The organism is Peribacillus sp. NPDC097295, assembly GCF_044761665.1.
Lineage (GTDB): Bacteria > Bacillota > Bacilli > Bacillales > DSM-1321 > Peribacillus.
The window spans coordinates 1-57671 of sequence record NZ_JBIWCW010000015.1; the positions used below are offsets into that span (position 1 = coordinate 1).

Annotated in this window: 43 protein-coding genes, 1 pseudogene and 3 riboswitches (1 of these 47 running past the window's edge); of the genes and pseudogenes, 9 read left to right on the forward strand and 35 right to left on the reverse strand. The window is 39.3% G+C overall.

The window, feature by feature from the left end; genetic code table 11:
- Positions 1-366 precede the first annotated feature (366 nt).
- The 9 genes from ptsG to ACIQXN_RS17605 form a co-directional block, all read right to left on the reverse strand.
- Entirely contained in the window at positions 367-2436 is a 2070-nt protein-coding gene (gene ptsG / locus ACIQXN_RS17565; protein WP_402969495.1) for a glucose-specific PTS transporter subunit IIBC, read from the reverse strand.
- A 197-nt stretch (positions 2437-2633) separates the two neighbouring features.
- Positions 2634-3476, reverse strand: coding sequence for a glucose PTS transporter transcription antiterminator GlcT (gene glcT / locus ACIQXN_RS17570; RefSeq protein ID WP_402969659.1), 843 nt, complete (start codon positions 3474-3476; stop codon positions 2634-2636).
- Between the two features lie 138 nt (positions 3477-3614).
- A complete protein-coding gene (locus ACIQXN_RS17575; protein ID WP_402969498.1) occupies positions 3615-4946 on the reverse strand; it encodes an NCS2 family permease in 1332 nt (443 codons plus the stop codon).
- Positions 4947-5051: 105 nt separating this feature from the next.
- Positions 5052-5153, reverse strand: a riboswitch (purine riboswitch).
- Between the two features lie 303 nt (positions 5154-5456).
- Positions 5457-6689 (reverse strand): tyrosine-type recombinase/integrase, encoded by a 1233-nt coding sequence (locus ACIQXN_RS17580; RefSeq protein WP_402969501.1) that lies wholly within the window; start codon positions 6687-6689, stop codon positions 5457-5459.
- A gap of 2 nt (positions 6690-6691) precedes the next feature.
- The gene (locus ACIQXN_RS17585; protein WP_021495189.1) at positions 6692-6898 is read right to left on the reverse strand and encodes a DUF3173 family protein; all 207 of its coding nucleotides are present in this window, start codon (positions 6896-6898) and stop codon (positions 6692-6694) included.
- Positions 6899-6907: 9 nt separating this feature from the next.
- Positions 6908-7504 (reverse strand): replication protein, encoded by a 597-nt coding sequence (locus ACIQXN_RS17590; RefSeq protein WP_402969505.1) that lies wholly within the window; start codon positions 7502-7504, stop codon positions 6908-6910.
- Positions 7505-7638: 134 nt separating this feature from the next.
- The gene (locus ACIQXN_RS17595) at positions 7639-8235 is read right to left on the reverse strand and encodes a hypothetical protein (protein ID WP_402969508.1); all 597 of its coding nucleotides are present in this window, start codon (positions 8233-8235) and stop codon (positions 7639-7641) included.
- Positions 8236-9306 carry a helicase HerA domain-containing protein gene (locus ACIQXN_RS17600; RefSeq protein WP_402969511.1) on the reverse strand — a complete coding sequence of 357 codons (1071 nt, stop codon included), beginning with the start codon at positions 9304-9306 and terminating at the stop codon, positions 8236-8238. It lies immediately after the preceding gene.
- The gene (locus tag ACIQXN_RS17605; protein ID WP_402969514.1) at positions 9306-9620 is read right to left on the reverse strand and encodes a hypothetical protein; all 315 of its coding nucleotides are present in this window, start codon (positions 9618-9620) and stop codon (positions 9306-9308) included. The genes ACIQXN_RS17600 and ACIQXN_RS17605 overlap by 1 nt, the downstream gene beginning before the upstream one ends.
- Positions 9621-9785: 165 nt before the next feature.
- Between ACIQXN_RS17605 and ACIQXN_RS17610 the strand changes: the two genes are divergently transcribed.
- Positions 9786-10754, forward strand: a complete 969-nt coding sequence (locus ACIQXN_RS17610) for a hypothetical protein (protein WP_402969516.1) — start codon at positions 9786-9788, stop codon at positions 10752-10754.
- Positions 10755-10862: 108 nt separating this feature from the next.
- Here ACIQXN_RS17610 and ACIQXN_RS17615 read toward each other — a convergent pair whose 3' ends face one another.
- The 8 genes from ACIQXN_RS17615 to ACIQXN_RS17650 form a co-directional block, all read right to left on the reverse strand.
- Positions 10863-13961 carry a type I restriction endonuclease subunit R gene (locus ACIQXN_RS17615; RefSeq protein WP_402969519.1) on the reverse strand — a complete coding sequence of 1033 codons (3099 nt, stop codon included), beginning with the start codon at positions 13959-13961 and terminating at the stop codon, positions 10863-10865.
- A 2-nt stretch (positions 13962-13963) separates the two neighbouring features.
- A complete protein-coding gene (locus tag ACIQXN_RS17620; protein WP_402969522.1) occupies positions 13964-15070 on the reverse strand; it encodes an AAA family ATPase in 1107 nt (368 codons plus the stop codon).
- 1 nt (position 15071) lies between these two features.
- Complete coding sequence (locus ACIQXN_RS17625) at positions 15072-16199, reverse strand: restriction endonuclease subunit S (RefSeq protein ID WP_402969525.1); 1128 nt, start codon at positions 16197-16199, stop codon at positions 15072-15074.
- Complete coding sequence (locus ACIQXN_RS17630) at positions 16196-17743, reverse strand: type I restriction-modification system subunit M (RefSeq protein ID WP_402969528.1); 1548 nt, start codon at positions 17741-17743, stop codon at positions 16196-16198. The genes ACIQXN_RS17625 and ACIQXN_RS17630 overlap by 4 nt, the downstream gene beginning before the upstream one ends.
- Positions 17744-18122: 379 nt before the next feature.
- Positions 18123-19643 (reverse strand): glutamine-hydrolyzing GMP synthase, encoded by a 1521-nt coding sequence (guaA, locus tag ACIQXN_RS17635; protein ID WP_402969662.1) that lies wholly within the window; start codon positions 19641-19643, stop codon positions 18123-18125.
- Positions 19644-19818: 175 nt separating this feature from the next.
- A riboswitch (purine riboswitch) is annotated at positions 19819-19920 on the reverse strand.
- Positions 19921-19947: 27 nt separating this feature from the next.
- Entirely contained in the window at positions 19948-22161 is a 2214-nt protein-coding gene (locus ACIQXN_RS17640) for a DUF4129 domain-containing transglutaminase family protein (protein WP_402969531.1), read from the reverse strand.
- A complete protein-coding gene (locus ACIQXN_RS17645; protein ID WP_402969534.1) occupies positions 22151-23335 on the reverse strand; it encodes a DUF58 domain-containing protein in 1185 nt (394 codons plus the stop codon). The genes ACIQXN_RS17640 and ACIQXN_RS17645 overlap by 11 nt, the downstream gene beginning before the upstream one ends.
- Positions 23335-24291: an AAA family ATPase gene (locus ACIQXN_RS17650; RefSeq protein ID WP_402969537.1), complete on the reverse strand. Its 957-nt coding sequence runs from the start codon at positions 24289-24291 to the stop codon at positions 23335-23337. Before ACIQXN_RS17650 ends, ACIQXN_RS17645 begins: the two co-directional genes overlap by 1 nt.
- 188 nt (positions 24292-24479) lie before the next feature.
- A riboswitch (cobalamin riboswitch) is annotated at positions 24480-24699 on the forward strand.
- A 204-nt stretch (positions 24700-24903) separates the two neighbouring features.
- On the opposite strand from ACIQXN_RS17650, the gene ACIQXN_RS17655 reads away from it, so the two are divergent.
- Positions 24904-25410 carry a hypothetical protein gene (locus tag ACIQXN_RS17655; RefSeq protein WP_402969665.1) on the forward strand — a complete coding sequence of 169 codons (507 nt, stop codon included), beginning with the start codon at positions 24904-24906 and terminating at the stop codon, positions 25408-25410.
- A 3-nt stretch (positions 25411-25413) separates the two neighbouring features.
- The gene (locus ACIQXN_RS17660; RefSeq protein ID WP_402969540.1) at positions 25414-26364 is read left to right on the forward strand and encodes an ABC transporter substrate-binding protein; all 951 of its coding nucleotides are present in this window, start codon (positions 25414-25416) and stop codon (positions 26362-26364) included.
- 47 nt (positions 26365-26411) lie between these two features.
- Here the strand turns inward: ACIQXN_RS17660 and ACIQXN_RS17665 are convergent, their stop codons facing one another.
- The 7 genes from ACIQXN_RS17665 to ACIQXN_RS17695 form a co-directional block, all read right to left on the reverse strand.
- A complete protein-coding gene (locus ACIQXN_RS17665) occupies positions 26412-27806 on the reverse strand; it encodes a VWA domain-containing protein (RefSeq protein WP_402969543.1) in 1395 nt (464 codons plus the stop codon).
- Positions 27807-28105: 299 nt separating this feature from the next.
- On the reverse strand, positions 28106-28588 hold the full coding sequence (gene essA / locus ACIQXN_RS17670; protein WP_402969546.1) for a type VII secretion protein EssA: 483 nt from the start codon (positions 28586-28588) through the stop codon (positions 28106-28108).
- The gene (esaA, locus tag ACIQXN_RS17675; protein WP_402969549.1) at positions 28575-31505 is read right to left on the reverse strand and encodes a type VII secretion protein EsaA; all 2931 of its coding nucleotides are present in this window, start codon (positions 31503-31505) and stop codon (positions 28575-28577) included. Before esaA ends, essA begins: the two co-directional genes overlap by 14 nt.
- An 18-nt stretch (positions 31506-31523) precedes the next feature.
- Positions 31524-35972: a type VII secretion protein EssC gene (gene essC, locus ACIQXN_RS17680; protein ID WP_402969552.1), complete on the reverse strand. Its 4449-nt coding sequence runs from the start codon at positions 35970-35972 to the stop codon at positions 31524-31526.
- Positions 35973-36004: 32 nt separating this feature from the next.
- Positions 36005-37375: a type VII secretion protein EssB gene (gene essB / locus ACIQXN_RS17685; RefSeq protein WP_402969555.1), complete on the reverse strand. Its 1371-nt coding sequence runs from the start codon at positions 37373-37375 to the stop codon at positions 36005-36007.
- 69 nt (positions 37376-37444) lie between these two features.
- Entirely contained in the window at positions 37445-37684 is a 240-nt protein-coding gene (gene yukD / locus ACIQXN_RS17690; RefSeq protein WP_402969668.1) for an ESX secretion system protein YukD, read from the reverse strand.
- Positions 37685-37776: 92 nt separating this feature from the next.
- Positions 37777-38067, reverse strand: a complete 291-nt coding sequence (locus ACIQXN_RS17695; protein ID WP_402969560.1) for a WXG100 family type VII secretion target — start codon at positions 38065-38067, stop codon at positions 37777-37779.
- Positions 38068-38715: 648 nt separating this feature from the next.
- On the opposite strand from ACIQXN_RS17695, the gene ACIQXN_RS17700 reads away from it, so the two are divergent.
- The 3 genes from ACIQXN_RS17700 to ACIQXN_RS17710 all read left to right on the forward strand — a co-directional run bounded on the left by ACIQXN_RS17700 (position 38716) and on the right by ACIQXN_RS17710 (position 42171).
- Positions 38716-39660, forward strand: a complete 945-nt coding sequence (locus ACIQXN_RS17700) for a DUF1672 family protein (RefSeq protein WP_402969565.1) — start codon at positions 38716-38718, stop codon at positions 39658-39660.
- 12 nt (positions 39661-39672) lie between these two features.
- Positions 39673-41757 carry an SA1320 family protein gene (locus ACIQXN_RS17705; RefSeq protein WP_402969568.1) on the forward strand — a complete coding sequence of 695 codons (2085 nt, stop codon included), beginning with the start codon at positions 39673-39675 and terminating at the stop codon, positions 41755-41757.
- Positions 41758-41976: 219 nt separating this feature from the next.
- Positions 41977-42171 (forward strand): hypothetical protein, encoded by a 195-nt coding sequence (locus ACIQXN_RS17710; protein ID WP_402969571.1) that lies wholly within the window; start codon positions 41977-41979, stop codon positions 42169-42171.
- Between the two features lie 53 nt (positions 42172-42224).
- Here the strand turns inward: ACIQXN_RS17710 and ACIQXN_RS17715 are convergent, their stop codons facing one another.
- Both ACIQXN_RS17715 and ACIQXN_RS17720 read right to left on the reverse strand, forming a co-directional pair.
- The gene (locus ACIQXN_RS17715; protein WP_402969574.1) at positions 42225-43952 is read right to left on the reverse strand and encodes a glycine betaine ABC transporter substrate-binding protein; all 1728 of its coding nucleotides are present in this window, start codon (positions 43950-43952) and stop codon (positions 42225-42227) included.
- Positions 43949-45169 carry a quaternary amine ABC transporter ATP-binding protein gene (locus ACIQXN_RS17720; RefSeq protein ID WP_402969578.1) on the reverse strand — a complete coding sequence of 407 codons (1221 nt, stop codon included), beginning with the start codon at positions 45167-45169 and terminating at the stop codon, positions 43949-43951. The genes ACIQXN_RS17715 and ACIQXN_RS17720 overlap by 4 nt, the downstream gene beginning before the upstream one ends.
- Before the next feature lie 1022 nt (positions 45170-46191).
- Between ACIQXN_RS17720 and ACIQXN_RS17725 the strand changes: the two genes are divergently transcribed.
- Complete coding sequence (locus ACIQXN_RS17725) at positions 46192-46953, forward strand: 2-keto-4-pentenoate hydratase (protein WP_402969581.1); 762 nt, start codon at positions 46192-46194, stop codon at positions 46951-46953.
- Between the two features lie 135 nt (positions 46954-47088).
- Here ACIQXN_RS17725 and ACIQXN_RS17730 read toward each other — a convergent pair whose 3' ends face one another.
- The gene (locus ACIQXN_RS17730; protein ID WP_402969584.1) at positions 47089-47721 is read right to left on the reverse strand and encodes a DUF305 domain-containing protein; all 633 of its coding nucleotides are present in this window, start codon (positions 47719-47721) and stop codon (positions 47089-47091) included.
- A gap of 358 nt (positions 47722-48079) precedes the next feature.
- Complete coding sequence (locus ACIQXN_RS17735) at positions 48080-48676, reverse strand: YybS family protein (protein ID WP_402969587.1); 597 nt, start codon at positions 48674-48676, stop codon at positions 48080-48082.
- 251 nt (positions 48677-48927) lie between these two features.
- On the opposite strand from ACIQXN_RS17735, the gene ACIQXN_RS17740 reads away from it, so the two are divergent.
- Positions 48928-50343, forward strand: a complete 1416-nt coding sequence (locus ACIQXN_RS17740) for a PQQ-dependent sugar dehydrogenase (RefSeq protein WP_402969671.1) — start codon at positions 48928-48930, stop codon at positions 50341-50343.
- Positions 50344-50434: 91 nt separating this feature from the next.
- On the opposite strand, the gene ACIQXN_RS17745 is transcribed toward ACIQXN_RS17740, so the two are convergent.
- A complete protein-coding gene (locus ACIQXN_RS17745) occupies positions 50435-50959 on the reverse strand; it encodes a hypothetical protein (RefSeq protein WP_402969589.1) in 525 nt (174 codons plus the stop codon).
- A gap of 327 nt (positions 50960-51286) precedes the next feature.
- Between ACIQXN_RS17745 and ACIQXN_RS17750 the strand changes: the two genes are divergently transcribed.
- Positions 51287-52498, forward strand: coding sequence for an oxalate decarboxylase family bicupin (locus tag ACIQXN_RS17750; RefSeq protein WP_402969594.1), 1212 nt, complete (start codon positions 51287-51289; stop codon positions 52496-52498).
- A gap of 89 nt (positions 52499-52587) precedes the next feature.
- Here the strand turns inward: ACIQXN_RS17750 and ACIQXN_RS17755 are convergent.
- The 6 genes and pseudogenes from ACIQXN_RS17755 to ACIQXN_RS17780 all read right to left on the reverse strand — a co-directional run.
- Positions 52588-52917 (reverse strand): annotated as a pseudogene (locus ACIQXN_RS17755) (M14 family zinc carboxypeptidase); the annotation flags it as partial.
- Between the two features lie 442 nt (positions 52918-53359).
- Positions 53360-54364: an HAAS signaling domain-containing protein gene (locus ACIQXN_RS17760; RefSeq protein WP_402969597.1), complete on the reverse strand. Its 1005-nt coding sequence runs from the start codon at positions 54362-54364 to the stop codon at positions 53360-53362.
- Positions 54351-54698, reverse strand: a complete 348-nt coding sequence (locus ACIQXN_RS17765; RefSeq protein WP_402969599.1) for a PadR family transcriptional regulator — start codon at positions 54696-54698, stop codon at positions 54351-54353. Before ACIQXN_RS17765 ends, ACIQXN_RS17760 begins: the two co-directional genes overlap by 14 nt.
- 450 nt (positions 54699-55148) lie before the next feature.
- On the reverse strand, positions 55149-55280 hold the full coding sequence (locus ACIQXN_RS17770; RefSeq protein ID WP_402969602.1) for an aminoglycoside 6-adenylyltransferase: 132 nt from the start codon (positions 55278-55280) through the stop codon (positions 55149-55151).
- An 89-nt stretch (positions 55281-55369) separates the two neighbouring features.
- Entirely contained in the window at positions 55370-55462 is a 93-nt protein-coding gene (locus ACIQXN_RS17775) for an aminoglycoside 6-adenylyltransferase (protein WP_402969605.1), read from the reverse strand.
- A 417-nt stretch (positions 55463-55879) separates the two neighbouring features.
- A protein-coding gene (locus ACIQXN_RS17780; protein ID WP_402969608.1) for an endo-1,4-beta-xylanase crosses the window boundary here: on the reverse strand, positions 55880-57671 show its 3' portion. The gene runs 1094 nt beyond the window's last position; only the last 1792 of its 2886 coding nucleotides appear in the window; its start codon lies beyond the right edge, outside the window — the gene reads right to left on this strand; it ends in the stop codon at positions 55880-55882.

Consider the following 57671-nt stretch of genomic DNA (forward strand, 5'->3'; position numbering starts at 1 on the left):
AAATGTTTGACTTGCTCATTTTGCTTTTTTAATAGTGTGTGCTCACTCAAAATTTACGTTGGCGCTTTGTTTTGTTCAGTTTTCAAAGAGCAATATAATTGTGTCTCTCTCTTAGCGACTTTATTATCATAACACTTTCTAACAAACACGTCAACAAGTTTTTAATATTTCTTTTCTCGTCGATATGTTGTGTTTCGGTGTAGTTAATATAATAGCATGAGTAAATAAGACAAGTCAATTGAAATAACAAATAATTTTTCCTATTTGTTTTCTCCCCTTCTTTCTTTCCCTACATTTTGATTAGTACTATAAATAAAAATAAAAATGAGGAGTAGCCACAATGGCTACCCCTCATCCCTTTGTTTCTTATTTATTAATTGAAATAATATTAGTTTCCTTACTATCTACCTGTCCGCTCTTTTCAATTTTTATACTTTCCCCTTCAGAAAGGTTTGTGAAGACGATCGGCGTAATAATTGAAGTGGCATTTTGTTTAATATAATCCAGATCCACTTGAAGTAGAGGTTGTCCACTTTTCACTTTGTCATCTTGTGCGACAAGTGCTTCAAAACCTTTACCTTGCAACTTAACCGTATCGATTCCAACATGGATCAAGATTTCACGTCCTGCATCGGAAACAATACCTATCGCGTGTTTAGTCGGGAACAAGTTTACAATCGTTCCGTCCACAGGAGAGACAATTAATCCATCCTCTGGAACTATCGCGAACCCATCACCCATCATTTTTTCAGCGAAGACCGCATCAGGCACTTCAGTGATTGGTTTCAATTCCCCCTTAATTGGAGAAACGAAAATTTCTGAATCAATGTCATCCGTCCTAAGCGGTTCCGGAATGATATCTTCAATTTGATTTTCGACGCCTTTTTCTGGTGGAACTTCAACATTAGTAGGTCTTCTTCCATCCATAATTTCTTTCATTTGTCCTTTAATCGTTTCAGAACGTGGACCGAAGATAGCTTGGATATTGTTGCCGACTTCTAACACACCTGCGGCTCCAAGTTTCTTCAATCTATTTTTATCAACATGCTGAATATCATTGACCGATACACGAAGACGAGTGATACAAGCATCCAAGTGTGCAATGTTTTCTTTACCACCCATCGCTTCCAAGATATCTCCAGGAAGGCTTCCTGACGTATTAGAAGAACCTTCACCCTCAGCTTCATCTTCCTCTACTTCTCGTCCAGGCGTTTTAAGATTGAACTTCCGTATAGCAAACCGGAATCCAAAATAGTATATAACCGCCAATACCAATCCGACCGGGATAACCATCCAGGCATTTGTCTGCGGATTAATCAGACCAAACAGTACATAATCAATTAGACCACCAGAGAATGTCATCCCGATTTTGACGTCCAATAAATGCATCGTCATGAAAGATAAACCTGCAAACAAACAATGAATACCAAAAAGAACTGGCGCAACAAACAAGAATGTAAATTCAAGTGGTTCAGTAATCCCTGTCAAAAACGATGTAAGTGCAGCGGATATCATTAGTCCACCTACAAGTTTCTTCTTTTCCGGTCGAGCTTCGTGATAAATCGCCAAAGCCGCTGCCGGTAAACCGAACATCATGAAAGGATATTTCCCAGTCATGAATGTACCTGCCGTTAGATCTTGTACACCATCTTTAATTTGAGCCATAAAGATAGCTTGGTCACCTCTGACTATTTTGCCTGCTTCATTAACATAACTACCGAATTCATACCAGAAAGGCGAATAGAAAATGTGGTGTAAACCGAATGGAATCAGCGCACGTTCCACAACACCAAAGACGAAGGCACCAATAGTCAAGTTAGCACCTAGCATATTTTCTGAAAATGAGTTTAAACCCGATTGAATCGTCGGCCAAACCAAAATCATGATCAACCCAAGCACTACTGCACTTGCAGCAGTGACAATTGGCACAAAACGTTTTCCTGCAAAGAATCCTAAATATGGCGGTAATTCTATCTCATAAAATTTATTATATAAAACCGCTGCCATTACACCGACTATGATACCTCCGAAAACACCTGTACCAAGTGTAGGAATACCAAGAACGCTAGTATATGTGGCACTTCCCTCTAAATCTCCAACTTCAATCCCAAGAATAGTTCCCATGGTCACATTCATGATCAAGAAACCAATGATTGCGGCAAGACCAGCAACTCCATCTCCGCCTGCTAAACCAATGGCTACCCCTACCGCGAATAACAGCGGCAGATTTCCAAAAATGATATTCCCGGCATTTTCCATGACGGAAGCAACCATCTCCACTCCACCATTCGCAAGAAACGGCGCGATGTCCAACAACGTCTCATTATGCAAAGCATTACCGAACGCAAGTAAAATACCGGCAGCAGGCAAAATAGCGACAGGAAGCATCAAGGATTTCCCGATTTTTTGCAAGACACCAAACAACTTCTTAAACATATACTTTCCTCCTCATTTGTTTTTCACTAATAAAAACGGTTACATTCGACTGCAATAATCCTTTTGTTGTATACAAAAAAGGCATAAATAAAGATAGGACCGAAGATGGACGATGGGTATAGATTACCCTGTCCAACTCTCAATCATTCTCCTTACTTATGCCTGATCGAATCAGTAACACGTAGGTTAATGTTTATTTATTTATTTTTTTGCAATCGTTGAATATGCATCGTTAAATAGACAGCTTCCGCATCACAAACCGGTTTGCCTAATTTCTGCTGCATGATTTTTATTAGCTTCCAAGATAAATTGTAGCATACTGGATATTCTTCTTTCAATAGCAAAGCGATTTTTTCAGGTTCATTTACCATTTCCCCTGATTGGACCCGGTCTATCATAAATCTTAAATGGCGAATGAGTCGTGAATAATCAATACTATCTTTGTTTAATTGGATGTTCAGTTGCTCTTCTATAACTTGAATCAATTGAAAAATCAGTTGCGAATACTGGTTGACGTCCGATAAATCCTTATTCGCTATGGCACTGTGGATATGTAGGGTGATAAAACCTATCTCACCATGAGGAAGCCCTATACCGGTTTTGTCTTGAATAAGGTCAACAACCTCGACAGCGATGTTATGCTCAAAAGGATAGAGGGTGATCGTTTCTTGTAAAAATGGATTTTTTATGGTCATTCCTTGTGCAACCCGTTGCAGCGCAAATAGCAAATGATCGGTTAAACCTACATGTATATGCTCGTTAAGGTTCCCGGGAACTCTATTGTTTATCAGAAGAATGGATTCGATAATGGCAGCTTGGAGATTTTGATCAATCTTCGGCAATAATTTTTTGTAATTTTCCTGTTCCTTCTCACTTTTCAAAACAAACGTCTTCTCTGCGAGTTCTGGACTTAATTCATCGCCTTTTTTTCGATTAAATCCTAAGCCCTTCCCAATCAAAACGACCTCATCATACATAGGGTGATTAGCTATCACTACATTATTGTTCAATACCTTTTCAACGAAAAAACCGCTCATTATTCTCCCTCTTTTTTCGATATATTATCCCATCCATCACAAAACTTTTTATATCTATACTATACACGTAAAGTCCTTCACCTTACAACACGAGAAAAGAGGCCTAAAATAGGCCCCCATTCATTTACTCTTATTTCTTTATCACTTTAGGAATATGAAATATAGAAGGAAGATGACGCCAAGCCCCCACATGATCGGATGGACTTCTTTCGCTCTCCCCTTCATTGTCATCGTAATGGGATAAAAGATAAATCCACAGGCAATACCTGTTGCGATAGAATATGTCATGGGCATCATGATAACCGTGAAGAAGGCAGGTACTGCCACTTCGAACTTATGCCAGTCAATGTTTTTAAGTGAGGACGCCATGAGCACGCCTACAATGACTAACGCTGGTGCAGTTACCGCTGATGTGACGACGGAAAGTAACGGGAAGAAGAAAAGAGATAGAACGAACAGCAACCCTGTAACCACTGCAGCAAAACCGCTTCGGGCCCCTGCAGCTACACCCGCAGTCGACTCCACATATGAAGTGGTCGTCGATGTACCCAGGATGGCACCCGAGACAATGGATAGGGAGTCAGCAAGCAATCCTTTCCCAGCTCTCGGTAGAACATTATCCTTCATTAAGCCTGCTTGTTGAGCGACAGCCACCAACGTACCGGCCGTATCAAAGAAAGCCACGAACAAGAAGGTTAAAATCACGATGAGCATCTGTCCTGTAAAAAGCTCACCAGGACTTCCGAACGCATCAAATGCCACTCCGAAAGTTGGGGTAATGCTTGGTATCGCTCCAATAATTTTCTCTGGCACTGGAACTTGCTTAAAAATCATTCCAACTATAGCTGTGATCACCATGCCGATGAATACGCCACTTTTGACGCCTCTAGTCATTAAAATGACGGTCACGATAATTCCAAATACCGCAAGCAACGTACTTCCCTTTGTTAAATCACCTAGGCCGACAAGTACGCTATCATCATTCGTGATGATCCCTGCATTTTGAAACCCCACAAAGGTAATGAATAATCCAATACCAGCTCCTACCGCATATTTCAGTTCAACTGGAATGGCGTTAATGATTTTCTCACGAATTCCGGATAAAGAAAGCAGTACAAATATAAGTCCTGAAATTAAAACGCCCGTTAAAGCTGTTTGCCATGGGATACCGAAACCAAGTACAACCGTAAATGCAAAAAATGCATTAAGCCCCATGCCAGGAGCAAGAGAAATCGGATATCTGGCTATGAGCCCCATTAATATGGAACCAATTGCGGCAGCCAATGCCGTGGCGACAAACACCGCTCCATAATCCATTCTCAATTCATCAGGGTAGTCCTCTATGCCTTGTAACGTTAACATCACCGGGTTTACAACCAGGATATATGCCATGGAGAGGAAGGTAGTTAATCCTCCTAGTATTTCCCGTCGATAGTTAGTACCCAGTTCATTAAAACGAAAGTAATTTTTCATATTGAGTCTCCCCTATCATCTGTTCGTATGAATAAGAAAATGCCCCGTTCGCTTCCAAACGGGGCTCAACTACTAATATGTAAAGAAGTGGCGCACTACCTGCCTCACCAAATTCATTCACATCGTAGTCAAGCTGTTAACGGCAGCTTGGTAGAAACTTTCGGGCCATATTCCCGATTTTATACGAAGATTATATTCATTTACTATTATAGGTATAGTGTACCAGTCCATAAAATAACCGTCAATAACCAATCCGAATAATTTATATGATTTTTTATTTAATGTTCGCTTTTAAGTAATATCATTTCACATTATATGATTAATCTAATGTTAATTACCTGTAATCATCATGTTTTTTTAAGAGTGTGATTACAACAAATAATAAATCCCCATAAAAAACCAGCGAAGGGGAAACCCTTCACTGGTTCATTGTTGTTTTCGATTATTCCCACTCAATAACGTGGGTAGGGCTTATAAGCCTGTTGTTATCACATTTATAAGATGTCCCCATTACTTTGGAGACGATTTTGGCGACAATTGTTTCACTGCTTGATTACCAACAAATGTAAAACGCTTACTCGTTGCAGTTTCAATTTTGATAATGCCTGCCATCGATTCGGCGACACCATCATCAATCCCACGCCACAAATGTGCATAGTGTTTAAGCGTAATTTCTGGCGAACTGTGCCCGAGACGTTTTGAAACAACTAACACCGAAGCATTTAATTCATTGATGAGAAAGCTTACATGAGAATGACGTAGCCCTTTCGCCTGTATTACTGGAGCACCCGCAAGTTTTGCATAACGAGCAATAATTCGGGCAATCGTTGATTTAATCATGGGTAAGCCATCATAGGAAAAAATGAAATCCATATTTCCGTGTTGTGCTTGTCGTTCTTTCCATACACGCAAAACTTCAAGTGTATCATTATCTAAAGCAAGCACCCGTTTTCCATCAGCTGTTTTCGTATGGTTCTTCCGATTGTAAATCTTGCGACTCTTAGTAACTAACATATGATGAACACGAAGCTGTTTTTTCTTAAAATCAACATCATTCCACCAGAGAGCTGTTCCTTCGTTCACACGAACACCTGTCATGTAGTAGACCCACAACATCACAAAGCACAAATGCTCATAAAAATCTTCGGTGTAAATCTGCGAGATTACTATCTCAAATTCGTCTTTCGTCCAGTAAGCAACATCCGTTTTCCCTTTAGGAATTGGTTTCACTTGTTGAGCAACATTCTTATCAAGGTAATTGAGAGTTACGGCAAATTCAAGAATTTTTTTCAACATTCCAAAGACCATTGAAGCGTATGACTGTGAATATCCTGCCGCATTTTTATCCATAAGCCACGTTCTGAAGAATTGAATATCGTGCAAAGTAATCTTCCTTAATGGTTTCTTTCCAAAACGTCCTAGTAGAATTTTCAAAGGAGGATTCCGTGACTCAAATGTATCTTCCGTCACTTCCGTCTTATAATGTGGAATGTAAACATTGTTCATGAATTGTTCAAAGGTCATGCCATAATCTGAATAACCTTGAGTTTGCAAAAAGTCATTTTTCACACGGATAGCTTCCACATAGGCTTCTTTTGCTGACTCAAATTTCTTTCCAGATTGCGACTTTCGACCTTTACGCTTGATACGTTTTCCTGTGATTTTGTCCGTACCTAAGCTTACCTCGTAATAGTATTGCCCATTGTTGTCTTGATAGATATCTTGGTATCTAGTTTTTGCCAAATTTATTCCTCCGTTTTTTCGGACAACTCAACATCGCCGATAACGGATTTTACTGCCTGTATGGGGACAACAGAGATACGCCGTCCCTCGTAAAACTCATACCCTTGTTGTACCATATAGTGTTTTGCTTGTCTAATGATATTGGAAGCCGTGTAAGGCGAGAAGCCAGCACGCTTCAAGTCTTCTGAGTTCACCATTGTTTTACTCATCGCCATCCCTCATTCATTATAAATTTTCTTAATGGAGCTCTCTGAACTGTAAGGCCTTGAGTCTAGTAACCTTGAAAAGAAATACGTTTTATCTACGATTAACTCAAGCAACAAATAATCATTTTTTCTTGCGTACATTACTAGTTCTTCAAATTCCTTAAAATCTTGTTCTGCAATTACATCAATAATACTGTTCAAAAATTCACCCGTATTATGCTCAACAAGGAATTTGCCAAGTTCAAATCCACATCCCCACTCAATATCTTCTGTTTGATAGGGTGTCTTGTCTGGATTTTCCGCATGAGTGAAATATTCATACATTCCCTTTGGAGACATCACAACCTCAACATGTTTTGGAGCGTTGAGCTTTTCGCTAATCAAGTTTGAAACCTGCGAATAGCTTTTCAAAGAATCAAAGTAGAGTGCACCGTGCTTGTGTGCCTTTTTAATTTCTCCTGTCTCTTTGTTCACGTCTTTATCGTGCCAAGGACTTAGCACAAATGGTATGTGTATTTCCTCCAAAATTTCTAAATAGTTCTCTGGGACACTCTCTTGATAGAAAATGAATGCCCATTTATTGCTTCTCTGCTCTTTTTTCTTTTTCATAGTTCATCTTCCTCGATTATTGATTATTGATTCCACGGGGGTCGTAGTAGCCCCGTGAAGTATTTTTCCGCCAATTTTTAAAATATCGGAGCTTATTTGCTTCTGCCTAAGGCAGGCAAAAGCTCCGATATTCGTCACCTCATATTTGTTCCCTCAATTCTCAGCCAGTGTTTGTACCGTTCAAAATTCGAGAAAGTGTAGTCTGGAAAGCGACTTGATATCTCTTCTCGAAGAATTTCTTTTGCTTCTAAGATTAGTTTTTGGGCTTGCATGTCATTTGGCAATTTAACGAGATAGGTGATTTTTTTATTCCTAATATCAATGACGGATTTTCGTATTGATCTATTATGCTGTTGAATCTTGAGAACACCTTCTCCTTCATGGTCGGTTTGTCTGACTAAAAACCTTCTTAAACGGTGGCTCACCCAGATTGACTTGAACCAATTTCCTAGAGAATCCTTAGATACCCTTGTTACAATCTCAGGAACCACTAACATAAGAAGAAGCAGGAAAGATACCGCAGTCATGCCTTCTAAGAGTTTGGAAACTACATCAGCAACTTTGTACAAGAATTTTGCATATTCAATCACTGATGAATTTGTGTCGGCTCGAAGAAAAGCGCCTATCATCTTGAATGTAACTAGAACTAAAAGTAGCAATAACGAGCTTATTAACAGAAAGCCGTTAATGTGAAACGTGTGCATGAAGTATGATTTACCTAGTTTCCACATCTACATTATTCCTTTCAAATCATTAAATGTTGGCGTTAATAATGGAACAATTTGAAACGGATGCTCGGAGTCAATAACCTGTATCAATCCCGTCCCGATTCCTTGCGGTATAACTATTCCTTCAAGTGACAAGTCTGGGAACAAAAACTGTGTCGTTTTGCTATTTATATTGCCCACTTGAATCAATACATTAAGTTGTTCTCTGCAAGAAATAGGAATGGCATTACTATCAAATCTTTGTGATACCAGTAGCAAATGGACTTTTGTAGCCCTGCCTAACAATGAAATTTGAGATAATAGACTAAAGAACGCCTCTTTAATCGGCTTGGCAGTCCCATCTGATAGAGCCAGAACCTCGTCAATGACCAACGTGTAGTGTTCAAAGTCGGCTTGAGGGTTATTGTAAAGCACCTGTTGCCGTTGATGAATTAGCTCCAAGCTCTGGCTAAGTTCGGCATTCACACTTGAAACGTAATCGCTTTTGTTTCGGTTATCGCTTGGGGCAATAACCTTAACGTTGTTCTCCCTGCCCCATCTACTTGGCATATCAAATTTTGGGTCTACTATTACTAGCTTCGAGTTCTTCTTCAATACGCATAGAAGGTAGGTGAGGAAATAGGATTTACCTGACCCAGAGTTTCCTGCGATAGCAATACTTGTAACCTTATTTAAATTGAACTCGAAATTTTCCATGACAGGTACATTGTTCACTGGTAATTTCGCAACATATTCGTCAATGTGCCCAATAACCAATCGCTTAGAAATACCATTTATCCACGGGAAGAAAAGAGCACGTTTCATATGAATATCATCCGTTTTCAATGGGACAAAATAAGCCCCCACCTGTTTTAATAACGTAAAATCGGGGTATAGAGCCGCGTTACTGATAAGATAGATTTTTTGATAAAGTTCGTTGTCAACGACATAGCTTGCAGGTAGGCGAGGGACGAAGTAAAAGCCTTCGTCCGCTACCTTTACATTAAATGCGTTGGTGTAAGAAGTCTCACCGTTTATCTGCAATGCCATGTTCAGAGCTTGGAGCAGGTACCCTTCAAGTTCTAAGTTCTTCATTATTTAACAACCCGTATCCCTTCTGAACGGAAGTACACATTTGAGCGAATTTCAATGGCTTCCAGATTATCCAATTTTACTTCTGAAAGAAACGGTGGCAACGATGGTTTTTTGACAAATTTCACAGCGAATGGGTTAACTCCCTCCTGAGTGAAGTAGAGCTTGTAGCCTGTCACCTCATCTGTACGTTTTCCCTCAATCCAGTTATATTGTGTTTCGATCTCAGAAGAAACATTGATGATTGGTTTGTCGTCAGAAATATACTGACGTGCCGTTTTTTCGTTGTAAGCATTTTGTGAACTTTTTGTTTTCATGAATTTCTCCTTTTTTGCAAACATGACTAGTACATATTGCACAGATTTATTTATCTAGGGACTCGATTCCTTTGACATTTTCATTGTATAATAACGAAAAGTAGTAGATGGCATGTTATTATTGAGATGAATTTCAATGAATTTTCTACCACCCTAGGAGGCACAATGATTTATACAGAAACCAAAGATTACATTTTTTCTCAGATTGGGAAAAGAGTACGTGCCAAGAAGAATGAGTTAAATTTGACGTATTACCAATTAGCAGGTTATGAAAATAAAGCTGACTATGATGGACATCAGAAGGATTCAACTCAAGATAGCAAAGAAAATAAGAAACGAAGATACGCAAAATACGATCTTTCTATTATCAAGAATATTGCAGGCGGGAAAGCCCATGCCAAGAAAAATCCCAATTTAATTTCTGACTCACTGCTGTTGCACTTAACAAAGAAACTTGAATTTTCAAGTGAACTTGAATTGCTTTGGGGAGATTTAGATAATAGTGTCCTATCTAAAGTTTTATTTGAGAAGCTCCTTATTGATGTTTTATATGGGGATGATGATAAGTTAAAAGAAACATATAATAACGTATTATTTGACTATGTTCCGTATGCAGAATATCATTCATATTGGCAAATGTTTGTAATCGGCGAAATAGAAACGCCAAATTTCCCCAAATTCCAATTAAGTATTCCTTCACATTTTTATAATCTTAAAGAGGATGATATTTTTGAGAAGTATGAATCCATACAAAAAAACGCAATTGAATTTCTATACTATAAGTGCGGAACGCAGATTCATAGTTTGTTTGTAGATTTCATAATGCAAGAAGGGGATTCTTTGAAAAAACTAGATAAAAGATTAAATAACGTTGTTTCACTTTTAACTAGGCTTCTTCTGAAATATGTTCCGAACGAAGATTCCTTGGGATTAAGGGCTCGCAATATAATTATTTCTGATTATAAGAAATTTGGGACTTTGATAGCTAAAGAAATGAAAGGCGAGCCATGGACGTTAGTTGAACATACGCTAAAATTGCTAGTGGAATCTTCCTTGTCATACATTAAAGATTTAAAAAGAGTGCAAACGATAGAACTTGAGGTGATTAACAAATATAATTTTAGCGGAAAATAAAAAGGTGATGATGTAGACTGAAATAATTCTACACCACCACCAATGCAATTTTGTTCCTTTAGCAATGATACTAAAATATTCTGGTGTTTAACCGTTATTTTAGATTTATTAAATCCTTCCGCCTACTCCCTTAAATTTATCGACAAAGGCAGATATTTTCTGAAAAACGCTCTGTTTTTTTGTTAAATACTGAGGATTGAGAGGACTCATTTTAGGAAGAACCTCATTAAGCTCCGTTCCATTTTCACTGGCATATTCTCTTTTTAATGAAGCCAAAATATATCTTTTTGCAGCATCTTCATTCAGATTTTCAGTACTAATCAATTCTTCTGCTTCACGCTTTTGTTCAGTTTGAGCAAATGAGAAAAAAGCGTCAATAATACTTGCTTTATCTTGAATACTATCTAAATCAGCTTGGTTGATAAAATCAACTACCAAGCTTTCTTTTGAACGGTTTCCTACACTAGAACGAATTAATCGGCGAACTTCTTCAACCAAGAATTCTTTATCTTTCACCTTTTTGTTATGCTCAAAAATAAGTTCAAGAATGTAATCTAAGTTGATTTCTTGGGATTTCAGAAGATCTACCTCAAAGACAATATCATCCCAATCAATAGAGCCATTTCCTTTTTCTTTTCCAGTTTTTTCTCGACGAAACCAATCACGAATATCATTATATGAAGAACGATAATCTTGAATAGCTCTTTCTTCTAACACTTGAGTCTCTTGCATAACAGCTATATCTTCATCGGTTACATAGTGAGTAGCCTTAAAGTCTTCTAAAGCTTTAGGGTCAGTCATATCTACTGTTTTTAAAGCTTTTAAAGCTGAATATTCATCATAGTTCTGTAGGATATTTTCAATACGCAAATATTCACCAAATAGTTTAGTAAATTCTTTCTTATCCTTTTCAGTAACAATCTCATCAACATTAGGAAAACGTTCCTTTAATTCTCTGACTACATCTGCATAACCACGACGGGCTTCACCCGTTGCCACATCAGCGAATCCTTCCATATACTCTTTGTAGCTTTTTTCCAGCACTACATTTTTAGTGTTTTTATCTCCAAAACGAGTAATAGCGTCTATGGTTGCTTGTTCTAAATCTCTAAAAGTAACAATATTCCCAAAAGTTTTGGTGGAATCATAAATACGATTTGTTCTCGAATAAGCTTGTATTAAACCATGATACTTAAGATTTTTATCAACAAATAAAGTATTTAATGTAGGTGCATCAAAACCAGTTAAAAACATTCCAACAACTATTAACAAATCAATCTCTTTGTCTTTTACTCGTTTAGCAAGGTCACGATAATAATTTTGAAACTCTTTACTTTCTACGCCATAATTGGTTTTAAACATCGCATTGTAGTCTTTGATGGCTGAACTTAAAAACTCTTTTGCACTACTATCCATTGCTGAAGGTTCAAAAGTTTCATCAAGAATTTCACCTATCGCAGTTTGCTCTTCATTAGCAGCAAAGGAGAAGATTGTAGCAATCTTCAGGGGGTTATTGCTTCCTTGTTGTAATTTATTTAATGATTCATAGTAGAGTTTGGCTGCGTCAACACTGCTCACAGCAAACATGGCATTAAATCCTTTTCCATTCGCGTTTAGACGATGGGTTTTTACTCTAAAATTATTAAGAATATATTGAGAAATTTCTTTGATGCGTTCAGGATGCAGTAGTGCTTCTTTATTTTCTGCTGCCGATAGCTTTTTCTCGTCCTGTTCTTTTTCGATCGTTTTGAACTTGGGACGTACATCGTTATAATCTACTTTGAACTTTAAAACCTTTTCATCTCTAATGGCATCCGTAATTACATAAGAGTGTACCTCTCGACCAAAGACAGAAGCAGTCGTTTCAGAACCTAACGCATTTTCCGGAAAAATAGGCGTGCCTGTAAATCCAAATTGATAGAACTTCTTAAACTTTTTCTTGATATTTTTTTGAGCTTCACCAAATTGTGAACGGTGAGCTTCATCAAAAATAAATACCACTTGCTTATTATATATAGGTAACTCTGTTCCGCTTTTCATTAGGTTATTCAGTTTTTGAATCGTCGTCACAATAATTTTATTATCATCTTTTTCTATGTTGCGTTTTAATCCTGCGGTACTTTCTGAACCATTAACACTATCAGGAGAAAAACGCTGATACTCTTTCATCGTCTGAAAATCCAGGTCTTTCCGATCTACAACAAAAAATACTTTATCGATAAAATCCAGTTCAGTAGCCAAGCGAGCTGCTTTAAAACTCGTAAGCGTTTTTCCCGAACCTGTTGTATGCCAAATATATCCGCCGCTTTCAATGGTACTCCATTTTTTTGCTTGGTATGCACTCTTAATTTTCCATAATATTCTTTCTACCGCGGCAATTTGATAAGGTCGCATAACCAGCAGGTTGTCACTCGAATCAAATACGGAATATTTCAGTAGTACATTCAATAAAGTATCTTTCTGAAAAAATGTAGCTGTGAAATCTTTTATATCTTTAATTAGGATATTATCCGATTTTGCCCAATTCATAGTGAAATCAAAACTATTCTTATCACGTTTAGTCGTATTTGCAAAATAACGGCTATCTGTACCATTAGATATTACAAAAATCTGCAAATATTTAAAGAGAGAGTTTTCTGAATTGAAACTCTCTTTACTGTATCGATGAACCTGATTAAAGGCTTCACGAATCGCAATCCCACGCTTTTTAAGCTCGACTTGCACTAACGGTAAGCCATTGACTAAGATGGTAACATCATATCGATTCGCATGCGTTCCTTTCTGTTCAAATTGGGAAATGACCTGTACTCTATTGTTGGCAATATTCTTTTTGTCTACTAGGTAGATGTTCTGAATATGCCCATCATCAAAAACAAAGTCATAAATGTAATCGCTATGGATTTTACGGGTCTTATCAATGTGGTTATCACTAGGTTTATCTAAAAACTGTTCACAAAATCTAAGCCATTCGGCATCTGAAAATTTCACCTTATTAAGATCTTGTAGCTGCACACGAGCATTCGCAAGTATCTGCTCAGGAGTAGTTAAATTAGGAAGATACTCATAGCCTTGATTTACTAAATCTTGAATCAATTCTCGTTCTAAGTTAACTTCCGTTTGATAGCCGCCCCCTTGTTCTGCTATCTTGCTATATTTATCTAGAACTATGTAGTTGTTTGATTCTGCGATAGGGTTGAAATCATACACCTTTATTCCTCCTTCCAATAGCTATAGTTACTTATTAAATGTTCAAGTAATAGTCTAACCGTTTGTTTTTCTTGAGGAGAGGGTTCTGCTACAGTTTCATCCGCCAGTGTAGAATGACTTGTAAATTGGATAATACGATTATAATAGCTTTGTTTATTATCAGGTAATAATTCCGACCAATTTGGGAATCCAAGAAAACTAGCTGTTTTTTCATATAGATTTCTTAAAAGAGTGAAATGATATTTTTGTACTTGGTTGTTCTCAATGGCTTCCTCTATCGTCTTCTTCAAATGCAAATGATATGAAAAACTCTTATTTGAGTCACCTGGTTTCTCTTCTATTTCGAAAGTACCATCTTCTTGACGGTCTAGCATGTAGCAGGTCTTTTTATTGACTTCATTATGGAGCACATTATAAAAAATAGGATTGTGAGTTGTAATAACAAACTTTAATCCGGAATCACTTTTTTTGATCAATTGAGCCAAGTCTACAGCTAGCTGAATTAAATGGTTATCGTCTAATGAAGTTACAGGATCATCAATAAACACATATTTCAACTGATTAAGTTGATCTGTTTCTCGTTCACTTGGCTCAGCTATATTTAATACATCAATCACTTGGTTAAGCAAGCTATAAAACACACTCCAAACAAAGCTGCTTTCCTCACCTTTTGACACCTTAATATTTGGAGAAGGTTCTTCATTTCCCCGTTCATAAGAAAATGTAACTTCCGAGAAATCCGAATTGAACTTAGGTGTTAATGTACGATCGGTATAATTCTGAAAATGACTAATGACATTTTGATCTTGTCCCTGTTCATTAAGCACCCATTCAGTAAAAGAATTGGTATGAATTTTAAGTTTTAAATCAACATCATTTGCTAGATCATTGTCCCAATAGAACAAATCTTCCGTAAAAGCATTATAGTAAATGATTTTTTTGCTAGCTAACCCCGTTTCGTCTGTCTCTATATTGTCTTTAGGTGCAACTAACAATTTCAGTTCTCTTGAAAGTCTTGTTTTTCCATTTCCATTAAAGGCATAGATTAATTGAACTTTCTTATCATTATCTTTTAACTGTTGGGCAATTTCATTTAAACTTTTCCCCATACTAAGCTTCTACCTCACTTTTCGGAAACGAAAGTAGCATATTACGGTAGTGTTCATATTGCTTTTGACGCAACTCTATTTCACGAGGTAAACCTGATGTAATATCGTTAACTAGGGTATCAAAGCGATCTAGGATTGAAACGATTCGCTCTTGCTCAGCAAGTGGTGGGATGGGAATTTGGATGTTAAGAATATCATCTTTTTTCAAATTAGTTTGATCTACTCCATTATCATATTTAAGTAATTGCCTGTTGCGATTCAATACATAAAATAAATATTTTGTGTTTACTGTTTTTACGTTTTTAAAGGCTCCTATTCGTTGATTCAAAGTGTATCTGTCATCTTCGCAAACTAAATAACACTTAGCTAAAGCCCTTCCATTTGGTAAGTCACTCATAACCATAAGGATATCATTAGTGAACAAAGGTGAAATTTGCTCATTAGAATATTTTTTAACTTTTCCGTTTGTTGATATAAATTTCGAATTAACCACAATATATTTCCCGTCATCAACAATAATTTTCTCATGACCTTTCCCATTTCTAAATTCAACAATGTTATTAAGAGTCTTCCACTCAACCTCGCCCTCTTCAAAAGTCAATAACTTATCACGGTAATAGGTATATTGCTTTTTACGAGCTGTAAGCTCTGCTGTAAGCTCTGCTGTAAGCTCTGTGAAGCTGTCCAATATACGGACTATTTCTTCTTGTACTTTAAAGGGTGGGGTGGGGACTGGTATTTTGTTCAAAATGGCTTGAGTTAGGCTAGGTCTGCCAGAACCTGTATCTAATTTCATTAAATCAATAGTTTTCATATAATAGTAGAAAAATTTAGGAATAAGTTGATTAATGTCAATTTCTGTGTAATAAATAGTATCAACATTCCAAACGGGACTTTCAACATAAAATATATTTGTAATCGAACCTTTTCTTGGAATTAGTACAGTAGGTTTATCATAAGCAAATTTATCTACATAAGCCATAACTCCGCCCGAACCATAAACAGGTATATTACCAACACTTAAGGTTTTCCAATCTTTTCCGTTCTTTATATTTACAACTTCCCCCAAGGGCTTCCACTCAATCTCAACCCCATCAAGCAGATTCTCCATATAATTTGGCTTAATCATGATTCAACCTCCTCAATAATCTCATCAATTTCAGCACGAAGTTGGTCTATCTTTGCTACAGTCGTTTTTATCTCCGCATTCAGCTCATTGATATCAATGACTTCCCTTGTGTCTTTCGCTTCCACGTACGAACTTACTGAAAGATTGTAATCATTTTGAACGATTGCATCATAATCAACAGAGTTTGCAACATGATCAATATCCTCTTTACTGTCAAACACTGTCATAATTCGCTCAATATGTTCATCTGTAAGTACGTTATTATTGGTTTCTTTTTTATAGAAATCTACTCCACTTGCATCAATAAATTGAGTTTTATTATCGGTTTTATGCTTAGAAAGAACCAAGATATTAACCGCTATTGAAGTTCCATAAAAAAGGTTAGGTGCTAATGAAATAACTGTTTCAACAAAGTTATTATCAATCAGATATTTTCTTATTTTCTGCTCTGCACCACCACGGTAAAAGATACCAGGGAAGCAAACGATAGCTGCACGACCTTTGCTTGAAAGATAACTGAGGGTATGAAGTACAAAGGCAAAATCGGCTTTAGATTTTGGAGCTAATACGCCTGCAGCAGCAAATCTTTCATCATTAATAAGTGTTGGGTCATCACTACCAATCCAATTTACGGAATAAGGTGGATTAGATACAATAGCATCAAAAGGTTTTTCGTCACCAAAGTAAGGATCTCGAAGCGTATTTCCTAAAGCTATATTAAACTTATCGTAATTTATGTTATGTAAAAACATGTTCATACGAGCAAGGTTATACGTTGTATGGTTAATCTCCTGTCCATAAAAACCATCTTCGATAATATGAGCATCAAATTGTTTCTTTGCTTGTAATAGCAATGAACCTGAACCAGCTGCCGGGTCATATATCTTATTAATGGTTGTTTGCTTGTGTATTGCTAATTGAGCAATAAGCTTAGACACACTCTGCGGTGTAAAAAATTCCCCTCCAGATTTACCTGCATTAGCAGCATAATTAGAGATTAAATACTCATAAGCATCACCAAAAAGGTCAATCTGACTATCTTCAAAGTTACCAAAATTAAGCCCTTCAACGCCTTTAATGACAGCAGCTAAACGACTGTTTTTATCCTTTACAGTATTCCCCAGTCTATTGCTTGTTGTGTCAAAATCAGCAAATAATCCTTTAATATCTAGTTCAGATGGATAACCGTTTGCTGAACTTTCAATAGCAGAAAATATTTCGGCTAAATCTGTATTCAGGCTTTCATTTGTATTAGCAGTTTTCGCAATATTAGCAAACAGCTGAGTCGGATATATGAAGTAACCTTTTGTTTTAATAGCGTCCTCTTTGATTTCTTTTGTTATAATATCATTAGGAAGTTCTGCATACTTGACGCTTTCATCTCCAGCTTCAATATAGCTAGAAAAGTTCTCGCTAATGAAACGATAAAAAAGCGTTCCTAAAACATATTGTTTAAAATCCCATCCATCTACTGAGCCACGGACATCATTGGCTATTTTCCAGATTTGAGATTGTAATTCGGCACGTTGTGTTGCACTTGACATTTATATTCCTCCAATTTTTCTTCTTATACATTGATTATAACAGTAATTCTAGATAGGTTTGTAGTTTCCTTCTACCTTTAGTTCCTACACATTTAATGACACGATTTACATCTATATTATATACATGCCAACGTGGTGAAGCCGATCGACCAGGAAATATACCTAAAGGAAATCTCTAGGCATCTTCATTATATTTCGCGCGTTTCACGCACTCTACCGGCTAAAGCCTAAATAAAAACTCCCACCGACAATCATTCGGTGAGAGTTTTTGGCGACAATCTTGGAGACAATTCAAATGAATTTTGGTCTCAGAAAGTCTTATGAGTTTTACCTAAACGGCGTAAAATCAACGTTTTTCAATGTATAGAGTGTCGCTTGGTCATTCCCACTCAATCGTTGCTGGTGGCTTGGACGTTATGTCATACACGACGCGGTTTACATGATCCACTTCATTGACGATTCTTGTTGAAATGATTTCAAGCACTTCCCATGGAATACGGGCCCAGTCGGAAGTCATTCCATCAATTGATGTTACGGCACGAATACCGATCGTGTAATCATACGTACGGGCATCCCCCATAACTCCTACACTGCGAATGTCAGGGAGAACCGTGAAGTATTGCCAAATCTCACGTTCTAATCCATTCTTACTGATTTCTTCGCGTAAGATATAATCAGATTCACGAACGATTTCAAGCTTTTCATCTGAAATTTCACCTAATACTCGAATACCTAATCCAGGGCCCGGGAACGGCTGGCGCCAGACGATTTCATCAGGAATACCCATTTCGCTACCTAATGCCCGTACTTCGTCCTTGAACAAAGTATTCAATGGTTCAATTAAACTAAATTGCATATCTTCTGGCAGACCGCCTACATTATGATGCGATTTAATCGTTTGTGCCGTTGCCGTACCACTTTCAATGATATCCGTGTAAAGCGTACCTTGTGCAAGGAAATCAATGCCTTCCAGTTTCGTTGCTTCATCATCGAATACGTAGATAAACTCGTTACCGATGATTTTACGTTTTTGCTCCGGATCGGAAACGCCAGCAAGTTTAGATAGGAAACGTTCTTTTGCATCCACTTTAATGACATTCATATTAAAACCGTCGCTGAAGGTTTTCATGACACTTTCCGCTTCACCTTTACGCAGTAAGCCATGATCAACGAAGATACATGTTAGCTGATCGCCAATCGCTTTATGGATCAATACAGCCACTACGGACGAATCCACACCGCCACTTAAGGCGCATAATACTTTTTTATCGCCGACAGTTTGACGGATTTTTTCCATTTCAATTTCAATGAAATTTTCCATGGACCAGTCGCCTTTACATCCACATACTCCGAATACGAAGTTTTTCAGGATATCATTCCCGTAGACAGAATGACGAACTTCCGGATGGAATTGAACGGCATATAATTTACGCGACTCATCACTCATTGCCGAAATCGGACAAGACGGATTCGTTCCATCGACCGTGAAACCTTCAGGTGTTTCGACGACCAAGTCACCGTGGCTCATCCAGACGATTTGTTCATTTGGAAGATCACTGAATAGCTTAGAATCATTTTGAATCGTAAGGGTCGCTTTCCCATATTCACGGTTTTTAGCACGTTCTACTCTTCCGCCAAAGTGCTTCGTCATAAGTTGCATACCATAACAAATACCGAAAATCGGGAGACCTAATTCAAAAATTCGTTCATCACACCCGAATGCACTTGCATCATACACACTGTTAGGACCACCTGAAAAGATGATACCTGTTGGATTCATTGCTTGGATTTCTTCCACGGTAATTGTATGAGGATGCAGCTCACTGTAAACGCCGAATTCACGAATACGGCGTGTTATCAGTTGGTTATACTGGCTTCCGAAATCAAGTACTACGATCATTTCCTGGTTTTTTTGCAATTCTGTTTTCCCCGGCACAAACGTCACCTCTATCAATGTAATTCACCCAAAAAGAGTGATGTTTTCATATAAAAAAATAGTATCATAAAAAAAGGAAAACTAAAAATCCACCCACGATGATATACAAAAAAGTATATATGAAGGCAGATTTTCAGTTTTCCTGAAAATCCGCCTTCATAGTCAAATCATTTACGGTGATTCGGTAGAAACTTTCGATCCATATTATCGAGGATATATGAAGGACATTATTAGTTTAAGTTATTGTATCAATATAATAAAAACAAGGTCAAGAGCAAGTTTTTTTCATAAGGGTTTCCCAACTGCTCCGAAAGCGTTCCCATTCACCCTCTTCAAGATTTCCACGGTAAATCATTATTTCGTACCGTTCGGTCATTTCCCTCATCATTTCCGTCTCATAAACAGCATCCACGTAGGCTGCATACTCCCGCAACGTTTGTCCATCAGGGCGCTCTACCCCTGCACGGCTCAACTGCTTCAATAATAATTCGTATGCCTGCACAAAATACGGTCCGGATTTCTTTTTGGAACGGAGTATACAGACAAAAGGAAGCCATTTCCTCCTATAAAGATATCCTACAGCAACCAGGATTGCTATGTTTAAAATAATAATGGCACTCCACAGCAACATGGTTTTCTGAACTAAAAGGGTATTACCCTTGGTTGGGCTTGGTTCTTTTTCAGGTGTATCTTGACGCTCTTTAGTCTGTGTCTCATTCTGTTTAACGACTTCTTTGGATTCCGGCTCAGCTTTCTCGGTGTCTTGAGTATTCAAATCAGAATTGTAAAAATCCGTTTGTCCATTAAATCCCTTTGTCGGTTCAAATGGTACCCATCCCAACCCCGAAAAATAAACCTCCACCCATGAATGAGCATTATTATTTGTCACTTTATAGGCAGACTCACCTTTATAGATTGATTTCTCCCCTTCGGTATACCCCTTAATCCATCTTGCGGGAATATTGGCGGCTCGTAATAAAACGACCATGGCCGTTGAATAATTATCGCAATACCCAATTTGGGTCTCAAACAAGAATTGGTCCACATAATCCTGATTATCACCTGGGTACGGAATATCTTCTTTAGAATACCTAAATTCAGGGCCATCAAAGTGGTTTTCAATCGCCTTTGCTTTATCATACCAATTGTTCTCATTCCCCGTAAGTTCGTTGGCCAAATCATAGATACGGGCTGGCAATCCTTCTGGAAGCTGCGTGTTTTTTTCCATGAGGACATCCATCGTTTCATCCTGTTCAGTGACTTTTCTTAAATCAGCCAAATCGTAACTGGGCACTTCATAAACCAGTTCATATTCTTTTGTAAGAGGGCGCTTGCTGTTTAGTTTTTCAGGAATGTACTTGTCCGTATTTTTATAATACTTAAACGAATCCACATTCTTGGCTTCTACCTTTTTCAAGTAACCTGATTGTGGATGAAGAATGTGAAAATAGCTTTCTTGCATATTTACAGTTGTATTCATTTCTTCTGTTTGCAACACTTCAGGAACTTCAAATTCTTCTATTCCAGTCAAATCCTCCCCATTTGAAATCCTGATATAATCTTCCATGGCATCTACACCAACCCAGCCCTTTCCGGTGTAGATATCTTTGTTCTCCACCTTCCAATAATGTCCGGTCGTTGCCGTATTGTAAAAAACGACCGTGTTATCAGGTTCGATTGACCCTCCAAGAGAAGAATCATCTTCATCGTATCCCACCCGTTTATCTAAGGAATCACCATCATCATCGTTTCCTGTCACTTTATCGGAATAAGTGACGATAAACGGTACAGGGTCCGGCCACTTAGGAGAAAACTTCGGTGCAGAAAAGCCGACCAGGGCGCTTAATAGGATCATCCCGGATAACAATAAAATCCACTTCTTGATCGGGCCTCCCGAAAACACCAAACGCTCTTGTATGGACAAGCGGAGCATCGCCAACACACCAAGCAACGAAAACCCGATAATGATGATCCTGACGATTGCCGCGTCCCCATCATAGGGAGTGAATGTATCAAGAATGGATATAAAAATGATCGTCAGCATATAAAGCAAAAAAATATTTTGCCTTACTGTCACCCAGTAATGTATCAAATACGTTACAAGCCAAAGAAGCACAAAAAATAGTAACGTTCGAAAGGGATTAGAAAGCATCTCCCACTTCCCCGCAAAAATATTCGAAAGGTTATCCGTTAAGTCCAGTAAATCACCAGTAAGCCAGTTGAATGTCATGAAAGAGATGGACGAATAAAAGAAATGGATCGCAATTAATATAAAAGCACTTACGAGGATGAAGCGCACAATCCAATGGACGCGAAAATAGAGTAAGACTAAGGAAAAAACCACAAAAATAATAAAGATCAGGATATTGCCCGTATCAGTAAGCTTCTCTACAGGTCGTAACCATTCGGTAATTAATAGAAGACCAAATACATATAAGAGAACAGACATCCATCTTTCCAATTTGGTAGACTCAGCGTGCATTTGCCTTCACCTCCGTTCGTTCGTTTTGAAGGTGTCCCGGCTCAAAGAAACCCAGCTTCATTCCACGCGCTAACGCCACCGATTTTACATTTTTTTCCTCACTTGTGAAATCACCCGGGCTTTTCACGCAAAACAACGTCATTTGATTTCCACCAAAAGCACTAAGTCCGTCTAGCTTTTCCATTGTTAATTCAGTGATCACGCATATTACAGAAGCGTTTGAAGGCACGATTCCCTTCTGCAACTTTCCATTCCATACGTTTATGCTCGTAGCCTTGGCTTTAGTGAGCTGGTAAAAAAGTTTTCTCCTCTGTTTACTGCCCCCTCTAGCCGGTACGACCTCCCTCGACCCCGTACTAGCCAAACCAACATCCATACCCCTTTTTATCAAGGCATGCACCAAGGAGGCTGTCAGTACGATAGCTTCCTCGAAAAAGGGAGAGACTTGCTCATCAAGCAAGAGTAAGGTATCGTGGCTTCTCTGTTCCTCAAATTCCTTTGTCATGATTTCACTTGTTCTGGCTGTGGCCTTCCAGTTTATCCAAGACAATTGATCACCCGGCTGATACTCTCTAATTCCTGACACAACCGAATGTTCCCGCTGCCTTTTTTTCGAAGACCCTACTTGACCCTGAGTGAATACATACTCCAAATGCTTATAATTCAACTCCTGATAAGTCGGAAAAACGGTGATTTTCATAGGAGATCTCATTGTCGCTTCCTTTTCATAAAGTCCAAGAAAATCCCCAATGCTAAAGCGAACCGCATGCAAGAAATGTTCGCCACGCGGCAGGCTATCCAAGGTATATGTCAGATTGAAGGATCGTTTAAATCCTGGGAATAAAAGTGTTCGTTTTGTCATATCTATCGGTAACTCCTCTTCTACAACCATATATAAAAGAGGCAAACGGTTTTTACGAGAGAATATCAATGTTATTTCTACAGATTCTCCTGCCTGGCATTCCTGTTTACTTATTTTTCTCTCCACATCAAAAGCTTGAAGTGGATAAAACACCAGAATCATAGCGTACACAGCAAACGGCAAAAAAGTATAGAATATGAACCAGCTGATGAACCCGCCTTGAAACATCGCAAAACTGAAAGACAGTAGCATAAGTATAAGAATTCCGCTGACACTTCTATTTTTCTTCAATAAGGTAAGCATTCTCCCCATCAGGTCACTGCCCTCTTCACTGGCACCTCTGTCGTAGCCACAATCTCATGAATCACCATCTCGGCATTCACTCCTGCATAATTCGCCTCCGGATTAAGAATCAGACGATGGGCAAAAACATACGGAATCAAATGCTGCACATCATCCGGTAGGACGTAATCCCTTCCTTTCAGAAGTGCATAGGCTTGGGTAGCCTTCATTAAGGCAATCGAGCCACGTGGGCTGACCCCAAGATACACACTTTCATGTTTACGTGATTGGTTGGCAAGCTCGACGATATACCTCTTTATGGTGTCATCCACTATCACGGACTTCGCCTCTAATTGCAAATCTATCAAATCCTGCAAAGTGATGACGGATTGCAACTCTTCAATAGGTGCGGTGTATTGAGCCCGGTGCAACACTTCAATTTCTTCCGCTACATCCGGATAGCCCATTTTCATTTTCAACAAAAAACGATCCAACTGCGCCTCTGGAAGAGGGTATGTACCTTCGTAATCAATTGGATTTTGAGTGGCCATGACAAAAAATGGCTGCTCCAATTTCCTTGTCACGCCATCCACCGTCACACTTGCTTCTTCCATCCCTTCAAGCAGGGCGGATTGCGTTTTCGGGGATGTTCGGTTGATTTCATCAGCCAATATAATATGGCCCATGATCGGTCCCGGCCTGAAGATGAATTCCTGTTCCTTTGGGTTGAAAATCGACACACCCGTTACATCAGACGGCAACAAGTCTGGTGTGAATTGTATCCGTTTGAAATCCGCTCCGATGGACTTTGCGAGGGCGCGGACCATGACGGTCTTACCCACACCTGGTACGTCCTCCAATAAGACATGTCCCCCGGAAAGGAGAGCCACCAGACTCAATTCTGCAATATCCCTTTTCCCAATAATGACCTTTTCTATATTTTCTAAAATCATATCCAATTTTTGATTCACCTGTTTATAAATCATCCTCTACCTCCCATAATTTCATAAATCACTCATGTTCAACTCTTATATATTCGACATTAATTTTACAATAACCTCCAATTTCAACCTATAAAGTGAGTTTACTAGATAATTTATCCCATAAGCTGCATTCTCTGAATTTTTTTGACTATTTATGCAATTAGTTATGCTAAAATGGTACTAAGTGAATATGAACCATGCAGAAAATAGGTGCTGACTTGTCAGCTTAATAGGGAATTCGGTGTAAGACCGAAGCTGTTTCCGCAACTGTAAGTGCTAATGAAATAAGAAATATACCACTGTTTGAGGATGAATCCGCACGCACGATACCATTCATTCATTTCAAATGGGAAGGTTCTTAGAGTAAAAAGATGCACGAGCCAGGAGACCTGCCTTTTTTTTATCGTATTTTGCTCTTCGGAAGTTAAGAGGATTGTACGGCACTCTTCCATCTTTTTTCTAATTCGAGATACATAGATGTCCGTTTGCCGACCAATACCTTTGGTCGGCTTTTTCTTTTGCCGTCGAACAGCACTGCGAAGGTCATTCACACTACCCAGAAAAGGAGGAAACGTTTTGTCGAAGAAAGATTTTCGTTTTTTATGTTACCCATTCATGCGCGAATCGGCATCAACTGTAGATTATGAAATCCGCACCGATTCATTGACGACACAGATGGGACTGGCAGCTTCGTTAACGAAAGAAATTCCTGAAGTGTACAATGATTTAATGGAACTGATGCCGATGGCTTATCATTTAAATGGTTCTGCCCGTGGGAAATTAGCCATAAGCGAAGACGATTTGAACCGTCTTAGTGACATCTATGACTATTATGTCGCTGAAGTAAAGGAAAGCATTGAAACATTTGTGCTTCCGCAAGGCTCAACGGCTGCTTGCATTTTGCACACTTGTCGTAGCGAAGCAAAGAAATCAGTAAGGGCCTTACATAAAGTCAGTACGGAAAAAGAGGTACCGTCTATCCTTTTTGATTATGCTCATTTGCTTGCTAATGTTCTTTTCGTGATGGCTGTCTATGTCAATAAACAGCTTGGTGTCAAAGAGATTCCCTTTATCAGCAAATCATATCCAACCAAACCGATGAAAAAGAAAGTGGAGGAATAAAACATGAAAAGAACGTTAAGATTCAGTTGGATTGCCATTCTGATGCTTGCCCTTTTCCTTACTGGATGTGCCTCAAATGATGACCAAAAATCCACAGAGAAACAAGATCCTAAAACAACTGAAGATGTCAAAGCCTATACCGTCACTGATGATAATGGAAAAGAAATTACGTTTGATAAAGTACCGAAAACGGTCGTTTCACTTCAACCGAGTAATACAGAGATTCTATATGCCCTGGGCGTAGGTGATAAAGTGATTGGAGCGACCGATTATGATAATTATCCTGAGGAAGCTAAAGAAGTTGAACGTGTTTCTGATTCGATGACGATCAACTCCGAAAAAATCATCGCTTTGAAACCAGATATCATCCTTGCCTATACGATTGGTGATGAAGCAACATTAAAACCACTAGAAGATGCCGGCATTCCTATTTTTATCATTAAATCGGCAGTGAATTTCGATGATGTATATGGAGATATTAATCAAATCGCCGAAGTAATGGGCGTAACGGAAAAAGGGAATGAATTAGTCCAGACTATTCAAACACAAATCAAAGATGTTGAAGACAAAGTGGCGAATGTTGATTCTAAAGAAAAAACATATTTCGAAATCAGTCCTTCCCCTGAAATTTATACAGCAGGAGCAGAAACCTTCCAACAAGAGATTTTAGCTTCGGCCGGTATCGATAATATCTTCACCGACCAGAAGGGCTGGGCAAAAATAGCTGATGAAGAAGTGGTCAAGCGCAACCCAGATACAATCATTACAACCGTTGGCTATGTGGAAAATGCAGTGGATGAAATCAAATCCCGCAAAGGCTGGGGAAATATCAGCGCAGTGAAGCAAAATCAAGTATATCAGCTTAACGAAGATGTCATGTCACGTCCGGGACCGCGTATCGGCGAAGCTGTTGAACTAGCCGCCAAGACCGTATATCCGGAACTATTCAAATAAAGGTCAAATCAAAACCCGCGTGAAACCATCATGCGGGTTTTGATTTTCTAATTTTTATATTTCTCTTTCATCTCTTCTTCTTTCTTTTTAATCGATTCTTTCAAACTCTCTCCTTCATTTTTCACAGTCGTATTCAACTCTTCATATTTATCGTCATAATACTCTTTTATTATTTCACGGCGTTGTTTGACCAGACTGCGAACTTCCTCCCATGTCTCATAATTTATTTGATCCTTATCCTTTAAATAACTCGTAGCTTCATACATGCGATTGCTTTCATCAGAGGACAATCTAGAGAAATCGTTTTTTTCTTCAAGTAAAGAGGATATCTTCTTATTTTGTTCATCTCGAACGATACTCCAATTTTCATTGCCCCAACTCCACCATTGGTTCCAGAGATCCCTACGCTCTTCATCCCACATCTTATTGAAATCATCGGCATCATTGACGGTTTCAAATTCCCCTCCGCCGGCCTCAGCCACTTCACGTAATTGTTTTTGTCCCTTACTATCCACGTTGAACCCTATAATATTAATAACTGGTTCAATATTGGAATCATGCAAGTCTTTAGCGGCTCTAACTGGATCTCCATCGCATGTTTCTATTCCATCACTGACGATATACATGATATTTTGACCTTCTGACCTTGCTTTTTCAAAATCTTCCTTTGTTTCCGAAATGGCTTTTGCAATCGGTGTCCATCCAGTCGGTTTAAAATCACCTAATGCTTCCCCGAAGTCCCCTTTATTATATGGGGCCAAATCATAAACCACTTCCGTACTATCACAGGATATCTTTTTATCTTTATCATCATTGCTTCCTTTATGTCCATAGACACGTAGCATGATGTTTGCCCCTTCCGGAAGAGACGCGACAAATTCATTAATTGCTTTTTTCGCCAGCTCCATTTTCGTTTTCCCGCCTACCTTTTGGTTCATGCTCCCACTTGCATCAAGTAAAATTGCGATATTCACGTCAATGCCCAATTCACCGCTGCCGTCAATGGTGATTCCACCTGGCATTTCCGTTACCGCCGTTTCAATGGAAGGATTGAATTCTTCGAAGAACTGATACTTTCCTTTATAGTTTTCACCTTCACCCATCTGTTTCAATAAGGTCTGATACACTTCGAAGCTATCTTTTTCCTGGAGGTCCTGTTTGTCTAATGTTCTATGTATAATGGCTTCATTGTATTTATTTCCCGTGTACCTCCCAGGCTTTTCTTCAATAATTTCATCCATGGTTGTAGCAATCTCAAAATCTTCTTCCAACACTTCATCTTCTTCTGCACTCTCTTTTTTCTCTTTTTTCTCACCACTTGCTTCTTCTTTTGGTACTCCATTTGTCTCTTCATTTTTAAGATTACAACCTGTCAGAGCAAGTAAAAAAAAGAGGGTAGCCAGACATACCATCCCTAATTTCCACCTATTTTTCTCAAACATGACATCTCCTCCACTTACCATTTTTATCCATCCGTATATACCCAATTACCCTATTTCCTCCCTAAAAAAACCTATTCAGCCTTTAACACCATAAAATATTTCTCTTCTTCCAACCTCTACGCTTCCACCCATACATATGCTAAAATGAACAATTAAATCCGAAAAATTGAGGTAATGAACATGTATAAAAAATTCTTTATATGGGTCTTTACAATTGCCCTTCTATTAGGGCTGATTACCACTCTTCTAAAGTAGGTATAAACAAAAGCCCGACTCCTATATCTGGAATCGGGCTTCTTTCACTTTATATTCCCTTCTTGATTCAACCTACCCATTTTCGGGATGAGGACTACAAATAAACACACCACGGCAATTCCTAAAACAATCCCCAGTAGGACTGATAAATCAAAGTTCAAGAAGGATTTCTCTTCTTCTAAATTCCTCTTTCTAATGGGGACTTCCGTAGAGAACAACCCCATATCTTCCGCTTTGGAAGCAATGATATTATTATCCTCCGTCACAGGAGAAAGAAAAAGAGAGTCTTCTATCGAGTCTATGATTTCATACTTTCCTCTTTCAAAAGTAAGTCCCTTTAATTCTTCCGGTATCTTCTCCTTCTGTTTCAATAACTCCTCATCATGAAAATATTCAGTTTGAATATTGATATCTTTTTCTTGATACATATTCGGCTCCACGATGGGTTCCTCTTCTGCCTGTCCAGGTACGGGCTGGCTGAAGAGGAATAGGAAAAGCACGAGAAGAATCCGTTTACTCCACTTCATGAGCCATCTCTCTTTTAATCGCAAGACGCTTCATCAAATATGGAAGAATCGCAGCCATCAGTGTGAGTATAATCAAAATGACAGTGGCTGGGATAAAAGCCAACTGATTCCCGAATTGAATGGACATATAAACATTTGCAACCGGGTGATCGACATTGAAATTAGGCATACTCAAATCTAATAATGGAATCGTAAAGAAACTGATTAAACCAATGACTAGAATTGCTCCGACAAATGGTCCTATCGCAAAGGCAAGTTGTGTGAATGCTGAACAGAAGAATAAAAGCAGGACAGTGAAAACGGTCCATTTAATCGCTTGCATATCTCCAAGCGGATAAATCTTCAGTCCATACATGCTAATGATCAAGCCGACGATCAAGTTCAATAATGTGAATAAGGCTGCATGCACCAGCATCGGAACGGACGCATAATGGTGCAAGAAGAAACCAATTAGTAATCCCGATATTAGGATGATCACTAACATCACGATTGGCGGGATATTAACTTTTTCTTGTTGCAATACTTCCCCACTGATCTGAACGGGGTTCGCTAAGTATTCATAGACATACCCGTTCGATTGATCGTCTACTAGCGTATTATTCAATACACTGTAAACATCGGTTTTGATTTTCTTTGTGGAATCCACGTTTTTAGCCCAATTTTCATTAAGCTCATCCGCTCTTTCCTGAACCGATCCCACTTTTGCTTGCAGGTCGGATGTATCTTTCGTAACCGTATCTTGACGTTCTGCAACGGAATTAACAAGTTCTGAAATAAAGCTGACCGTGGTTGCCGTAGTATCTTGAAGTGATACGAACATTTCTCCATCCAGACTTCCAACAGGAGCCTCTTCCATTTCAGGAATCTCCATATTACCTGTCAAATTAGCCGTTACTTCTGTAGCCCTCGCTGTTATTTCCGATAATTCTTCAAGTGTAGCAGCATGCTCCAGTTCAACATTTTGATCATATTCTGCGATGAAGTCGAGTATCGAACTTGAAAATGTCCCGAAGTCTTCTTCCACACCGGACAGGCTTGATTGGACAAGTTTCGCTTCTTCATCGACGATACCAGAGACACCATTTTTCAGATTCTCCAGTTCAATCATATTGGCACTGAACACTTCATCCAAATTCTCTTTTGTATTATTTACTCTTTCAGCAAGCTCCCCATAAGAAGAAAGCGAACCATAATAAGCTAGAAGGGCATTTGAGTCACGGCTCGCAATCGAACGATTAAAGACATCCACTAAAACCGCCCGTCTTTCACCACCTACTTTTTTCAGTAGTTCCTCTTCCGCTTTTTTGATTTCCGTAAGGGTCTCATTGATGGTCATACTTTGGATATCCTGTAATTTCTGAAGATCCTTCTGTGATTGTTCCCATTGATTCCCGAGATTCTGATAATCTTTCCCTAGCTTTTGGTAGTCTTCTTGCAGTTTCTTGTAATTCGTTAATAACTTATTATATGAATCTATCAATGCATTGAACTCTGTAACTGCTTGGTTATAATTCTTCGTTCTGTCATTCAAGGTACCGCTCATATTATTGATTTCTTCCTGCAGACTGCTTGCAAGAGAGCTAATTTGCTCTTTTGAACCTTCACTGCCCTCTGCCGGCACCAAATTTTCAAGTGAGGAATTCATACCATTGATTTTATCCAGTAAAACTTGAAGGGAGATATCATCGATTGCTTCCTTTTTTGAAGGAGCGGCTTCTGAGTCCCCTTTTCCCCCGGTATCAATATCTTCAATCGGGGTATCTCCGCCACCGACCCCATCACCATTTCCCGAGCCGTTCGCCAAATCCCCACGTTGCTTCACCAAAGTGGCCTGAAGCGTGTTGAGCCCTTCCTCTTCCGACTGTTTGAACCGATCAATCGAACTTTGTTGTTCATCCTTTATTTTCGAGATTTGTTCCACCTGTTTCTCTTTCATATTATTGGAAAAATCCTCTAGATTACTAGTACTACTGTCGATCTTTTCTTGCATCATCACCATGTTCTCATCCATGCCCTGATCATTCAGAGTAAATCCTGGCTTGGTATCCTTTTGGATATCCGGTATGGCCTGGACTCCCTCATTCAGCACCCCGTCATACGCTTGAATGCTATCTGTGATCAGTTGCTGATTTTGAGACGATGTCAAAGAAAAAAGAGTGCTTTGCGCTTTCTGGTATTCTTCAAAGGTCACGACCTCCTTCACAAAGGAAGCCATTTGGGCTTTTGTTTTTCCCATTTCGCCTAATGTTTCATTCGTGGCTTTTCCTGCACTCTTCGTTGAAGCAAAGACTCCTTTGAGCATATCTTTATGTTGTTTGATTTCCCCAGCCAAGCTTTCTGAGCTTGGGGTATAGAACTCATACATCGTGTTCTGGAAAGCAATTTCCTTTGTCAAAACATTATCGAACTTTTTACGGATATCCTCTACCGATTGAGAAACATAACTCCAGTATTGAGTGGAAATATGCTTATTCATTTTGTTCTTGGTTTTCTCTAATTCTTTTTGCACCTTTTCAATATTTTCTGCATTCAGGCTTGTCTGAACCTTATACTTAACCCCCGCTTTGACTGGTTGTTCTTCAGTAAAGGTATAAATATTTTTGGAAAAGTCTGATGGGAAGTAAATAATCGCATCATATTTTTTATTTGCCAAACCACTTTCCGCCGTACTTCTATTAACCACAACCCAATCATACTCGGAATTCTTGTCCAACGTGGTGACGAGCTCTGAACCGACTTGAATCTGGTTCTTGTTATATTCAGCCCCATTATCTTCATTGACGATGGCGATTTCACGGGAAGCCGTTACTGTTTTTTTCATCGGATTTTGACCAATATAAGAAAAAAACAAGATTGGAAGAGCTATGATCACGAGTATTTTCCCAATTAACAACAACGGCTTTATTGTTTTATTCAACGTCTTTCTCCCTCCTTCTTATTCACTTAGTGGAATTTGGATCTTACTTTCCCTGCCATTCAGAACAAAATAGCCGAACCCTGGCTGAATTTCTTCTTCTTTTCTTGAATACGATAGCGTATATAAGCTCTGGTCCGATTTTTTCAAGAGCAAAATCGCTTGCCTGATCTGTTTCAATTCCGTGGTAAGCGAATCATACCCTTTCGTGAAATCATTCGCGTTTCCAGCCACAATGAAGGCAAAACCGAGATGGCTGTATTGTTTCAAGAAACCGCTTATCCGGTCCTGAATTCTTCCATCAATCACTTGCTGGAATCTTGAAATGCTGTCTATCACAAAAATAATGGATGTAAAATCAAGTTGTTTCATCGGCTTCTGTTCCAAAGCCTCCAAATACTGGCGTTCACGCTCTTCGAAAATTCCCGTGATATGATCGAGCCATTCTGTGATTTGGTCTTTGGTTTCTACATAACGCACTTGCTCTCTGATTGCATAAGGAGATAGACCGCGATCCACTCCATCAAATATGCCAATCTCCCCGACCGACTGGGTAAGAAGCGTCTCTAAGAGGACCTTAAGCGTATTCGTTTTTCCTTTTCGCGACTGTCCAACAACAAGCAAGTATGGATCTGAATTCAAGTTTACCCATACAGGGGAAACACTCTCCTCAGAAAGCCCAACTGGTATGAACCCATTCTTGATGGATGGTGAATAGTACGTTTTGAAGGTCTTCAAGTCGAGGCGATTTGGAAGCATCGGAATGGCCGGTGGCTTAGCCAGCTTCTTGTATCGATCCTTATGGTCAGCCACCACCCGTTTCATTGCTTCCAAAACAGCTACATCATCTTCTCCTTCTGCTGGAAGATAGACCTGCATCATATAGGTCTGATCTGTTTTCACCAGTGCCCTTCCAGGTACTGGTTCATTTTCATAAGGCGTCCTGCCTAAAACGGAATACTGTTCCGAGCTGTCCATTAAGTAATGAACGACCTTCGTTTTCAAACTATTCATCAATGGCTGACGGATGGCATTGATTCTTGTAGCAGTCAAAATCATAAAGATCCCAAGTGACTGTCCATCACGGGCAAACTGGATGAACTGTGCTTCCTGATCTGGCATTTCATCCTTCACCAGGTCAAAATTATCGATTACGATGTAAATAATCGGTAACTTATCTTCTACGAGAGCGTTATAAAGTTTGATATTGCTAAGCTCTCGTTCCGAGAAAAGCTGTTTCCGTCTTTCCATCTCCGTCCTCATGAACAACATGAACTTTTCAATTTTCCTCATCTCATCCAACCTGAAGTAATCTCCTGTATGTGGTAGCTGACGAAGTGGCAGCAACGCACTGTTCCCAAAATCGAAAATGTAATAATGCAGTTCTTCAGGTGAGAATTGATTAATGAAATTAAAGAGAAGCGTTAATACTGTCGTTGACTTTCCATAGCCGGAAGACCCGAAAATCCCAATATTTCCGTCCTCTATCCAGTTGTATACATAATCAGTCTGGCTCTGCAATTCAGGCTCGTCTTTCAATCCCAGATGGAACTGGTTTTCCGTATGGCTTATTTGATTGTTTCTTGATAGGCGGTCCGAAAGAGGCGGCAGCCAAGGACTAGCCAGTTTCGCAATCTTCATTTCATTCTGTGTCGCTACAATATGGTCAGCCACAGCTTCAATTTCGCTGATTTTTTCTTTTCGTATTGAAGTAACTTCCTTCGTTACATTGGATATCTGGACAAGCCCGAGATCCGTAACAAGCGCCACTTCATCCTCCGCTCCCACCGTGTCTTCCATATAAGGGGCACCGCTCCAGGCCGACTGAAACAGTTCATACACCTCATTATTCCCAACCTGTAAGTAACCACGGCCGGTGACCGTGATGTTCGCAGCATCGCTATTTTTCAGAATTTCCTTACTATCATTGGCATCCTGCACCTTTAGGGAAATCTTAAAACGGGCATTACTCCAAATCTGGTTGTCGATCACGCCACCTGGCTTTTGCGTAGCCAGTATCAAGTGAACACCCAAGCTCCGCCCGATCCTTGCCGTACTAACCAATTCACGGATGAAATCGGGTTCTTCATTCTTAAGTTCGGCAAACTCATCTGATATAAGGAATAAATGCGGTAACGGCTGTTCCGCTTTTCCCGCTTTATATAAATCCGTGTAATCATTGATATGATTGACTTCATAATGGTCAAATAGGCGCTGGCGTTTCTTAAGCTCGCTATTGATCGAGGCCAGTGCCCGGGCACTGAAGTTCTTGCTTCCTTCAATATTCGTGATGACTCCAAGTAGATGGGGGATGTGCTTGAATGGCTGTGCCATCCCCCCTCCTTTATAGTCAATGAGCAGAAAGGCCACTTCATGGGGATGATAGTGGACGGCAAGCGACAGGATATATGTCTGCAACAATTCACTTTTCCCGGAACCCGTCGTCCCTGCCACTAAACCATGGGGACCGTGTGCCTTTTCATGTAAGTTCAACTCCACTCTATCTGTCTTGCCTTTCAATCCAATCGGCACCGCTAACGACTTGGAAGACTGGTTGGTAAGCCAATTCTGGCTGATTGGCAGATCCTTTACTTCATGGGCTTTTAAAAGTTCCAGGAATGAGACCGTTTCCGGGATGGAGTTGTTCATCCCCTTTTGATGGTCAAGTGACCGCAATAAACGGGCATACCTCTCATTCCCTTCCCTTTTATGCTCGTCAAGCCTAAAAGGCGTATGAACGGCTTTCGTTTGCTGAATTAATATTTCACCCTCATGATCATTGATATACTTTACAAGTGTATGGACATTCTCTGACAAACTCTCCTTGGCATCAGCCGCAAAGATGGTTGATATACCGAGCTGCTCGTTCTTGCCTTCTAAGTATTCAAGAATGACATGTTCTGAAATCAATGTACGGTCTGTGACAATAAATACGAAATGAGGGGTAAACCTCACTTTTCCTTTATTCTCATCCAGATCCCTTTCTCTAAGCAATTGATAGATCGATGACAATAGCTGATCACGCGACTGCTCATTATAGATAAACCCCTTCGCATAAGCATGCGGCAGCTGAAAATGAGGTAGCCATTTCATCCATTCCCATTCCTCATAATCCTTTTCTGGGAAAATCGCCACAAAGCGGACATCATGATAGCTATGGAAGAAAGCCAATTGACCAATCATCTGCTGCAGCTCCCGTTTGACGACGGTTTCCTTCCCCACTAGCCCCATAGAGCCACTTGCCAAATCAATGGTTAATGGAAGATCGTCAAGCCTCTTGTATACATCCACAAGTTCCTGGGACTGTTCAAGTAAATCATCAATATCTCGATTCGACATATCGCTGCTGTTTACCTTGACCTCATAGCTTGATGGAATGGACGCCGTACCTGCCCTAAAGTGGAGAAAGTCTTCACTTTCCGTTGTCCGCTCCCATATTCGGTCGCTAATCTGATCAGTTAAATGCTTCATTTTCTCAAAAGAAGGGTAGTGGTAGAGCAATACTTTTCTTTGCTGTGCCGATAGTTCTTGTAACTCTTCACGCTTTTGTTCCAGATACCTCGTATAAACACGCAACCGTCTTTCGGCTCTTAGCTTCTGCTTCTTTTTATCTTTAAAGTATTGCACCGTAGAAGTAACCATGGTTGTAGTGAACATCACAATCGAAATGAGGATGAAAATCCCACGTGGCTGAACAATCATGACGACTCCCATGACAATCAGCATCATCAATGGTGGCATAAGGATTAGCCATAACCCTCGATTGTGGTCTTCAGATTCCTGGCTTGGGAATGATATCGTCACTTTCTCATCCGGCAATTCGTAAATCATTCGTGGAGTCCGGCGATACTGTGGATAGCTTTTTTTCATTTCGGATATCGGCTGCATGGTCCTAGATAAAGAGGTTTCATAACGATCCGCACTTTTGACCATTAATGTATCGCCTTCAAGTATCCTCAGCACCATAAATGGCGAACAAACCAAATCACCATTTTCAATCGCCGTCATTTCCGTAACTTTTACACCATTCAGAAAAAGCCGGCCCTCTCTAGGTACGAGCAACCACTTTTCTTTACGGCGAACTATGGAAAAGTCCAGTTCATTGAGACCCTCCTTGTAAATCGTTGCTCCCGGATGGCCCGATACCGATATCTCTTTCAAATAATCTATATAATAAAGGCTTTCATCCAAAACCCCTGGGGAGTAAAAGATTTCGACAGCTTCTTGTCCCTCATGAAAAGTGTAGGACTGGAACGGCTTTATCTTCCCTATCTTCTCTTCTCCTCTACATACCGTATATTCATCAAGCTCTTCATCTTTCCTCAACTCAATATTTCCTTCATTGAAGGGAATCGAATAGATCGTGATAGTATCCAGTTCTGATGATCCAATCGTGATTGGACCCGGTTGCATATCCTTAATCGTATAAGATTGGTATGTCTTCTTACAGAAAATCCATAGTGAACTCATTCATTTCACCTCCGCAAAGGGCACGTAAGCGCTCAATCTTTGCTATTCTCTTTCTCTTTTTCTTTAGCTGGTTTTTCCGAGGCTTCCTTGCTTTCCTTTTTTTCTTTAGAAGCAGGCTCCTTCTTCTCTTCATCTTCTTTTACAGCTGGTTTGGCTTCCGGCTCCACTACGCTTTCTCTATTGGACTCAGTAGATGGTTGGTCCTGTTGTTCTAATAGATTGGCCTCTTCAAGCTGTTTTTGATATTCTTCCATTTCCTTTTCATATTCTTTAAGTTCCGTGTCCACTTCTTTCACTTGCGTCTCTTTTTCTTCGCCAGTCAAATCCTCATTCGATTTAATTTGTTCCTTTTGCGTTAAAAGACCATACATAATCAATTCCCGGTCTTCCATGATCCGCGCTAAATTGATTGCATCCTCACTTACGCCTCGGCCAATGTATATCCAGTAAAGAAGATACTGGCTATCCGTCTGCAACGTAATGGCCTTTAAGATATTTTCCTTCTGAAAGTCCATCAAAGATCCATGGGTAGTGACATAAGATTTCGAAAGCTCATATTGAACAACATACGGCATTTTCTCAGGATTATAGTTTTCCAATCTATCAATGACTTGGCTATATTCCTGCTTTAAAAAATTCTCCCCACTTTCCACATAGGCCTCCTGCCTTGGATTGGAAAAGAATAATGTATAAATCGTAAAGAATAGTAAGGGGACTAAAATAATCCCTATTCCCCATAGAGTGTAGCGCTCAATTTTCCACTTCTTTTCTGGAATGTGGACAAAGGTTTTTTGTTCTTTTTCCAGAAATGCTATTCGTTTTTGAACAGACGAGGTCAGTCCTTCCCAAGTCTCCTCCGCTAAAATGCTTTGGGTTTGTTTCGATAGTTTAAGAGTTTTATGATAAAGAAGGTATTGATCGAATGTATACTGCCTATCAACAAGAGCCGCTATCGTGGCTTTCGTTTCCTCGAAGAGCTGTTTTGCATCCTGCTCATACGGTGGTAGACTCTCTTTTACTCCGTAATGAAGAAAATAAGGCGTAAAACCTTGATCAAATACTAGATTCTCCGGACACACGATTACCTGCAAACGAGTTAATTCATGTCCCCTAATCTTCTTGATGATTTGGTAGCACGCGATCCAACGATTCAATGAACTTTTTTGGCCGGCCTCGTCAAAAGCAAAAAAAGAGGCTGGTGGTATAATGCTGATTTTCACCTCATCCTCTGAAACTTCTATATTTTTATGAAAAACAGGATCTATTTCCTGAATCAGCTGTAATTCCAATGGATTCTGCATCGATAATTTAGCACGCTGGAAAATAAACGAATACCCATCATCATTGTTCTTCATTACAGCTTCAATTTGCTTTTCCAAGTATGATGATTTATTCTCATCCATTCTATGTACTCCTTTACCCCTGCTAAAGGGCTTTAGACTTTTTTCCTATATGTAGGCCATACCTCTTCATCAAAGGATTTCGAGTCGGTCCCCTGTCGTGATGCCGCTATCCACTAACGTGTCATAACCGGAACAAACAAACTCCTTATTTTGGACCCGTACCCAATAACCCTCCCGCGGCACATCGGCAATTCCTTTTACCTGCCAGACGATTTCCACAACCTTTTTGATGGAGCGGTAATTGGACACCTGAAGATCGAAAACTTCCCCCGTATATCTCTTTAAATCAATCGTTAATTGAATGTAAATGCCACTCACCTCTTTTAAAGCAAAAAGCGCCACGATCTATAATCAGATTCACGGCGCTTCCTCCTAAAGCTTCTAACTCTTTTTTCTTCTAATTATCCGCGAATTTGGCTAGCAATTTGATTATCTGTATCTTCAAGAATTTGAGCAGATTTCGTCAATTGTTGTGATACCTCATTTAATAAACGAGCCATATCATTAAATGATGGTTTCAATTCTTCATATTGACCAACGAAGGCTTGGCTTGAAGAACCTTCCCAAATCCCTGTTAAGTGATCCCTCATTTTATCCAAACGGCCAATAACATCTGTGACTTGTTGGCTTTCATTATCATACTGTCTAGCTACATCCTTAAGTTCTGATGGAGTTACGCGAATTTGTGACATTTTAAAATTCCTCCCTTTACGGTATTTAGTTACATTTTAATAAAAACATACAAAATCTGCCATACAAATTAGCATTTTCATTAAAAAATGGTAATATACGATTATATTAATAATCCTATTTTTACCATTATAGAAGTCTAATTACCTGTTTATCCAAATTTCTAAACCACTTTCGGCGAAAAATACTTCATTTTTTTTCATTTTTTCAAACGAATCACTCTTTATACCTACTATTTTTTCCTTCAATAAGATTAATTCGTCATTTCCATTATAAAAGGTGACTTTTTCACCCCCATCATCTTTTTAATCAATCGTTTGATTAAAGACTTTAGGTCCGGCCAACACTGACTTAGGAGGAAACGTAATATACTTCTTTGAACGATGTGTTCCCTTTAAACAACCCGGATATCATGATCGTGGTTGTAAGCTTCTGCTCACAAATAGGCCAAAGGACTTCAAACTTAAGAAAAACCCGTTCCTTTCTACCTATTTTTCATAAACATTTGATGATTTCAGAAGTAACATTTCCCATTATGATAGAATTATTTACATTAGTTGGATAATGTGTAAAAAACGAGTATCAGCGGAAGGCAAAATAGATGATCAGATATTCAAATAGTACAGCATCTTTGAAGGGGGGATATTTAAATGAAGGGCAAAAAAGTCATGGCGCTAGGAATAGGTGTAACCGTATTGCTGGGAGGATGCTTAAATATGAATCTTTCAAAAGATAAAGAAGTAAAAAAGGAAATAGTCGCCACGAGTGGTGAAAGAAACGCTTATGAAAAAGATCACTTTGTAAGAATTCAAGATTATCATGGGGCTGGGTACACCCTACGCAATAGTGGAAAGGAAACCCGTCATCTCGCTGCAAGTCACCGGGAAGAGATTCAAAAGGCAGTAAAGGCATTCTTCCTCGATACATATAAGACGGAAGTTATGGTCCATAACATAATCGGTGCGGTTGATGGGGCATCTGTTTTTGTTGAGTCAATCGGCGAACCTCATTTTTATACCTTTGCCATTGTCCCAATAGATCTAGATAGTAAAAAAGTAAAAACGGATGAAGTTTGGTCTCAAGAGGGACAAGTGGAAAACGCCCTTTCTGGTGCCCTATACGCCATGGCTTTTGATGAGGATTTCACAAAATTAGATCGCTACTTAAAAGAAACCACAGCCAGTTATCCTATTGTGGGAACACCAATAAAGGCCATTGAAAAAGTAGGAGCGAAAGGCTACGCAACCTCTCACTACTATGTAAATCCAGTAGGAGATATGTTTGATTCCCTCTATAAAATGTATCTAAAAAACCCGGATATCAGTAAGGATGAATTGAAGGATTTTCTTCAGAAAGAGGCGTTTGGACCAGAGGATATCATTCTCACCATTTATTTATACATGAAAGACAAAGATAAGGTCCCTGATAAAGCTATATTCAATAAAATCGTCTCTGATATCGAACAGATGGAAGGCATCCCACGTGGTTCATATTCCATCATATTGAATGATAACTTAATCGATCGAAGACGAGCAATTGGGACAAAGGAAAACTCGTTAAAAAGAACAGCACCAAATGAAATCATGAAAGATTAGGGAGGATCTTCTATGGCTGTTGTTAATACCCTATCAAGCCTCGCAACCGATGATAATGATTTAGTCGAGCTTGCCGGATACCATTCTTATGTTCACTATGATATAGATGAAGTGTTTAAGGTGAATGAAAAGAAATTCAGGGTGATCGATACCATCTATAACACGGATTCCGGTCTTGATGCACTTACTGTTCAAAATGTTAAAACAAGAGAACTAACCGTGGTATTCGTTGGCAGTGAGCAGATGGATACGGATTGGATCGGAACGAACACGAAACTGCTTAGCGATGCACCCCCTGCCCAGGTTCGAGAAGCCGTAGCCTACTTTGAGCATATAACTAATGAAGTGGGAGAGGTATCTTCCGTATCTGGAAATTCCCTTGCCGGTGCTTTAACCAATGCGGTCGGAATCAATAACCCAGGAGTAAAAGCCGTTACGCTAAATCCTGCAATCCTTCCTGCTGGTATGGTTGATCCGGATAAAGAGTATGCTAATATTACAAATTACTATAGTAAATTTGACTTTCTGACGGGGACGGAAGAGACCATTAAGATGGGCGACCGCATTCCTGGTAAGAAGTACGGAATAAATAATGGTATCCCCTCCTTTTCCATGCTTGGCTCCAACCATACTGGATATATCAAGCAAGATGCAAATGGAGAATTTACATTAGAGATAGGAATAGAAGGAGAACCAGGTCACGGCTTTGTCCATATTGGCGCTGACGATCATATCGTCACAAGTCTCTGGACAGGCGCCCCTTTATATGGGGGCCAGAGTGAGAGAATCGAAATGAACCAAGAAAACATGACGCTACTGTCCCATGGAATACGTGATAATGTGAAAGGTCGTCTTGGCAAGGTCCGGGAATATGTGGGTAAATCAGTCCGTATCGTCCATACCGAAAATGAAAAATTCAATCAACGGGTAACAGCACTTCAGGACGTCTTTCAACAAAAGTTCGAGGAAACTGCCGGGGACCCTGTCTTTATGGGTATCACCACAACGGGTTTTGTCATGAAGGCATGCATAGACGAACTAATTAGGCTCTTGGATAAAGCAGAAGAAAAATGCAGGATTTTAAATAATGTCCTGAACTCTAAGCCTGTTGAGATAGTCGAATATATTACATCCGTGAATCTAAGCGTCGAGACTCTTTTCGATGCTCCAAAAGAGTACCTGAAGCAATTGAAAGTGGATATCGATGACTTGGTGGCAAGTGCCGGGACTATTATTGCGAAAGAAATCCCGGAGTTATTTAAAGGCGGAAAAGACCTTTTTGTAGATGCGGTAGTAGGAGAACTTGACGCGCACTATGACATACTCGAAAGAAATAAGGAAAGCGTGTATAAACAATTACAGGATTACGAGCGCCAAGTTCGGGACATTGCCGATACGTTTCACGATAAGGACGCCAGTATAGCAGGAGCCATACAAACCAGTGCATCTCCGACAGATGGGATAGGTCCTGTCCAAAAAACAGCTCTTATCACTTTGGAGCCTTCCCCCTACCTAAAGGTCGGCATGAAAATCAAAGAGATTCAAGTCCAAATGGCACATAATCGAATCAACACTTTAGGGATGACGGTTTTAATGCCGATCCTCATAAGTGTAAAAACAGTACTGACACTGATTGAGGCAGCATTAGAAGCCATCATTCTAGCTGTTAATGCCGTTTTGGCAGTAGGACTTTACGGTAATCCTGTGGGCTTGCTCGTAAGTTTATTTACGGATTATGAACAGAAAATAAAAAAAGCCGTCCAAGAAGTATTGGAACCTATCGAAGAAATGGAAACATCCATAGAAGGCCTTCGTTTAGGAATGGACCGTATGATCATCCATCTTCCTGAAATGCTGAGTAATTTTGAACCATATATCAATACAGCGATTTTCGAACCTGGAAAATTTAGTGATGTTCGTCTATACAATGTTTCTGCTCTAGCCGTTCTTGATGACATGGAAGTTTTATTCGAGGATATTATCTTTCAACTATCAGATCAAAAAGCAATTGCCATTGAAGCCACCTTGGAAGTATCGAAGAACGTATTAGGAAACATCCAGCTTTTAAAAGAACAAGTCAATCGGGGAACAATATAATCCATGAGATTGACAAGGATCAATCCCGCTGCCTCTACTAATCTATCATTCACCCGTTGGGATTCCTTACTCCTCATTCGCGTTTTATCCACGTTTTGCATTTCCCCCTATGTTAATGAAGGAAATCTCTTTATAATGAAAGCATCCTGTTCTCCATCCTAATAATGACCATGAATACCGGTTTTATTTGATTCAACAACAGCCAAGGTGGAAAAAAAGATGAAAATGTATAAGTTAACGGAAGACTTTTCCTTGATTTATAAAAAAGGAGCAAGATTCTTCGTCGTTTCCGATTCGGAGTTTATCGGTGTCAAAAGCTATGTATTACTATCCGAAGACTTGAGGGGCAAAATTGAAGTGACGGACGATGAGTTGAAGAATAAATTCGTTTCCATTAAAGTGAAGCCTGACTAGTTTATAGAACGCAAAAAAAGAGGGATTTTCATCAATGAAAATCCCCCTCTCCTTTATTTCAAGTCTTCAACAGAATCAATATCGACGTAATCTGGCACAACCAATCCATTCTTCGTTCCTTTAAGGTTTGGTCCAAGATCGATGATATCGTCTTTATACTTATTGTAATATTCAAGATGCGTTCCTGGAAGCCATGCCGCAACAAATGCATCCGCACTTCCATTTGCAACACCAGCAAACATTGGTCCCACTTCAACTTGGCTTAATGTTACATCGTAGCCATTCTTTTCGAGAACCTTACCGATCACATTTGTACTGGCTATTTCCGTATCCCAGGCAACATACACAAGATTGATACTTTCACCATTTCCTGCTTTTGCGCCTTTTGTCCATTCAGACACTTTATCAGGATTTGCACTAATCCATTTTTCCGCTGCTTCAGATGGAGACTTACCCCCAGCAACTTCGACCATCACATCTTCCATATCCTCTGTTTCCCAGAAGAATTGATCCAGGATTTTATAAGCGCCTGGCGCATCCTTTTCGAGTCCTTGTCGAACAATTGTATTTATGTTTTCTTCCCCGCCAAAGGATTCATTTGGATCTTCAAGATACTTTAGATCGTATGTTGAGAACATCCAGTGCGGAGACCAACCAGTTACAACGATTGGCTCTTTTTTATCAATGGCTTTCTTCAATTCCGCAACCATCGCGGCTGAAGAACCTTCGACAAGATTCCAGTTTTCCAGGTTATAGTCTTCGATAGCCGCCTTAGTTAACTTCATCAAACCGGCTCCGGGCTCAATACCGATGATTTCATATCCTGTTTCTTCACCAAGGTTGTTTGAACCACCTTGCATGACTTCTTCTTTTTTCAAGATAGTAAATAATGCAGCACCCACAACGAGGATAGCGATAACCGTGAAGAATACTTTCTTACTAAGAAGCTTTCCATACGCTGGTTTACGTAGGTTTTGCGTAATTCTATCAAGAATGATGGCGATGATAACGATGGATAAGCCAGCTTCAAAACCTTGTCCGACATTGATTTGGCTTACTGCGCGATACACATCTGCTCCAAGCCCAGGTGCACCAACCAAGGATGCCGTAACAACCATAGAAAGAGCAAGCATGATGCTTTGGTTAACACCTGCCATTATCGTTGGCATGGCCAATGGCAACTGTACCTTGAATAGTTTCTGGCCGCTTGTTGAACCGAACGCGTCTGTTGCTTCGATTAAATCATTAGGTACTTCTTGTATTCCAAGACTCGTCATTCGGATCGTTGGAGCGATTGCGAAAATAAACGAGGCAATGATACCTGGTACGACCCCTATCCCAAAGAAGAGGATGGCCGGAATCAAGTAAACGAATGCAGGCATCGTTTGCATGAAATCCAGAACGGGTGTCACGATTCTCCTTACCGTCTTACTTTGTGCACTCCAAATACCGATTGGGATTCCAATCAGAATGGTGAGGAAACCTGATAATAAGACGATAGCGATCGTTTGGATGCTAGAGTCCCAATACCCTAGATTATCAATTAATAATAAACTGACCAGCGTAAATATTCCTAATGGCCATTTGCTTGTATACGTAACTATAAGCGTTAAGACAATGATGAATACGATAGATGGTCCTATACTCATCACATCAACCAAAAGGTTTAATAACCCTTCGATTGTATTCGTTATAAAAGTAAATAATCCGGCAAATGCAATCGTTATCCAGTCCACTAAAGAATCGACCCACGCGCCTAATGGAATTTTTGGTATGTTCATTGAATGTCACTCTCCATTTCCGTCAATTCATTCAATGAATCTTTATTTCCTGCCAAAGCCCCAATGACAGCACCGCGGACAATGATTCCTTTTAATCTTCTCTTATCATCGATGACCGAAATTGGCAGAGTAGATGTTGCCATATCATCCATAAGATTTACAAGTAGTTCATCTTCAGGGACAGTTGGGATGTCCAATGACATTACTTCAGAAATCGTTTGGTCATTGCTCAATGCCTGACGAGCTTGTTCAGCAGACAAAGCGCCTAATAAGGTCTGTTTGCGATCTACGACGAAAATGCTGGAATATCCTTGTTTACGCATGATTTCAAGGGCAACCCTTGGACCTCGGTCAACTGCGATTTTCTCTGGACGCTTCATCACATGCGATGCAGTAAGTACCTTCGATAGGTCAACATCTTCAACAAACTTCTCGACAAATTCATTAGCCGGGTTCATCATAATTTGCTCCGGCGTTCCAAGTTGAATGACACTTCCGTCTTTCATAAGGGCGATTCGATCCCCAATTCTTAATGCTTCATCAAGATCATGGGTAATGAAAATGATTGTCTTTTTATATTGCTCTTGAATTTCAAGCAATTCATCTTGCATATCTTTACGAATCAACGGATCAAGCGCACTGAAGGCTTCATCCATCAATAAGACATCTGTATCGCTTGCAAGTGCCCGTGCAAGACCCACCCTTTGTTGCATGCCTCCGCTAAGCTGTGATGGATATTGTTCTTCATAGCCTTTTAATCCAACGGCCTCAAGAGCACTCATGGCTTTTTCACGTCGGATCGTTGAATCGACTTTTTGAATTTCCAGCCCGTATTCAGCATTTTCCAATATCGTTTTATGTGGGAATAAAGCAAAGTTTTGAAATACCATGCTGATTTTCTGCTGCCTTACTTTTCTTAACCGGGCCGCATTCATCTTCACTATATCTTCATCTTCAATTAGGATTTCGCCCAATGTTGGATCAATCAAACGATTGAACATACGGATTAAAGTGGATTTCCCACTTCCGGATAATCCCATGATGACGAAGATTTCACCGGGATAAATTTCAAAGTTGACGTTATTAACGCCAACTGTTTGGCCCGTTTCTTTCAAAATTTCCTTTTTTGTTTTGCCTTGCTTCAATAAATCTGTGGCTGCCTTTGGAGATTTCCCAAAAATTTTCGAAACATTTCTGACTTCTACATATGGCTTCATTCAGTCACCTCATTATGTTGTTGACCATATGATGTTCAGTTCTGCTATTTTCCTTATGATGATTGATTATGATTGTACTCTCTTAAACTAGTTTTTCCTGTCACTTCACACGAACGTCAAAAAGGGGGAATGACGTAAATTAAGGGTCCTACGCTACACTAAATACCAAAACGCACTGAAAGTACTTAACATTCACATAATTGGTTCTGGTCATATGTGTAAATGAATTGAGTTTTTTTAGTAGAAAAAAGAGGTGCAATAGAATATATGGATAACATATAGAGTTTTTCTTAGACCACACTGCGGCATGTCCTCATGAAGACAAAAGTGGTCAAACTTAAATGGTGCTTTGTGTACAAGACAATAAAACACCTTAAGAAAAACACGTTTACACTGACCATTATTCATCGCTTGATCATTTACGTGTGATTTATTGAGCATTTTAAGTAGAGAAAAAAAGGAGCAATCACAACTGAGGATAGTTGCAGAAACGGTGAATACCGACTGACATTTAAATGGTTTTTTACTTAGATTTTTTTGTTCGTCCCAATCGTAGGACTAAACGTTTATCTCTAAAGTACTTAATAACCTTAACAAAGTTTGAAATAAGATTCAAATGAAGCGGATTATAAACCCTGAATATACCTGTCTTAAAGGCAAGGTAAATGCCCATTATTCATAAGAAGATAGATGGATGCCTCATCGTTGACATACCAGTGGATTAAGCCCTTACATAATAAGCGTCATTACTCATTATAAAACCGACTTAAAAAAGTTTTTTTAAAAAGGTAGATTCGACTCGGAATTTGGGGCAAGGCTTACGAAGATACTGGATAATTATAGTGGGTATTTAGATGGAATTCCCATTCAAAAGACATGAGGATTGAACCTGAAATTCATAGTAAAGCATTACTTTACCATTTACAAAAAAGAAACATGACTATTTTTACCCTGGAATCATAACCTTTCTCTTTTAAAATGTTAGAATATTAGTAAAATTAAACAAGAAAGGGCGATTTATGATGTTAAAAGAAACCTTTTTGAACTCTTTGTCCGATTCCTACATACATGTAAAACCATTAAAAAAAGATGTTTTTTCTCCACATATTAGCCTGGATGAAGCGTATCAACTCCAACACGCTTTTACTGCAGCAAAAAGAAAGAATAATGAAGTCTTAAAAGGCTATAAGATCAGTATGACAAGTCTCGAGACCCAGTCATTATTTAAAGCGAAGGAACCGTTATATGGACAATTAACGGATAAGCAAATAACGAGTGATATTTCTTTAAGCAAGCACATGTTGAATCCACTAATCGAATTGGAGATAATCTTTGTTGTGAAAGAACAATTAACTGCTGCTTCCACTATAGATGAAATCATAAACAATACTCAAATCGCACCAGGCTTAGAGGTTCCAGATTCCCGTTTTGAAGACTGGTTTCCTAAAATGTCAAAAGAACAAGTCTGCGTAGATGGAGCAGTTGGTGGAAAAGTGACCATCGGGGAAGCAAAAGACTATACCTATAAAGACATCGACAACATAAATGGAAAGTTGCTCTATAATGGACGAATGATTGATGAAGGAACTTCTTCTATTGTAATGGGGCATCCTGTCAAGGCTCTGACTTGGCTGCTTGAAAAACTTGGGGAACATGGTTTAACGCTCGAGCCTGGCATGTTTGTATCTTCTGGAACATTTATTTTACCAAAAACGTTAGAAATCGGAACATATACCGGTGAATTCGAAGGCATTGGCTCTGTCACGCTATCGGTTACGGATTAAGTCATATACGGTTTTATCCTCTTAAAAAATAGGAAAAGCTTCTCACCAGGTAACTGATGAAAAGCCTTTCCATTTTACCTATATCCCTTCTAGAATTCCCATAGGTAGTATCGTTTTATTTTTCTTAATTGCCCATTAATTTATAGTCTTTAAAAGATTTTTCATTTCCGTAAGCTGTTTTTGTTGAGTGATGATTATGTTCTGTAGAATGGACCTTAGTTCTTGATTTTTAGTATACTTCAAGATATTTTGAGACATTTTGATGGCACCTTCATGATGCGGTATCATTTCTTCCAGGAAATCTTTATCTATATTTCCCGTTGGTTTGGCATTTTTCATCGACATGATCATTGTTTGAAAGATGTTATTATACGCTTTTAAGTAAGACGCCTCTGCATGTTTGTTTACTTGCGGATTCTTTTTTATTTTCTCTTTAAGAGCTTCCATTTGTCCAATCCCTGCAAGCTGGTCTCTTATAATATTGGCAGCTAATAGCTTCACCTGTTCATTATGGCCATATTTCATGATATTTTCAGCCATCGATACGGCAGCTTCATGATGCGGAATCATTTCATATAAGAAATCGAGACTAGGATCACCGGTTTTAGGTGCTTGCTCCATCCCTTTCTTCATGACTTGCAGTATCCGTTGATAGTTATCATAATATGCTTTTTCCTCAGGACCAATCTGTGCGTGTGCTTGAAGATTACATATAAATAAAAGCATTGTGAAAAGTCCTATACTAGCTGATCGAATACGTTTCCTCATATAAGTTTTACCCTCCATTATTTTGCTCATTTTATTATGCAAAAAGGAGACTTATTTTATACAAACCCGGATAAACCCACCGTCATCATATCCTGGAAAATAAAAAAAGCTTCCCATAACCCTGAGAAACCTAAATTAAAAATCCTCTATGATAGCAAAACAATTCCCCAAGCTAATTTACTTCCATAAATTCGAACATCGCTAATTTTGATGTTTGATAGCCTTGATGTTGTAAGTTTTAAAGATGACATGATAAGAATTTGTAATTCAAAGTCTTTATGTAGAACCGAAGCCAGCTCGCCGGATTTTGGTACCTTATTCTATCACAGGAATTGGATGAAGCAGATCCTTTTCGGCTCTATTTCCCCCCTTTGATCGTTTCTTTCTTACCTAAACCATCCTTAAGATGGTTTAATTCCTTTTGGTCAGATACCGACTTGATAACCCTATCCGGCAGGGTGTGAGCCAATCGTTTCAGAGCAAACCAACAAGCTTCTGCTGCTATCCATGCATACAGAAAACAGAATATCGTTACGAGCAATAAAAGGGGAAAATGAAAAGACGTACCAATGCCCGGTCCTAAAACAGGAAAGCGAAAAATAAAAAGAATCGTTAGGATTCCCATCATTAAGGTAGCTCCCGCCCATACAACAACCATAAATCTTGTTTTCAACTTATACAAGGAAACACCAAGTGCCAATCCTAGAACACCCGTTGTGAAGGGAAAAATAAGTAGTTCGCTAGGCTGGATAAACAATAAAAGGAGGATGGTAACGAAATAGGAAAGGAATCCGTACCTGACCGATACAATCGTCGCCAAACATATGGGTAAAGTCGTCATAGCACTTACAAAAAAACCAATGCCGGGCGCATATCCCCCTGCTGACTGGAATATAGCTGCAAATGAGCCTAATATCGCCGTAAGGATCAGTTTTGTGGTAGGTAACCATTCCATAAGCTCGTGTTTAATTTCAAAAAAAGGTTGCTGCCAATACTGTACAGCCTTACTTTTTGCCCTCTTCAGAAAAAACCGCCTCCCACAATTATTAGACTAACCTTATGGTATTCACCGTTTTGTGCAAAAATCACTCTATGTTAAGCAAAATTTCTGAGTCTGGTGCGAATTCATCGACCCTCATCCGGTATTAATCAACAAGTTTTAATCATATTCTTATAAGAGAAAATGAAGAAGGGGGTTAAAGTTTGCTGACAAAAGTTAAGGTTGGTTTACGGCCCATTGTAAGCAAGCTAAATTTACCGACCGTTTTGAAAACAGCGATACTTCCTGGTGACTCCAAAGAAACATTATTTATTGCCACCCAGGTAGGAGAGATTTTTCTTATAAGAGACAGCGTTATACGGACTTTTTTGGATATTCGTCCGCGAATCGTAAAACTAGGTGCTTCTAGGGGTGGATATGATGAACGAGGATTGCTAGGGCTAGCGTTTCATCCCGAATTTTACTTTAACGGCCTGTTTTACCTTCATTACTCATTAGCTGGAACCCAAGGTCCAGGTGCTCCTCCTGACTCTTTTTCACCTAACCCGTGTGATCCAAGAACTTTAAACCTAAGGTGGATCAATCGAGAAACTCAATTTGATCATATTGATACGATTGAAGAATGGATTTTACCATCGAATGGTCAACCTCAAAAACGACGGACGTTATTAAACGTAAAAAGACCATTTTCCAATCATAATGGTGTCAATAGCTTAAACTTTTCACCTGAAACAGGAAAACTCGTTTTAACCACCGGGGATGGTGGGTCAGGCTATGATCCATTCAACTTAAGCCAGAATGTTATGGAATTCGCCGGTAAGATCATTGAAATCGATGTAGATAAGGATACATTTATCCAGGATCCCCCTATCGTCACACGATTTAATGAACTTCCCCTACCTATTCAGGAAACACTTACGGTGATTGCCAAAGGGGTTCGGAATATACCGGGCATTTCATTTCAGAGGGTTTATAATCAATACATCAAATATATAGGAAATGTCGGCGAGGATTTGGTAGAGTCCATTTTTTCGTTCGGTCAGTATAAACCCATACCGGTTACCCATCTTGTTCAAGCCTTTTTAATGAAATCTGAAGCTGATCAAGAAGGGTTAATTAACTTTGGCTGGCGAGCGTGGGAAGGTATTTTCCCTACTCCAATCGTAAGGAGCTGCTCTGCAAATCAGACTTTGGATGAGAAGACAATTGCTTACTATGATGAAGCAATTGAATCTTCCGTAAGGCGTCTTCAACCTGTAACTAGTTATTTTCATAAAGATTCCCGACCCGATCAATTTGGCGGAACTGCCCTTACAGGAGTACAAGCCTATATGGGGGATAAAATCCCTGTTTTAACAGGAAGTGTTGTGTTTACCGACCTTGCCCGAAAGGAAGAAACTCACTCTCCCGCTAGAGGGGTTTTAGCTTATTCTAGTATAAGAACAGATTGTAAGCTAAATGATTATCGTGTTATTCAAACCGATTATAATTTTGGATCTCAATCAGCTTATTTTGTTAGTTTAGGAACAAATCTGGATCAAACCACACTATATTTAGGGGTTTATGGCTCTATGAAAGTGACCGATTTTAATCAAGGTACTGTTTTTGAAATTGTTCCGTGATCCCAAACTATAAGATAGATAAGGCAAGCGAATTCAACATTCGCTTGCCTTATGATTGTGATGAATATGTATTTTACTGACTTACAAATAACTATTTTATACGATTAATAATCAGTAAATCTTCAACCGGCATTTCGTATGCACGGTTACCTAGCTCTTGTTTTAACCGTTCATTATCTTCATATTCTTCAGGAGAGAAGTCATCTTCACGGCCTTTTTTCAAGTAATCATAGAAAATTGGTGGTAAGAAGTCTTCTTTTAACAGCACTTCTACTGACTCGCCATTTTCTTTTGTGAATACATATGCATAACCTGTTGGACGGTATGGGTCATATTGTGCTTTTGGATAGTTTACGTCGATAGTATATACCCCACGAGTTTTGGCACGTGTTACAAATTCAAATACATCACGGAACCCTGGGCCACCATGACCGGAAAGGATCGATATATCCTTACGGTTTGGAATTTCATCGCCATATAATGCTTCAAACGCCGCTTCAACTACACGGAAACCCACACCGAGTGCCATATAGGCTGCGTAGCCATGGTATTTTTTAATGTCCTCGAAAGAAATCTCGATTAAATCGTTACGATCATAAATTTTAATTGTTCTCATAAGCTTTGTCTCCTCATTCATTATTTAACCCTATTGATTAGTGAAATAATCTCCATAAATTGATTTGTAAAAACCCCTTTACTCTATTAAAGGATACCATCAAAAAAGTGTTCTGTCACTGGCGTGAAACATGAACCCTAGAGATAGTCTGGCATTAATCCTGTTAAGGACCCACTTGTTTTCAGAGTACTTCCCCACTCTCTGTAACCTTTTCCGTTATCTTGAAATAAACCCTATAGGTCAAACACCAATTTGTTCGAACCGGCATCAGAAAGTATCAAGAGGAATATACTTGTAGTACTGTTTTTAAAGCTCAAATGGTATGGGATGAATGAAGGAGGTCAATCATTGACTAAGCCGATTGATTTTAAAGTGTATGCGGATAGAATACCTGAACCGATACGGGCAGACGGAGCTGGTGCAACAGATCTCGGACCACGTGATATTTTACGGGCATTGGAAAATCCGGATATGCTCGTGCCACCTGTGACGGATGAGGGAACTGTTCCGAATTTACGGTTTTCTTTTTCCGACACGAATATGGAATTAAAGCACGGTGGATGGTCAAGACAGATTACGATACGTGAATTGCCTGTCGCTACAACGCTTGCAGGTGTTAATATGCGTTTAACGCCAGGTGGCGTGAGGGAGTTGCATTGGCATAAAGAAGTCGAATGGAGTTTTATGCTTGCAGGAAGAGCGAGGATAACCGCTGTAGACCAAAATGGAAAAAACTTCATCGCTGACGTTGGCGTTGGCGACCTATGGTATTTCCCGCCTGGCATTCCCCACTCGATTCAAGGGTTGGAAGAAGGGTGTGAGTTTTTATTGGTTTTCGATAACGGGGCATTCTCGGATTTAGACACCTTCGCAATCTCAGACTGGTTCGCCCATACCCCTAAAGAAGTCCTCTCTGCTAATTTTGGCGTACCGGAAAGTGCATTTAAAGATCTCCCAAAACGAGAAAAGTATATCTATCAAGGAGAGGTCCCGGGTCCAATCGACCAAGTAGCAATCTCAGACCCTTTCGGTACTAGGAATTTCACACATAGTCTCCTTGGTCAGGAGCCAGTTAGATCTCCAGGGGGATCAGTCCGTATTGCGGATTCCACCAACTTCCCCATTTCGGAGAATATATCTGTAGCGTTTGTCGAAATTCTACCAGGTGCCATGAGGGAATTACACTGGCATCCCAATAATGATGAATGGCAATACTTCCTGACAGGCCAAGGACGGACGACCGGTTATGCAGCTGATGGAACGGCACGTACTTTCGATGTAAGAGCTGGAGATGTCGGGTATATGCCGTTCTGCTTTGGCCATTATATCCAAAATACAGGAAGCGAGACGCTTACGTACTTAGAAGTTTTCAAAAGCCCCAAATATGCTGATGTCTCTTTAACACAATGGATGGCATTGGTTCCTAGAGAAATTGTGGAAAGTAACTTGAATGTGGGAGCTGAAGTGATGGACGCATTAAGGAAAAAGAAATGGGAAGTCGTCAAATTCCCTGGATATACGTACGATGATTTCAGGTAGTCATATGAATGAATTTCATTTGAAATAGGAAAAAAGGCAGAAGTGTTTCAATGCTTCTGCCTTTCACTCTTTTCATTTACCCTGATATTTTATGTTTCAACATTATTAGATCCCCGGTTAGATGAACTTTTAGGGATTTTTTCATAGTCTGTCGGATTAAGAGTATGAACGGATCCATCGGTGATCCCATTGATGATTCCCATTAGACCCATTTCTACTGTTTTGACTAATTGACCTTTCTTTTTTTGCCCAAAGTTTTGTGTTTGTCCACTAACTTCAAACAGGACTGTGCCACTTCCGTTTAAAGCAAATGCTCCTAAAGCAGTACCTGGCAGATCAACGGATTGATCGTACAATGATATGTTTGTAAATACAGAATTCCCTTTTGATTGTAGTGCGTTATAGGCAGTGAGAGTTAATAGAAAACCTACACTATTAACATTGAACTATGCCCCATTTTATTTATTAAAAAGACTTTAATCCAAAGATCTAGGAATAAGAAGTAACGGCATACAATTAGGGGTTTAATTTTTATCCTTTCCGCTCAATACAGGATGGGTTTTTGATTAATATTCAACAACAATATAGAAAAAAAGGCCACACATCAGTTCAGTAAGAAAAGATAAGTGGACTTCTACTATAATATAAAACTTTTATTCCAAACTGGCTAAATGGATTTTGGCTTACAACTTGTATATTATCGCTTTTAATATTTCTAAGTTCCCCCCCCAATCAAGCCCTTTTCTTGAATAAATTTATTAGCTTGGTATTGTGGAAGAGCGAAGAATACTAAAACCTCAGTATACGACTTATACTACTTTATTAAACATTAGCACCTACTCTTTAATAAACAAATACGAATTAACGGATTCTAGCCTTACGATACCCACTGAATACATTTATTGTCGAAGTTATAATAAAGATACTTATTAAACCGCCAACTATCCATGTTTCAAATTGATTAGCTGTTGTGTTAAATAAAGGATTCATATACGAAATAAATTCTTGGTTCATTAATTTCGGATTGCTTAATATGAAGATACATACAACGGTTGCGCTAAGTTCAAGAACAGTATTAAAGATTGCCATCTTTTTCGTCCATTGTCCTTTGATTAATTTATAGAGAGCTAAACCAATTTCGAGTGCAATTATAACAAGAACGAATGGCCAATAACGAAGTAAAATATCCTGATTTAATGCTGGAATCACGAATTCAAGCCCAACTCCGCCTCCGCCGTTTTCATATACACCTACAAGTTGATTTGCATAAAAATAAAGGGTTGCCCAAATCGCTGTCCACATTAAACTTCCAAATACCTCGAACTTTTTAATAGCTTTTTCCTTAGGAATAAAAGGGATGTTTTTCAAATCATCCGGTGTCCATTTTTTAAGACTTGCTGTTAATGGCTGCTGATCTTTTCCTTTATCTGTTCTTTCGATAATGGCGAAAATGAGCGTTAACCAGAAAAAGACCTGTACCCCCACTTCGATGATACTCCCTATTCCTACACCCATAATGTTGAGAACAACATTTAGAATAGCTTCATCTCCACTATATCCAATAAAATATTCGGCAATCATAGCAATCAATGAGATTACAGCGGCAATTGGTACAATCATTTTTAATAACGAGACATATATATCAAAATATCTTGGACCTATTAGATGCATTGGCTGATCTCGGTAACCGCTCGCTAATGTCGCCGGATTCCCTAATTTTTCAAGAACCTCCTTAACATCTTTCTCGCTGTAATTATCATGCAGCATATCCTCAATGGTTGAACGTAGCTCGAGGGCAATATCCGCACGACCTTTTTCAGGCACCCTGCGAGTGACTTCATGAATATAAACCTCAATTAAATTCATCTTCCTCATCCCCTTTTAACAAACCATAAAGTTCTTTCGAATTTTTAATCCATTCCTTCTTTAACTGCAAATAGATTTCCAGACCGGATTCACTTAAAACATAATACTTACGGGCCCTGCTCTCAGATTTATCCCAGCTGCTGGTTACCAACTCCTGTTTTTCTAAACGGCGAAGCAATGGATATAAGGTACTTTGATCAATAGAAATTCCTGATTCCTCCAACAACTGAACAAGTGAATATCCATACTGGGGTGTTCGCAGTTGACTTAACACGGCTAATGTCAACGCTCCTCTCCTAAGCTCTGTCGTTAATGTATTCAGTAAATTACTCATTCACTCACCTCAATTTTATATACTATATGACATACACTATATGGTTTATACTATGTATCATACACTGTTATTGTTACAATCATTCCATTTTTTTGGTAAATACAAAGTAGTACCTTGAAAGGTTTGATCAAGAATACATCACAACCGGTATTTTACGATAAATAAAAAAGAATCCATTTTGAGTAAAGGTTGATCAAAACGGATTCTTATCTATTTAATTTGCGTTTTTTTAAAGTTGAATCATTTCCTACCTGTTTGCTTTACAGTCGTGCACATATGACGGAAGAAACCAACCTGCTTTATGATGCGACCTAGGCTATGTTGCACACGCACCCGCTAGTTTACGTATTGAGTTTAATTTTTAGTAAGGTATTGTTATACCTTACTCCCATCTTCAGGAGAGTATTGATAATCATGAATACTAACCACTTCAATTGCTACATGCTCAAACTAGTCAATTGTTTTAAACAATGTATTCCACACCTGTTCATAATCTCCAGTAGGATAAGTTTTCATCAATCTTTCCCACATATCGTTATCAAGGTAGCACTTCAAATACTTACTGTTTTTTCCTAAACTCAAAGAAAAATTCGTTTCTATACCAACTTTCTACTCAAGTATTGTAACATTTCTCTTACACCGTTTAAGTGGTCATAAGCGTAAAAAAGTATCTATTGTCTCCATAGCCCTTTTGCCACATAAGTTGAAACCCACAAAATTTCATTACAACACTCTGTAAAAAATTCAGCAGAAGGCTTTTTCACCCAGTAATCTTTATCTGTTGGTTCAGAAAGCTTAAATCCATCTTTAGAACAATAATGATCTTTTTCTTCAATCGGAACTAGCTATAAATCAAATCTATTAAATTTCTTTATAAAGACGATGAATATTTACATACAAAAAACATCGAAGAAAAGGCCTCCCATCAGTTCAGTAAACCGGTGGAAAGCCTTCCATTTTATAGGTAATCACTATTTCACATCATGCCAACACTTTATCAAGATATACAACGGAAGTAAATAAAATTAACAATCTTCGAGAAGCTCATTACCTTCTGTCTATTTGCTCGGTTTCACTCCGCGAGACAACTATTTTTGCCCGTGCTTACAAGGGGCGCTAAAAATCGGAAATCGTCACCAGTTGTTTATTGATCATCGGGAGATTATTTAGTCAGTTGCTGATTAATCTCTCACAATATAACATTTTCGAATCTTGTCGTTGCCCTTAGTCTCCACATAAACCTTATATGGTCCCACTTGATATACGTATGTCGCGTTGTTCTTGATTAGTATCTCTTCAGTGAAGTTCTCCTTTGAACCATCGGAGTATAATTCTTTAACGCTGACTTTTAGTCTGTTCTGCTTACCATTCAATTTCTCTACCGTAGCCAACGGCGTCGCACTGTCAACAGTGACTACCGGCAGAATTACCGCGCCAAGTATTTTTGTACCATCATAGATAACGACTGCATAATTCGCGCCGGCATCAACATCTCTGCCTTTAACGCTGATTGTCGCTTTGCCTTTTGCGAATTTCGCGGAAGCTACTGAAACACCGTCCTTAACTAATACTGCTTTGGAACCGTCAGGGACATCTGCTGTGACGGGGATTTTGGCGTCACGCTCTCTCACAATACGCTCCACTGGGGCGAGACTATTTTCCACGCCAAGGTTCGTCGATTCTTCGTTTAAATAGTTGGACACGTACTCATAAAGCTTTACACGACTATTATCTGCATAGTTTTCCAATGGCCCCGTTCCTCCTTGGCCAACGAAACCGTTTTCATTTCCATGCAGCGCATATGTGTAATGGTTGGAACCCGTATGGGAAAATAGTGTTGTCTCGCCTGTATCGGGATCTATACCCGTGTTAAACCATACCGCTCGATCTAGTGCACGATCACCAATAGTCGTGTCTGTCCGTAAAGGAGCCGTATCGTCATTGCTCAAATCCCGCCACATAATAGTGGGGGCGACAAGGCCACCGTGAACCAGACTTAACATTGTGTAACCCTTGTATCCATTCGCTTTTGTGTATGGTCCCGGATCGGGGCTGGCACTCTCTTTAAAGATAAATCTCATATTATCCTGAATCTGCTTCGGCTCTTTAATCATATCGTCTTCTATGGTGACAGGAGTACCCGCAATCCCTCGTTTGGCGTTTGTCACACCGCCAGTGGCCGGTACGGATGGTACATTCCTATTAGTCAGAGCCATACCTGAGTTGGATGAGACTACGATATAAGTTTTACCTGATTCGATCGTTTTGGCCAATCTCCAAAAACTTTCCGGAACATTGAAGTCTGTAACTCGCGCCGGAATAATGGGAGTCCAGTTTTGATCCCAAATCGATTTCTTCAAGGTCATTGTCTTCAAATCATCAGCGTCTATACTTTTATCTGTTTGAATAGTGAGCGTGCCACCTGTATGTTTGGGTAAGGGCTTAAATTCCTTACTGTTGAGCATGACCTGCTTACCGTCGTCCTGATTATAGAACGCCTGAAACAGTTTAAGTTTACTTTTACCATCGCTAAAACGGATATTGGCAGAGGAGCGGAATCCCGTATCCGTATAGTTTTGGTCCTTCTCCCATTCACCGGTCATATGCCCGAAGTTTATTGTATACTTCGTTGATATATTCGGATTTTCCTTCCTGGCTATCTCTACTGTCGCTACGGCTGGCTTCCCACCGCTCACCGCTCCACTAGCTGGGTCGAGCTTAACGCTGACGTCAACTTTATCGTCGTATTTGTGTGCGACATTGGAAGCGGAGAAATCAATGTTTGACACGCCCTTTGGTACGTTAACATCAAATTCGGTTTTGCCCTCGACATTGAAAACATCATCGCCGAATTTAAATGAGGTGAGCTTTGGCGGCGACTCATCAAGTCCTAGATAGGCCTCCGGATTTATTATGGCCCAATACGCTTCTTTAGGGGCACGCTTGGAGTCGAATGGCAGCGGGTAACCTGTG

Bases quoted from the DNA above. Each gene is read 5' to 3' on its own strand.
- ACIQXN_RS17620 (WP_402969522.1), bottom strand. From the start codon at position 15,070: ATGGGGAAAAGTTTAAATGAAATTGCCCAACAGTTAAAAGATAATGAT.
- essC (WP_402969552.1), bottom strand. From the start codon at position 35,972: ATGAGTTCACTATGGATTTTCTGTAAGAAGACATACCAATCTTATACG.
- ACIQXN_RS17605 (WP_402969514.1), bottom strand. From the start codon at position 9,620: ATGAAAACAAAAAGTTCACAAAATGCTTACAACGAAAAAACGGCACGT.
- ACIQXN_RS17575 (WP_402969498.1), bottom strand. From the start codon at position 4,946: ATGAAAAATTACTTTCGTTTTAATGAACTGGGTACTAACTATCGACGG.
- ACIQXN_RS17595 (WP_402969508.1), bottom strand. From the start codon at position 8,235: ATGTGGAAACTAGGTAAATCATACTTCATGCACACGTTTCACATTAAC.
- ACIQXN_RS17730 (WP_402969584.1), bottom strand. From the start codon at position 47,721: ATGAGGAAACGTATTCGATCAGCTAGTATAGGACTTTTCACAATGCTT.
- essB (WP_402969555.1), bottom strand. From the start codon at position 37,375: ATGGATGAGAATAAATCATCATACTTGGAAAAGCAAATTGAAGCTGTA.
- ACIQXN_RS17600 (WP_402969511.1), bottom strand. From the start codon at position 9,306: ATGAAGAACTTAGAACTTGAAGGGTACCTGCTCCAAGCTCTGAACATG.
- ACIQXN_RS17750 (WP_402969594.1), top strand. From the start codon at position 51,287: ATGAATGAAGGAGGTCAATCATTGACTAAGCCGATTGATTTTAAAGTG.
- ACIQXN_RS17710 (WP_402969571.1), top strand. From the start codon at position 41,977: ATGAAAATGTATAAGTTAACGGAAGACTTTTCCTTGATTTATAAAAAA.
- essA (WP_402969546.1), bottom strand. From the start codon at position 28,588: ATGAAGTGGAGTAAACGGATTCTTCTCGTGCTTTTCCTATTCCTCTTC.
- ACIQXN_RS17705 (WP_402969568.1), top strand. From the start codon at position 39,673: ATGGCTGTTGTTAATACCCTATCAAGCCTCGCAACCGATGATAATGAT.
- ACIQXN_RS17735 (WP_402969587.1), bottom strand. From the start codon at position 48,676: ATGGAATGGTTACCTACCACAAAACTGATCCTTACGGCGATATTAGGC.
- ptsG (WP_402969495.1), bottom strand. From the start codon at position 2,436: ATGTTTAAGAAGTTGTTTGGTGTCTTGCAAAAAATCGGGAAATCCTTG.
- guaA (WP_402969662.1), bottom strand. From the start codon at position 19,643: ATGATCGTAGTACTTGATTTCGGAAGCCAGTATAACCAACTGATAACA.
- ACIQXN_RS17625 (WP_402969525.1), bottom strand. From the start codon at position 16,199: ATGATTAAGCCAAATTATATGGAGAATCTGCTTGATGGGGTTGAGATT.
- ACIQXN_RS17660 (WP_402969540.1), top strand. From the start codon at position 25,414: ATGAAAAGAACGTTAAGATTCAGTTGGATTGCCATTCTGATGCTTGCC.
- ACIQXN_RS17655 (WP_402969665.1), top strand. From the start codon at position 24,904: ATGCGCGAATCGGCATCAACTGTAGATTATGAAATCCGCACCGATTCA.
- ACIQXN_RS17695 (WP_402969560.1), bottom strand. From the start codon at position 38,067: ATGTCACAAATTCGCGTAACTCCATCAGAACTTAAGGATGTAGCTAGA.
- ACIQXN_RS17650 (WP_402969537.1), bottom strand. From the start codon at position 24,291: ATGATTTATAAACAGGTGAATCAAAAATTGGATATGATTTTAGAAAAT.
- ACIQXN_RS17630 (WP_402969528.1), bottom strand. From the start codon at position 17,743: ATGTCAAGTGCAACACAACGTGCCGAATTACAATCTCAAATCTGGAAA.
- ACIQXN_RS17610 (WP_402969516.1), top strand. From the start codon at position 9,786: ATGATTTATACAGAAACCAAAGATTACATTTTTTCTCAGATTGGGAAA.
- ACIQXN_RS17645 (WP_402969534.1), bottom strand. From the start codon at position 23,335: ATGGGGAGAATGCTTACCTTATTGAAGAAAAATAGAAGTGTCAGCGGA.
- ACIQXN_RS17585 (WP_021495189.1), bottom strand. From the start codon at position 6,898: ATGAGTAAAACAATGGTGAACTCAGAAGACTTGAAGCGTGCTGGCTTC.
- ACIQXN_RS17745 (WP_402969589.1), bottom strand. From the start codon at position 50,959: ATGAGAACAATTAAAATTTATGATCGTAACGATTTAATCGAGATTTCT.
- ACIQXN_RS17590 (WP_402969505.1), bottom strand. From the start codon at position 7,504: ATGAAAAAGAAAAAAGAGCAGAGAAGCAATAAATGGGCATTCATTTTC.
- ACIQXN_RS17725 (WP_402969581.1), top strand. From the start codon at position 46,192: ATGTTAAAAGAAACCTTTTTGAACTCTTTGTCCGATTCCTACATACAT.
- ACIQXN_RS17765 (WP_402969599.1), bottom strand. From the start codon at position 54,698: ATGAGTAATTTACTGAATACATTAACGACAGAGCTTAGGAGAGGAGCG.
- ACIQXN_RS17700 (WP_402969565.1), top strand. From the start codon at position 38,716: ATGAAGGGCAAAAAAGTCATGGCGCTAGGAATAGGTGTAACCGTATTG.
- ACIQXN_RS17760 (WP_402969597.1), bottom strand. From the start codon at position 54,364: ATGAATTTAATTGAGGTTTATATTCATGAAGTCACTCGCAGGGTGCCT.
- ACIQXN_RS17720 (WP_402969578.1), bottom strand. From the start codon at position 45,169: ATGAAGCCATATGTAGAAGTCAGAAATGTTTCGAAAATTTTTGGGAAA.
- ACIQXN_RS17640 (WP_402969531.1), bottom strand. From the start codon at position 22,161: ATGCACGCTGAGTCTACCAAATTGGAAAGATGGATGTCTGTTCTCTTA.
- ACIQXN_RS17715 (WP_402969574.1), bottom strand. From the start codon at position 43,952: ATGAACATACCAAAAATTCCATTAGGCGCGTGGGTCGATTCTTTAGTG.
- ACIQXN_RS17665 (WP_402969543.1), bottom strand. From the start codon at position 27,806: ATGTTTGAGAAAAATAGGTGGAAATTAGGGATGGTATGTCTGGCTACC.